This is a genomic window from Mycolicibacterium sp. HS_4_1, from assembly GCF_054515875.1.
In genome coordinates this window covers 4,218,028-4,275,698 of the sequence record NZ_CM137261.1, presented here as the reverse complement: position 1 = coordinate 4,275,698, position 57,671 = coordinate 4,218,028, and the positions used below count along the sequence as shown (strand labels likewise).

50 protein-coding genes and 4 pseudogenes (2 of these 54 only partly in view) are annotated in these 57,671 nt (G+C 61.5%); 36 read left to right on the top strand and 18 right to left on the bottom strand.

What is annotated here, in order from left to right:
• From ACX12F_RS20610 to ACX12F_RS20600, 3 genes are all read right to left on the bottom strand, one after another.
• Positions 1-889 carry the 5' portion of a site-specific integrase gene (locus ACX12F_RS20610; RefSeq protein WP_083420344.1) on the bottom strand. It extends 425 nt beyond the left edge of the window, so the window shows 889 of its 1,314 coding nt (coding positions 1-889); its start codon is at positions 887-889; its stop codon lies off the left edge, out of view.
• The gene (locus tag ACX12F_RS20605; protein WP_226522216.1) at positions 886-1,026 is read right to left on the bottom strand and encodes a helix-turn-helix domain-containing protein; all 141 of its coding nucleotides are present in this window, start codon (positions 1,024-1,026) and stop codon (positions 886-888) included. Before ACX12F_RS20605 ends, ACX12F_RS20610 begins: the two co-directional genes overlap by 4 nt.
• Before the next feature lie 177 nt (positions 1,027-1,203).
• The gene (locus tag ACX12F_RS20600; RefSeq protein WP_083420346.1) at positions 1,204-1,878 is read right to left on the bottom strand and encodes a helix-turn-helix domain-containing protein; all 675 of its coding nucleotides are present in this window, start codon (positions 1,876-1,878) and stop codon (positions 1,204-1,206) included.
• Positions 1,879-4,091: 2,213 nt separating this feature from the next.
• Here ACX12F_RS20600 and ACX12F_RS20595 point away from each other — a divergent pair.
• Together ACX12F_RS20595 and ACX12F_RS20590 are read left to right on the top strand one after the other, a co-directional pair.
• The gene (locus tag ACX12F_RS20595) at positions 4,092-4,265 is read left to right on the top strand and encodes a hypothetical protein (protein WP_459366208.1); all 174 of its coding nucleotides are present in this window, start codon (positions 4,092-4,094) and stop codon (positions 4,263-4,265) included.
• An 11-nt stretch (positions 4,266-4,276) separates the two neighbouring features.
• Positions 4,277-4,579, top strand: coding sequence for a hypothetical protein (locus tag ACX12F_RS20590; RefSeq protein ID WP_162563561.1), 303 nt, complete (start codon positions 4,277-4,279; stop codon positions 4,577-4,579).
• A gap of 7 nt (positions 4,580-4,586) precedes the next feature.
• Here ACX12F_RS20590 and ACX12F_RS20585 read toward each other — a convergent pair whose 3' ends face one another.
• Positions 4,587-4,850 (bottom strand): hypothetical protein, encoded by a 264-nt coding sequence (locus tag ACX12F_RS20585; RefSeq protein ID WP_061005084.1) that lies wholly within the window; start codon positions 4,848-4,850, stop codon positions 4,587-4,589.
• Positions 4,851-4,944: 94 nt separating this feature from the next.
• Here ACX12F_RS20585 and ACX12F_RS20580 point away from each other — a divergent pair, with 94 nt between their 5' ends.
• The 3 genes from ACX12F_RS20580 to ACX12F_RS20570 are packed head-to-tail and all read left to right on the top strand — an operon-like array spanning position 4,945 to position 8,372.
• Positions 4,945-5,181, top strand: a complete 237-nt coding sequence (locus ACX12F_RS20580) for an Rv2240c family protein (RefSeq protein WP_162563562.1) — start codon at positions 4,945-4,947, stop codon at positions 5,179-5,181.
• A gap of 3 nt (positions 5,182-5,184) precedes the next feature.
• Positions 5,185-7,557, top strand: coding sequence for an EspK C-terminal domain-containing protein (locus ACX12F_RS20575; protein ID WP_162563563.1), 2,373 nt, complete (start codon positions 5,185-5,187; stop codon positions 7,555-7,557).
• Positions 7,558-7,586: 29 nt separating this feature from the next.
• On the top strand, positions 7,587-8,372 hold the full coding sequence (locus ACX12F_RS20570) for a hypothetical protein (protein WP_162625334.1): 786 nt from the start codon (positions 7,587-7,589) through the stop codon (positions 8,370-8,372).
• Between the two features lie 506 nt (positions 8,373-8,878).
• Here ACX12F_RS20570 and ACX12F_RS20565 read toward each other — a convergent pair.
• The 4 genes from ACX12F_RS20565 to ACX12F_RS20550 all read right to left on the bottom strand — a co-directional run bounded on the left by ACX12F_RS20565 (position 8,879) and on the right by ACX12F_RS20550 (position 13,301).
• Positions 8,879-9,133: a hypothetical protein gene (locus tag ACX12F_RS20565; RefSeq protein ID WP_071286865.1), complete on the bottom strand. Its 255-nt coding sequence runs from the start codon at positions 9,131-9,133 to the stop codon at positions 8,879-8,881.
• Positions 9,130-12,204 (bottom strand): MMPL/RND family transporter, encoded by a 3,075-nt coding sequence (locus ACX12F_RS20560; RefSeq protein ID WP_204354752.1) that lies wholly within the window; start codon positions 12,202-12,204, stop codon positions 9,130-9,132. The genes ACX12F_RS20565 and ACX12F_RS20560 overlap by 4 nt, the downstream gene beginning before the upstream one ends.
• The gene (locus tag ACX12F_RS20555; protein WP_061000993.1) at positions 12,201-12,638 is read right to left on the bottom strand and encodes a DUF6188 family protein; all 438 of its coding nucleotides are present in this window, start codon (positions 12,636-12,638) and stop codon (positions 12,201-12,203) included. The genes ACX12F_RS20560 and ACX12F_RS20555 overlap by 4 nt, the downstream gene beginning before the upstream one ends.
• Before the next feature lie 90 nt (positions 12,639-12,728).
• Positions 12,729-13,301: a TetR/AcrR family transcriptional regulator gene (locus ACX12F_RS20550; RefSeq protein WP_061000995.1), complete on the bottom strand. Its 573-nt coding sequence runs from the start codon at positions 13,299-13,301 to the stop codon at positions 12,729-12,731.
• A gap of 218 nt (positions 13,302-13,519) precedes the next feature.
• On the opposite strand from ACX12F_RS20550, the gene ACX12F_RS20545 reads away from it, so the two are divergent.
• The gene (locus ACX12F_RS20545; protein WP_071286876.1) at positions 13,520-14,197 is read left to right on the top strand and encodes a TetR/AcrR family transcriptional regulator; all 678 of its coding nucleotides are present in this window, start codon (positions 13,520-13,522) and stop codon (positions 14,195-14,197) included.
• A gap of 234 nt (positions 14,198-14,431) precedes the next feature.
• Here the strand turns inward: ACX12F_RS20545 and ACX12F_RS20540 are convergent.
• Positions 14,432-15,669: pseudogene (locus tag ACX12F_RS20540) on the bottom strand (IS4 family transposase).
• Between the two features lie 1,041 nt (positions 15,670-16,710).
• Positions 16,711-18,543, bottom strand: coding sequence for a fatty acyl-AMP ligase (locus ACX12F_RS20535; protein ID WP_260939885.1), 1,833 nt, complete (start codon positions 18,541-18,543; stop codon positions 16,711-16,713).
• A gap of 461 nt (positions 18,544-19,004) precedes the next feature.
• On the opposite strand from ACX12F_RS20535, the gene ACX12F_RS20530 reads away from it, so the two are divergent.
• Positions 19,005-19,595, top strand: coding sequence for a TetR/AcrR family transcriptional regulator (locus ACX12F_RS20530; protein ID WP_061004411.1), 591 nt, complete (start codon positions 19,005-19,007; stop codon positions 19,593-19,595).
• A gap of 442 nt (positions 19,596-20,037) precedes the next feature.
• Here the strand turns inward: ACX12F_RS20530 and ACX12F_RS20525 are convergent, their stop codons facing one another.
• Positions 20,038-21,069 (bottom strand): TIGR03617 family F420-dependent LLM class oxidoreductase, encoded by a 1,032-nt coding sequence (locus ACX12F_RS20525; RefSeq protein ID WP_260939884.1) that lies wholly within the window; start codon positions 21,067-21,069, stop codon positions 20,038-20,040.
• Positions 21,070-21,433: 364 nt separating this feature from the next.
• Between ACX12F_RS20525 and ACX12F_RS20520 the strand changes: the two are divergent.
• Positions 21,434-22,273: pseudogene (locus ACX12F_RS20520) on the top strand (IS256 family transposase); the annotation flags it as partial.
• Positions 22,274-22,755: 482 nt separating this feature from the next.
• Positions 22,756-23,223, top strand: coding sequence for a PaaI family thioesterase (locus ACX12F_RS20515; RefSeq protein WP_060999849.1), 468 nt, complete (start codon positions 22,756-22,758; stop codon positions 23,221-23,223).
• A gap of 608 nt (positions 23,224-23,831) precedes the next feature.
• On the opposite strand, the gene ACX12F_RS20510 is transcribed toward ACX12F_RS20515, so the two are convergent.
• Entirely contained in the window at positions 23,832-24,461 is a 630-nt protein-coding gene (locus ACX12F_RS20510) for a TetR/AcrR family transcriptional regulator (protein ID WP_110783688.1), read from the bottom strand.
• Between the two features lie 132 nt (positions 24,462-24,593).
• On the opposite strand from ACX12F_RS20510, the gene ACX12F_RS20505 reads away from it, so the two are divergent.
• The 13 genes from ACX12F_RS20505 (at position 24,594) to ACX12F_RS20445 (ending at position 40,200) form a co-directional block, all read left to right on the top strand.
• Positions 24,594-25,445 (top strand): SDR family NAD(P)-dependent oxidoreductase, encoded by an 852-nt coding sequence (locus ACX12F_RS20505; protein ID WP_071289556.1) that lies wholly within the window; start codon positions 24,594-24,596, stop codon positions 25,443-25,445.
• 17 nt (positions 25,446-25,462) lie between these two features.
• A complete protein-coding gene (locus tag ACX12F_RS20500) occupies positions 25,463-26,386 on the top strand; it encodes a reductase (RefSeq protein ID WP_071289557.1) in 924 nt (307 codons plus the stop codon).
• Complete coding sequence (locus ACX12F_RS20495; protein WP_083420676.1) at positions 26,383-27,849, top strand: flavin-containing monooxygenase; 1,467 nt, start codon at positions 26,383-26,385, stop codon at positions 27,847-27,849. The genes ACX12F_RS20500 and ACX12F_RS20495 overlap by 4 nt, the downstream gene beginning before the upstream one ends.
• 78 nt (positions 27,850-27,927) lie before the next feature.
• On the top strand, positions 27,928-29,433 hold the full coding sequence (locus ACX12F_RS20490) for a flavin-containing monooxygenase (protein ID WP_083420677.1): 1,506 nt from the start codon (positions 27,928-27,930) through the stop codon (positions 29,431-29,433).
• 5 nt (positions 29,434-29,438) lie between these two features.
• Positions 29,439-30,395, top strand: coding sequence for an alpha/beta hydrolase (locus ACX12F_RS20485; RefSeq protein WP_083420679.1), 957 nt, complete (start codon positions 29,439-29,441; stop codon positions 30,393-30,395).
• Positions 30,396-31,307: 912 nt separating this feature from the next.
• Positions 31,308-32,762, top strand: coding sequence for a cytochrome P450 (locus ACX12F_RS20480; protein ID WP_061001200.1), 1,455 nt, complete (start codon positions 31,308-31,310; stop codon positions 32,760-32,762).
• Complete coding sequence (locus tag ACX12F_RS20475; protein WP_071289743.1) at positions 32,759-33,412, top strand: transglutaminase-like domain-containing protein; 654 nt, start codon at positions 32,759-32,761, stop codon at positions 33,410-33,412. Before ACX12F_RS20480 ends, ACX12F_RS20475 begins: the two co-directional genes overlap by 4 nt.
• 26 nt (positions 33,413-33,438) lie before the next feature.
• Entirely contained in the window at positions 33,439-35,052 is a 1,614-nt protein-coding gene (locus ACX12F_RS20470) for a fatty acid--CoA ligase (protein ID WP_110797519.1), read from the top strand.
• Positions 35,053-35,118: 66 nt separating this feature from the next.
• Complete coding sequence (locus ACX12F_RS20465; RefSeq protein WP_204354881.1) at positions 35,119-36,240, top strand: acyl-CoA dehydrogenase family protein; 1,122 nt, start codon at positions 35,119-35,121, stop codon at positions 36,238-36,240.
• A 42-nt stretch (positions 36,241-36,282) separates the two neighbouring features.
• Positions 36,283-37,362: a BtrH N-terminal domain-containing protein gene (locus ACX12F_RS20460; protein WP_071289740.1), complete on the top strand. Its 1,080-nt coding sequence runs from the start codon at positions 36,283-36,285 to the stop codon at positions 37,360-37,362.
• A gap of 76 nt (positions 37,363-37,438) precedes the next feature.
• Complete coding sequence (locus ACX12F_RS20455; RefSeq protein WP_071289739.1) at positions 37,439-37,849, top strand: sterol carrier protein; 411 nt, start codon at positions 37,439-37,441, stop codon at positions 37,847-37,849.
• A 155-nt stretch (positions 37,850-38,004) separates the two neighbouring features.
• Positions 38,005-39,111: an NDMA-dependent alcohol dehydrogenase gene (locus ACX12F_RS20450; RefSeq protein WP_071289738.1), complete on the top strand. Its 1,107-nt coding sequence runs from the start codon at positions 38,005-38,007 to the stop codon at positions 39,109-39,111.
• Between the two features lie 30 nt (positions 39,112-39,141).
• Positions 39,142-40,200 (top strand): acyl-CoA dehydrogenase family protein, encoded by a 1,059-nt coding sequence (locus tag ACX12F_RS20445; RefSeq protein ID WP_260939861.1) that lies wholly within the window; start codon positions 39,142-39,144, stop codon positions 40,198-40,200.
• A 102-nt stretch (positions 40,201-40,302) separates the two neighbouring features.
• Here ACX12F_RS20445 and ACX12F_RS20440 read toward each other — a convergent pair whose 3' ends face one another.
• Entirely contained in the window at positions 40,303-41,583 is a 1,281-nt protein-coding gene (locus tag ACX12F_RS20440; RefSeq protein ID WP_260939860.1) for a PucR family transcriptional regulator, read from the bottom strand.
• A 609-nt stretch (positions 41,584-42,192) separates the two neighbouring features.
• Between ACX12F_RS20440 and ACX12F_RS20435 the strand changes: the two genes are divergently transcribed.
• Entirely contained in the window at positions 42,193-42,318 is a 126-nt protein-coding gene (locus ACX12F_RS20435; protein WP_267316129.1) for a hypothetical protein, read from the top strand.
• A gap of 320 nt (positions 42,319-42,638) precedes the next feature.
• On the opposite strand, the gene ACX12F_RS20430 is transcribed toward ACX12F_RS20435, so the two are convergent.
• The gene (locus ACX12F_RS20430; protein WP_061002722.1) at positions 42,639-42,848 is read right to left on the bottom strand and encodes a TetR-type transcription factor C-terminal domain-containing protein; all 210 of its coding nucleotides are present in this window, start codon (positions 42,846-42,848) and stop codon (positions 42,639-42,641) included.
• Positions 42,796-42,945: a TetR family transcriptional regulator gene (locus ACX12F_RS20425; protein WP_260940101.1), complete on the bottom strand. Its 150-nt coding sequence runs from the start codon at positions 42,943-42,945 to the stop codon at positions 42,796-42,798. Before ACX12F_RS20425 ends, ACX12F_RS20430 begins: the two co-directional genes overlap by 53 nt.
• 313 nt (positions 42,946-43,258) lie before the next feature.
• Between ACX12F_RS20425 and ACX12F_RS20420 the strand changes: the two are divergent.
• Positions 43,259-43,575: pseudogene (locus ACX12F_RS20420) on the top strand (IS481 family transposase); the annotation flags it as partial.
• A 74-nt stretch (positions 43,576-43,649) separates the two neighbouring features.
• Here the strand turns inward: ACX12F_RS20420 and ACX12F_RS20415 are convergent.
• The 3 genes from ACX12F_RS20415 to ACX12F_RS20405 are packed head-to-tail and all read right to left on the bottom strand — an operon-like array spanning position 43,650 to position 46,576.
• Positions 43,650-44,849 carry an NAD(P)/FAD-dependent oxidoreductase gene (locus ACX12F_RS20415; RefSeq protein ID WP_260939859.1) on the bottom strand — a complete coding sequence of 400 codons (1,200 nt, stop codon included), beginning with the start codon at positions 44,847-44,849 and terminating at the stop codon, positions 43,650-43,652.
• Positions 44,846-46,234 carry a cytochrome P450 gene (locus ACX12F_RS20410; protein WP_061004584.1) on the bottom strand — a complete coding sequence of 463 codons (1,389 nt, stop codon included), beginning with the start codon at positions 46,232-46,234 and terminating at the stop codon, positions 44,846-44,848. Before ACX12F_RS20410 ends, ACX12F_RS20415 begins: the two co-directional genes overlap by 4 nt.
• 21 nt (positions 46,235-46,255) lie before the next feature.
• Positions 46,256-46,576 carry a 2Fe-2S iron-sulfur cluster-binding protein gene (locus ACX12F_RS20405; RefSeq protein WP_061004586.1) on the bottom strand — a complete coding sequence of 107 codons (321 nt, stop codon included), beginning with the start codon at positions 46,574-46,576 and terminating at the stop codon, positions 46,256-46,258.
• Positions 46,577-46,706: 130 nt separating this feature from the next.
• Between ACX12F_RS20405 and ACX12F_RS20400 the strand changes: the two genes are divergently transcribed.
• From ACX12F_RS20400 to ACX12F_RS20345, 12 genes and pseudogenes are all read left to right on the top strand, one after another.
• Positions 46,707-47,684 carry a helix-turn-helix domain-containing protein gene (locus ACX12F_RS20400; RefSeq protein ID WP_276555457.1) on the top strand — a complete coding sequence of 326 codons (978 nt, stop codon included), beginning with the start codon at positions 46,707-46,709 and terminating at the stop codon, positions 47,682-47,684.
• A gap of 1,418 nt (positions 47,685-49,102) precedes the next feature.
• The gene (locus ACX12F_RS20395; RefSeq protein WP_260939856.1) at positions 49,103-50,269 is read left to right on the top strand and encodes a thiolase family protein; all 1,167 of its coding nucleotides are present in this window, start codon (positions 49,103-49,105) and stop codon (positions 50,267-50,269) included.
• Positions 50,266-50,703: a Zn-ribbon domain-containing OB-fold protein gene (locus tag ACX12F_RS20390; protein WP_061003883.1), complete on the top strand. Its 438-nt coding sequence runs from the start codon at positions 50,266-50,268 to the stop codon at positions 50,701-50,703. The genes ACX12F_RS20395 and ACX12F_RS20390 overlap by 4 nt, the downstream gene beginning before the upstream one ends.
• Complete coding sequence (locus tag ACX12F_RS20385) at positions 50,700-51,743, top strand: LLM class flavin-dependent oxidoreductase (protein WP_061003881.1); 1,044 nt, start codon at positions 50,700-50,702, stop codon at positions 51,741-51,743. Before ACX12F_RS20390 ends, ACX12F_RS20385 begins: the two co-directional genes overlap by 4 nt.
• Complete coding sequence (locus tag ACX12F_RS20380) at positions 51,736-52,191, top strand: MaoC family dehydratase N-terminal domain-containing protein (protein WP_061003879.1); 456 nt, start codon at positions 51,736-51,738, stop codon at positions 52,189-52,191. The genes ACX12F_RS20385 and ACX12F_RS20380 overlap by 8 nt, the downstream gene beginning before the upstream one ends.
• On the top strand, positions 52,188-52,619 hold the full coding sequence (locus ACX12F_RS20375) for a MaoC/PaaZ C-terminal domain-containing protein (RefSeq protein WP_061003876.1): 432 nt from the start codon (positions 52,188-52,190) through the stop codon (positions 52,617-52,619). Before ACX12F_RS20380 ends, ACX12F_RS20375 begins: the two co-directional genes overlap by 4 nt.
• 32 nt (positions 52,620-52,651) lie before the next feature.
• Entirely contained in the window at positions 52,652-53,143 is a 492-nt protein-coding gene (locus tag ACX12F_RS20370; protein WP_204158393.1) for an FAS1-like dehydratase domain-containing protein, read from the top strand.
• Positions 53,140-53,610 carry a hotdog family protein gene (locus ACX12F_RS20365; protein WP_061003872.1) on the top strand — a complete coding sequence of 157 codons (471 nt, stop codon included), beginning with the start codon at positions 53,140-53,142 and terminating at the stop codon, positions 53,608-53,610. The genes ACX12F_RS20370 and ACX12F_RS20365 overlap by 4 nt, the downstream gene beginning before the upstream one ends.
• A 45-nt stretch (positions 53,611-53,655) precedes the next feature.
• Complete coding sequence (locus ACX12F_RS20360; RefSeq protein WP_061003870.1) at positions 53,656-54,423, top strand: enoyl-CoA hydratase/isomerase family protein; 768 nt, start codon at positions 53,656-53,658, stop codon at positions 54,421-54,423.
• Between the two features lies 1 nt (position 54,424).
• A complete protein-coding gene (locus ACX12F_RS20355; RefSeq protein WP_061003868.1) occupies positions 54,425-55,237 on the top strand; it encodes a TIGR03084 family metal-binding protein in 813 nt (270 codons plus the stop codon).
• Positions 55,234-56,865: an acyclic terpene utilization AtuA family protein gene (locus tag ACX12F_RS20350; RefSeq protein WP_061003866.1), complete on the top strand. Its 1,632-nt coding sequence runs from the start codon at positions 55,234-55,236 to the stop codon at positions 56,863-56,865. Before ACX12F_RS20355 ends, ACX12F_RS20350 begins: the two co-directional genes overlap by 4 nt.
• Before the next feature lie 50 nt (positions 56,866-56,915).
• Positions 56,916-57,671, top strand: a pseudogene (locus tag ACX12F_RS20345) (SDR family NAD(P)-dependent oxidoreductase) (it continues 70 nt past the right edge of the window).

Genomic DNA, 57,671 nt, shown 5'->3' with positions numbered 1-57,671 from the left:
CTTTGTCTTTTGCATGGCCGTCGATGACGACGCGGTTGTTATGGACGGTGATTTCCCCCGCGACCAGGTCGACCTCGGACCATCGGAGACCGCAGATTTGGCCGCGGCGGACACCGGTGGTCAGCTCGAGGAGAAACAGCGCGGAGAATCTGTCATGACGGATGGAACGGAGGAACATCCGGATCTGATCGGGATTCCATACGGTTCGTAGGGCTCGCGGTTTCTTAGGGGGCTTGATGTTGCTCGCAGGGTTGTACGCCATATATTTCCAGGCGACAGCATCGCTGAGTGCACGGTGAATCATCGCGTGAATATTGCGAACTGTCTTCGGCGCCAATCCTGTTGGCTGCGGTATCGGCGTGATCCCAGACTGGTACCGCCGTACTGCCTTGCGGGCGGCATGGATTGTGGTTCCACATGCTTCCGAAATTTGGCGGGGTGTGGCGGCGCAACCTCGCGCAACACTCGCCGTCCAGTACGCGAACATCTCGCTGTTGTGATCCAGCTTGATTCGCCCGTCGGTGCGAAGTGCGGCGTACAACTTCAGCAGCTGCGGTTCATCGAGGCGTTGTAGCTTCTCCTCGCCGATGCGTGGGATGACATACACGCGGGCATAGTCTTTCCAGTTTTGCCATGTGGTGCCGTCGAACGTTGCCTCGACAGCGCTAAACCACTCGTCGAGGAATTGCGACACCGTCCGTGCGGATGGCTTGACGACTCGCCCTGTGTCCGCTTGCCGCATGGCTTCGCGGCAAGCCTTCCATGCCTCCTTCTCGGTATCGAACCCGCCTTTCGAAATGGTGGGGTATTCCCCTGTGGCGGGGTCCTTTTGGGGACCGCGAAACCGGTAGGTCCAGGTTTTCCCGCGCTGATAGACGGACCCTTTCATGACGCCATCAGGTCGCGAATGCCTGCCGTGACGACGTAGATTCGGCCGCCGAGACGGCGGACTGGCAGCTCGCCCAAGTTCACGAGCCTGTATGCGGCGCCTCGGCCGATCCCAAGCAGTGCCGCTGCATCGGGCACTGTGAGGAGTAGCGGGAGGTCTTTAAATACGTTGTTTTCCAATTTGATTCACCTCGATTCGTTGAACAGTAGGTGGGACTGGCGTTGAGCCTGTGGGCTGCATTGTGGGCAGAAGGCGGCGGCCTCTGTTCCGTCTGGGTGGGTGATGGTGACGGTGCGGGCGGTTGGGTCTTCGCACTACCCGCACCACGGCTTGGATCTGAGGTGCGGAAATGGTGGGCTTGGTAGTTGAGCCAGGCGATGTAGCAGGACTTTTTCAGGGTGTCGTACTCCACGCGGGTTGCAGGCGAGGTGCGCCGTCAGGCTTTCTTGAGTCCAGCCCCGCGCGAGAGCCGCTTGCAAGCCGGATGTCAGTTCTGGTCCTGCCGGGCGGTGAAGTCTCCACGTTGGCGACAGCAAGTCCAAAATTCCTGTGACGGTGGGTGGTTCGGTTGAGGGTTCTGATGAGGGGTTCGAGGAGTCTCGATTTGACACCCCCGGAGGGTGTCCCTTTAGGACCCGGGGGGTGTCACTGTGAGACGAGGGGAGTGCCAAATCGGGACGGGGGAGTGTCGGATTGCGACCGGGGTCGAGATGAGGTGCGGGCGGGTGATTCAGGTAGTAGCGAGTCGATCTTTGTGCACCGGAATCGTGGAATCGTGGTTGGCGCGTAACGTATCCCCAGGCTTCGAGCTCGTCGATTGCCCGGAATACCGTGCTTCGTCCAGCTCCGGATTCCTCCATGAGCGTCTGGATGGAGGGATAGCAGGAGAAGTTTTCATCTGCCTTGTTCGCGAGCAGGATAAGGATGAACTTAGTGGTCGATTTGGAGATCTTCAGGTCAGTTGCCCAGTCCACTGCTTTCCAACTCATGCGTATGCACCGGCTGATCGTGTTGCGACGTTGGGGACGTCAATCGGCCGCTCCATAGTTCGGCTCCCTGAGTTCTGTGGGGTCTCTGGCATCGCCTGTAGCACCACCGCGTACCGCCGGGTCGCGAGCTGTCTGACGCGTTGCGTGGTGTCTCTCATGGCGCTGAACGTAGGTCGGTGTTCTGCGTCCAGTCCATCAACTCGACCACATTCACGCGAAATTGGAAGTCGATGAGGTCCAACATGTTTCATCACCGGGTGAAGAAACATGTTGAATTAAGCGGGTGAGCGGCCGACTGGGCTCGGTGGCTTCTTGAGCGGTAGCTCCTGCGTCCAACAGCTCCCTACACCCCGAACTGGATCGATCTGATCTGGGGCTACGCGTTCGACGCCTCTATTGGCGATGGTGTCGTCATGTTCTGATGCCTGCTGCAGGTGCCATGGAGAACGGCTCTTGCTGGGGGCTGGAACAGTCCAAGAATTCGGAAAGCTGCTGGTAGGCAACAGCATTCTGCCGAATATGGAACTCGTTCAGTAATAAAGGCCCGGGCGACAAAACCTCCGAGGAGGCCAGTGGTCCACGCGGGGCTTGACATGACACAGGCAATATGCGGAATCCGCGGACTGTCGCCTCATACAACGTCAAGACAGTCTTGACATTGCATGGGGGGCGACCATACTGTCAAGGCAGTCTTGACGCTATGGAGGGTTGTCGTGTGAACGTCTATGAATCTGCAGATGCGGAATGTGGACTCAGGGTTTGGGTCGGACCTGAAGGCACGCCGATGCGGGTGAGGTTGAGTTCAGCCGCGGCGGAAGTTTCGGCCGTCGAGTTGGTCGCTCAGATAATGCGACTGCACACGTTGGCGTATCTGCGACGCCAGCAGTCGACTGCCGAGGCATTCGATGGTCAGTGCAATTCACGATTTACGCCGACCTTTGGTCAGGTTGAGGCATACGCGCAAACGATCGACTTCTAGCGGGAGTACAGCGATGAAGACTCACGAACTACCGATTGCAGCGGTGCTTGACCAGGTGAACCGGGTTCGGGAGACGACCATTGCTCTTGAGCGGTGCGCACGGGGCAGATGGTTCTGTGCATCCAGTGAATTGGATGAGGTCACCGTGTGGGTAGATGATCGGGGACGGCTGCGATCTATTGAGCTGGCTGAAGAATGGTCCTCCCATTGTGAGTGGGCAGTGTTGGAACGCCTCATCAATGACACTGTGCGCCGCGCGGTGAAAGTCGCTGCGTCCGGAGGGGAACGAGCGACCTCATAGCCCCCATCGTGTTTCGCGACAGTCTGGAATGATTCGAGGCTTGTCATTGGAATTGGGGCAGGATTAGACCGGTGAACGATGAACACGGCGAGCTGCTGGAGCTTTTGGCAGCTCACGCGGAGCTGAACCGCCTGACTAATGAACTCGCCGATGCGCGGGAGCGGAGGCGAGTTGCAGCACAGCGGTTGGTCGACCGAGGCCGCAGCCTTGGGTGGATTGGTCGACAGCTGGGAGTCTCCAGGCAGGCCGTGGACTCGTTTCTGAAGTATCAAGACCGTCGGTCAGATCGCACATGAATTATCACCGTGTCGGCAGTCTGGATGGCCATGGCCGATGCGTACCGGACCGCCGAGCGGTACCTTCAATGGTGGAACACGCCAAGGGCTGTCAAGAATTTCGTTCACAGCATGGCACGCACTCCGATTAGTAAGCGCTCCGACTGGGCCGCGCACTGTTGGCCGAGCTAGCGCGGGGGACTATCGGTGGCGGTTGGCAGAATCGCGTGGGTGAGTTTTATTACGCCGCGGGAGTCCGATGGTGCTTCACGGGGAGATCGACGAGTTGCACCGCCAGGTCGACTACGTCGTCGCCAAATACTGAGTCGTCAGGTTTATAAGCGCCAAAGTCACTCATAATCACTCATCAAGTCACTCATATTCACGCAATCTCACCTATCCGCAGCTCCGAATATCAACGAGCGCTGCGGAATCCGGTTGAATCTGGGCCTACTGCTGGCGTGATGTCGGTGCCCCCGGCTACCGTAAAAATATGTCTATCGGGGGAGAAGAAATCCGAGCGGGAATCGAAGCCGCCGAACAGTGGCCGGAAGTTGTCCGGACATCCACAGCTCTTGAATTCGAATCGGTCCGGCAGCTACTTGCAAAAACGGAGCTTATAGCGGATGCCGACCAGTCGGCCCCTCAGCCGGAATCGATGTGGACTGACGTTGTCACAGCCACGACAGCGACCTCGGCCCGGTCTGTGATGGTCGACCGCGCCCTGACCGTAGCCGTCGTGGATGAGGTGATCCGCACCGCCGAGCACCTCGGGGTATCGGTTCCGGACGATATTGCCCGTGCTCAGACCGAGCATCACGAGAACCGGTGAAGGAGCCAATGATGGCCGATACCCGCTTACTACGGATCGACTCAACGGCACCGAGCGTGACGGCGGCCGCTGGCGCTGAGGCATGCCGGGCACCTTTGTCAGCCGGTGCGCCCGCCTTGCCAGCGCCAAAGACTGTATTCGACATTGCTGCCCTCGGGTTTGATGCCTGGTCACGGTTGGTGCATGAGGCGATTGGCGGTGAAGCACTCGGGGGCGATACGACAGTCAGTGCTGTCAGCGCAACGGGATTCACCGTGCTCGACGGCATCAACGAGAAGAATGCAGGGGACCTGAGTGCGGTGAGGACCGAATGACGAAGCCTTACTCGCCGCCCAGTTTTCGGGCGCCAGGGCCGCTCACGGGCCAGCTGGGGAACGTCCCGGCGCCGCGTTCGCGTGGCAGCTGGGCGTTGGCCGCGACGGGTCTTGTCGTTGCGGTGGCCAGCGCGGTGACGGGCGGGTTTGCGCTCGGCCGGCACACCCCGACGACTTCTCCGGCATCGGTCACGTCGTCGACCGCTACCTCGTCGGCGGCGCAGGCCCCGGACCCGGCCGCTGTAGCGGCGGCGAAATCGGAAGCATGCACCGCGTGGGCGGCGGCTTCGAGCGCAATGGTTGCCGCCCGGCAACCATTTCTCGATAGGACGCAGGGCGCCTGGGAGTGGAGCGATCCAGCGATCGTGGATGCTTTCAACGCTGCGCAGGCGGGCATTCTGACGCAGGTCCAATACCTGCGACAACACTTGGTGCCCGTCACTCCACCTGCGGTCGCAGATGAGGTCCGTGACTTTATCGCCGCGAATGTCGACATGATTGCAGCAGATGGCCAACGCCAGCGTGCCGCAGTGTCAAACGATGCCGCTGGCCGGGTCAATGCAGCGGCGGACAAAATACGAACGGCTTGCGGGGTGTCGTGACATATGTCTGATGTCGGTGGGGGTAGTGGCGCCTATCCAGAACTTCGGGCTACCGGACTCGATGCCATCGAGGCTCAAGGTAACGAATTCGCCTACGCTGCAACGTATTACGAGGAGCGAGCAAGGACTTACCGCAGGGCAGCCGCCGAACTCGAATCGACGAACTCCGGTGCGACCATCGATGAAATGGTGATCGCGCACCACATACGCGCCCGGAAGCACGATATGCGCGTCGAGGTGCAACACGAGTTAGCCAAGGGCCAGAAAAAGGTTGTCGGGCTGGGGCGTGCGCTCAACTCGAAGCTGGACCAGATACACCACGAGACACAACAGGAGATCGAGGCGGCGGGTCCGGTGCTGCCTGCTGTCCGGGCAGCGATCATCGCGGCTGGCTATACCCGGGCTGTAGCTGCGCACAGCATGTTCGCGGCCGCGGTCGAAAGCACCCACAGCCGGGCCGTAGCGCAGCTCAGTCAGCCGCTGACGGCCATTCTCGGTAGAGACATCCCTAAAGACGAAAACAACAGCGCTCAGGCACTCGATAATTCTGGCAGCCACAAAGATCCGAAACCAGAAGGGTCACAACAAGAAGATACGAGCACAGAAACCGCCGGTTCGCACTCGGACCCAACGACGAAGGGTACGAAGCAAGAAGCCATCCAGCCGCACACGGGAATGCACGGCGACACCAGCGGGAATTCGGCAGTCGCAGGAAGCGGACCAACAGCAGCAGGCACTCACTCCGACGCTGAGATGCCGGCTGTTATCCAAGCTGTGTCGCCGCGGCCATCGGTCAGTGCACCCCCTTTTGCCGGGGGTGGAGCGCCGAGTGGCGTGCCCGGTGGTGGACTATTGGGCGGCGGTAATCCCTTGTCGTCGTTGACATCTGGTTTGGGCCAGCCGGGGGCTGGGTTGGGCGGTTTGGCCAACGGTGCATCGATGCCGAATGCGGCCGCACAGGCGGCTCAGGCAGCGCAAATGGGGCAGTCGCCGGGGGCTGCGATCGCGAAGTCGTTGGCTGCGAGTGTCGGTGGCGGCGCGGCACCGCTGGCGCCATTGTCGCCAGCGACAACAACTGGGGTGAGCTCGCTCGGTTCGGCGGGTGGTGCTGCAAAGGTGCCCGCGGCTGGAGCGTCCAGTATCGCGCCGTCGTCGGGGCTTGGCGCTGCAGGCGCACATGTTGCACCGGTCGCATCCGCGCCCGCGCCAGTCAGTGTGCCAACAGGTGCCGCGGCACCTGGTCCGGCGATGATGGTTCCGCCGCCAGGGATGGGGGCTCCCGCGGCTGCGGGTTCTATTGGGGCGCCGGTGGTTCCTGCGTCCGGTGGTAGCAGTTCGTCAGGTAGTGCCGGTGGTGCGGGTTCGGCTGGGGGTGGGGTACCTAATACGCCGACGATGGTTCCGGCCGGTGTGTTGACGCCGGTGGCGGCTGCGGGCGCTGCACGCACTGAGTCTGCGGAGCTGCGGACGGCACGGGCGTTAGCGGCGAAGCTTCGGCGAGACAGCGACTTTGTCCATTACCCGGTCGTCGAATGGGCCGTGGGAGTGTTCCGGGCTGACAGTTCGGCGACACCCGAGACGGTGGTGATGTCCAGCGAGGGGTTCGGATACATCCCGTGGGGGGTGTTTCTGCCGCGCGGTGTCCGGCTCCTGGCGAGCGATCCCATCGTGAAAACGGGGTTTGAGAAGCGGTGGACAGGCTGGTCGGACCCGTCCCGGGTTTTGGTCGAATACGCCGCTCTGCGAGCCCAGCTTGGGGGCGGTCGGCTTGTCGCAGCGGCAGCCACGAACCGCATCGAACCGTTTAAGCCAGCTGGTATCGAGCATGCACTATGCAAACGCGAAGACTATGCGCAGTCACCGCCGACAGGCCCGGTGCTCGACGCGGTGCATGTAGACCGCTTCGAAGCGACCTATCCCGACTTGTCGGCTCGGGTGCAGCGCCTCCGTGCGGCTGATCATCAGGGAGTCCTCGATGAGGTGGTACAGGTTTTGGCTGGCCAGATGATGCAGGGAGTATTCGGTGGCCAGCAGATGTGCCCGGTCTCGTTGCGGGACATGTGGGAGCGTCTGCTATCGAATGAAGCTGTAAGCCAAGAGATTTGGCAAGAATTTAACACGACGGCGAACAATCAGTACTGGACCGCAGCGGTATATCGACCGGGTGCTAAAGATGTAGACCCCGGCGATGACGCAACACCTCGGGACGTATACGAGCAGCAGTGGCTGATCGCTCGCACGATGGAGGTGCTGCGGGGATTTCAGTTTCAGCCTGAGCCGTTGGGGAACATGATTTATGCGGCGGGAGTGGCTTATCCGGGCGATTTTGTCGAGTTCATCAGCCCAATGCTGCGGGTTTTGGAGATGCGGCTGTGAGTGACGCTAAGCAGCGGTGTTTCGAGCTGGTGCAGGCGGCCGGGGAGCAGCAGCGGTCGATCGCGGCCGTGTTGTGCGCCGCGGAGTTGTGGGCGGCGCAGGTGGACATGATGCCGCCCATACGAGCAAGGTACGCCGACTTGTTGGTGGAGATTTTCGCTGAGTTTCGCGCAGCATCGGACCGGTGGCGGGACACCATGCGCTGGATCATCGGTGAACGCTGGGCCGGCACGTTCGATCTGCGCGCAGCGACCGAACTCGATGACGTCTTTTCCGACATCTGCATGGCAAGTCGTGACCGGATTCTTGAGGGGTCACTTTCTGAAGGCGTTGTGTTACAACTGGATTTGATCCACGCATCACATGCGTCGTGCCTGCATGACGTTGCGCGATGCGTGGCACAGCACGACGCGGGTGTGGAGCCGAATGTCAATCTCAGCGTCGCGCTGGTGACGGTTGCTGTGATGAAGGCCTGGCGTGCTGTTCACGATGCGTACCGTGATCTGGCGCGGTGTGAGCACGAATCATGCCTGCTGGTGGGCCTTTCCGCTGAGGAGCCGACCATTGATGCGGCTGCCCTGGCGGGCTCCTACACCATCGCTCGGTGGATGGACGCTCTGGAGCAGGCCAGGTTCTCCCTCTGTGAGCGTGATGCGGTGTTGGGTGAACGTGAGCGTGCGTACGCGGCGCCCGGGTATGCGCATGGTGCCGAGGCGGGCCGCATTCGATCGGCGAGTATTGCGGCGTTTCGGGCGCGAACGGGTACATATTCGCCAGTCCGGGACGAGACCAATCCTTTTCGGCCAGTGTGGTGATCCCAACGAAACATTGTTCGTCTGGCTGGACGCATCGACGCCACCATCGTCATCAGAAACCCCGGCGACCTCAAGCTCCCCATCGACGAAGCCTGAAGCGCATCCCCGTCGGCAAGGGATTCCGTCCGTACGCTCCTGCCGGTTGTATAGTGATCAAATACCACCCGTTCCCCGGCAGGGGGCGGGTTTTTCATTTCCGAAGCGCGCTGTGTGCGCCCCCGAAAACCGCCGTTGAGCTAGCGACGTCTCTCTGCCCTACCCGCGTTCTTCGACCACGAGTGCGTCCAGAACTGCGCTGATCGCGTCCCACAACGCGCTGGTTATCTGGGGTTGAATTCGGCCGTGTATTGCTGTTCCCGCTGAGGTGATGGTGGTGGGTTTGAGGTAGGCGGGAACAGTCGTGGTTGGGGGTGTTCCCGCTTTCGTCTGCGGCGGTTGTGGTCGCTGGCGCGTGCGGGTTGTGTTGGCGTTGTGTGGTGGCGGTTGGCGCTTCGGGGTTGTGATGTTTAGAGCCGGTACATTTCGCGTTCCATGGCTGCTTCTCGGAATAGTTTTTCGTGCTCGCCGTGGAAGTAGGGGTACTTGCCGTGTAGGAGGCGGGGCCAGTGGATCGGGCAGCGGCGGCGGCCCTTGGTGTTGTCCGGTGCGGTGGTGTTGGTGCTCGTTGGTGCGCGGGTGGGTTGGTCGGCGGGGGCGCTGTCGATGGTGGGCTGGGTTCGGGTCGTGGCGGCTTGATGCCGGTGTGGGAGTAGCGTTTTCATGGCCGGGGCCGTGTGGGTTGTTTTTGGGGCCACCAGCTGGCTTCGCGCAGGAGGGTGGCGATGGCCGGAACGGTGAGGGTGCGCACGAGGAAGGTGTCCAGCAGTAGTCCGCAGCCGACGATGAGGCCGACTTGGATCATGATGGCGATGGAGCCGGCCATCAGTCCGAACATGCTGGCAGCGAAGATGAGGCCGGCTGAGGTGATGACCGAGCCGGTTTTGGCGACGGTGCGTAGGACTCCGACGCGGATGTTGTGTTCGGATTCTTCGCGTAGTCGTGATACCAGCAGCATGTTGTAGTCGGCGCCGACCGCGACGAGGATGATGAACGCCAATAGTGGTACGGGCCAGGCGATTTGGTAGCCGAGTATCCATTGGAACACCACGACGCCGAGGCCGATGGAGGCCAGGTAGTTCAGCACGACGGTGCCCAGGAGGTAGAGCGGGGCCAGCGCGGCGCGCAGCAGCAGGACCAGGATGAGTCCGACGACGACGAGGGTGGCGACGGCGAGTTGGATGAAGTCGGCTTGGAGTAGGTGCTGGATGTCGGCGTTGACGGCGGGGAATCCGGCTACGGAGATGGTGGCGTTGGTCAGGGAGGTGTTGGGTCGGGCGGCTTCGGCGACGGTGACCATGTGGTGGGCCAGTTCCATGGCGGCGCTGCTGTAGGGGTCGAAGGTTGATTCGATGATGAAGCGGGCGGTTTTGCCGTCGGGGGCGATGAATTGTTTGGCGACGTCGGCGAATTGGCGGTTGTCGAAGGCGGTTGGGGGTAGGTAGAAGCCGCTGGCGGTGTCGGAGTTGGCGCTGGCGCGGGCGGAGTTTTGTAGTTGTGCGGCGATCTGACTCATCCCGGTGAGCATTTGAATGTTGCTGTCGGCCAGGGCGTGCACGCCGGTTGCCAGTGCTTGTGCGCCGGAGGCGAGTTGGCTGATGCCGTGTTGCAGGCGGGCGATGTTGGTGGCCATGTCGGCGGGGTCACCCAGGGTGCCCAGGGCGTGTTGCAGGGTGGTGATGGAGGTTTGGACGTCGGTGAGGGTGGCGGTGACGGTGGCGTTGGTGGTGGGGTTGTAGTGGTCGCCCAACTCGGCGATGTGGTCGAAGAATCCGTTGGTGCGCAGGGCGTCGAGGACCCGCATCTGGTCGCGCAGTTCGGTGCATTGCGGTGTGGTGGTGCACCAGGGTGCGGTGTCGAGGATGTCGCGCAGTGGTGAGACGGCGGCGATGGCGTTGCGGGCTTGTTCGGCCTCGGGGCGCAGTCCGGGTCCGGCTTGGATGGCGTGGTCGATGTCGGGGGCGGTGGCCGACAGTTGGTGCAGCAGCGGGGTGAATCGCTGCATTTGGCTGTTGGCGGTGTGCGCTTGGTTGAGCAGGGCGCTCAGGGGTGTCAGCGCGGTGCGTAGGGTGCGGTCGAGTTGGGCGAGGCCGTTGGCGAGTTGGTCGGCGCCGCCGGTGAGTTGGGCCAGGTCGGTTTTGCGGGCGTTGCCGTCGGCGGCTGCGGTGGCCATCTTGTCGCCGATCTGCCCGTTCTGCCAGGACAATTGGGCTTGTTCGAGTCGGGTGCCGGCGGGGCGGGTGACGCCGGATACTTTGCTCACGCCGGGTAGTTGGGCGATGCGGGAGGCGATTTCGTCGAGGTCGGCGAGGCCTTTGCCGGTGCGCATGTCGGTCGGGTTTTCCACGACGAGGAATTGGGTGAAGACCATGTCGGTGGGGAAATGCCGGTTGAGCAGCTGGTAGCCCAGGTTGCTTGCGGTGTCGGCGGGTTGGCCTTTGCGGTCGTCGTAGCTGATTTTGATGGTGGTGGCGGCCGCGGCCAGGGCCAGCAGGATGATCAGGCTGACGGTGAGCAGCGGGACGGGTTTACGCACGACGGCGACGGCGATGCGGTTCCAGTAGCGGCGGGTGCGGTCGGGTCGGGGGTCTCCGATGCCGCGGCGGGCGGCCAGCGCCAGTACCGGTGGCAGCAGGGTGACGGTGGCCAGGAATCCGACCATCACGGCCACGGCGCAGGCGGGGCCGAGCGCGGCGAACACGCTGAGTTTGGCGAAGGTCATGGCCAGGAAGGCCAGCGCGACGGTGGCGGCGGAGGCCAGGATGACCCGTCCGATGCTGGCGGTGGCGTAGATCGCGGCCTGCGGCGGGGCGATGTCGGCGCGGCGCTGTTCGTGATAGCGGCTGATCAGGAACACCGTGTAGTCGGTGCCGGCGCCCAGCAGGATCGCGGTCATGAACGCCACGGTGAATTCCGATACCGGTAGGCCGCATTCACCGAGGGCGGAGAGCACCCCCCGTCCGACCGCCAAACTCAGCGCGATGACCAGCAGGGGCAGGAGCGCGGTGAACGCTGACCGGTAGACCAGCAGCAGGATCAGGGCGATGAGGCCGGCGGTGGCCAGGGAGATGAACAGCAGATCGTGTTCGGCGCTGGCGATCTGATCGCTGAACGTGGCGGCGGGCCCGGTGACGCGCACGGTGGTGGTGCTGGCGGCGAAGACGCGGTCAGCGATGGCGCGCACGGCGCTGACCGATTCGGCGGCGGTCGGATCGCCCAGGGTGCCGGCGACGCCGACCGGCAGGTACCACGCGCGGCGGTCGGCGCTGATGGCGTGCGGTGCGGTGACCGGGTCGGCCAGCAGGTCCTGCACGAGCAGGACATGGCCGGGGTCGGCGCGCAGCGCCGAGACCAGCTGCGCGTATTTCTGGCGGGTGGGCGGGGTGAGGCCGGCGGGGTCCTCGAACGCGACGAACAGCACGGTCTTGGACCCCTGTTCGCCGAATGCTGCACTCATCCGGTCGACGGTCAGAAACGACGGCGCGTCGTGGGGCACCAAGTCCACCGACTGTTGGCGCACCACGGTTTCCAGTTGCGGAAAAAGCACCGCCAGCACCACCGCGGTCCCGATCCACAGTCCGATCACCAGCGCCTTGTGGCGCAGGGTGAACGCCCCCAGGCGGGCCAGCGCGGGACTGTATTCACTCGACGGCGCGGTCTGGGCGCGTGCGCGCCGGCGGCGCGGTGGCCCGGGTGCGGCGGTGAGGGTCGGTCCCCCGTGCAGCGGATCGCTCACGGGCTGGCCGGGGCCGTGTCGTAGTCGGCGTTGTCCGCGGCGGGCAGATCATGACGGACCATCCGCACCTGGCCTCCGGGCATGCAGGCCATGTATCCGTGGCGCTTTCCGTACAGTTCCCACGCCGCCACATGCGCGTCGGGCTCCACGTCGATGGAGTGACCGTCCGAGAACTGCAGGTGCAGGGCCCCATCGTCGTCGCTGTGCGCTCGCACGCACATCGACCCGGCCAGGTCCAAAAGGGCGCGGTGCGCCGGCGCGATGTTCAGCGGGTCCAGCACCACCACCTCGGCCGGGTACGGACCCACCGGCGGCAACCCCAGGCGCAGCGGCCGGGAGATGACCACCTCGTTGTAGTCCTCGAAGCTGAGCACCAGGCCTTCATGCAGCGATACCCGCTGCAGGGTGCACCGTTCAATCCACTGATCGAGCATGATCGCGTCCCCTGTCTCCGCCCCAGCAAATCGATACTAAGCAGTATCGCAACGCTACACCGTGTAGCGTTTCGGGGCAATGGTGTCGGGCTAGACGCGCAGGATGAGGGCCATGGCCCGGTCGATGCTGTCCCGGGCTGCGGCGGCGGGCACCCGGCCGCTGATGAAGGCGGCCAGGTTGGCCAGCCACACGTCGCCGAGTAGGCAGGCCAGTTGCTGGTCGCGCAGCGATGGGGACGGGCCGCCCAGTGCGGCCGCGAGCAGCCGGTTGAGCACCGTCATGGTTCGCTCGACCTCGGCGGCCGCGGCGCTGTCGGCAACGACGAGCGCCCGGGTCAGCGCCTCGGTCAGCGGCAGATCACGCTGCCACTGCTCATGCAGGCAGTCACTGAGCGCGACAAGTCGCTGCTGGGGGCCACCGGGCACCGCCGACCAATCGCGCAGGGCCTCGACCTGCTCGACCTCGCGGGTGAGTGCGCAGACCAGCAAATACGCCTTGGAGGGAAAGCGGCGGTAGATGGAGCCGACGGCGATACCCGCGCGCTCGGCGACCGCGCGCATGCGTACTGCCTCGTAGCCGCCGACCGAGGCGACCGACACGGCGGCATCGAGGATCGCGATGTCCCGGCCATCACGAGCAGCCAGGCCCGGCGCACCTGTCATCGCTGCGCCCCGAGCCGGCGCCGATGCGATGACCGCCATCCCCACCGGATCGGGGTGTGCTGCGCCAAAAACACTGACAGCCAGGTGCGATCAGACAAATCCCACATCTCCTGGTATAGGCGGTTTCGCTGCGCTACACGCGGTAGCATAACTGCCCTGGGGTGTGGAGAATCGACGATTGGCCACACCGGAGGCGGCGGACAATAAAGTGAGTGACTGTGAGTGAGTGGCCCGACGTCAACGCCGACGGCACTGATGATGACGACGACGTCGATCCGCGACGTATCCGCTCGCGCAACCGGCTGCTGGAGGCGGCCGCGGCCCTGCTGAACGCCGGCGGCGTGGAAGCGGTCACCGTCGACTCGGTCACCAAAGCCTCCAAGGTGGCCCGCACCACGCTGTATCGCCACTTCAAGACCTCCTCGCACCTGCTGGCCGCGACCTTCGAGCGGCTGCTGCCCCAGGTGACCCCACCGGCACCACGCAGTGGACCCCTGCGTGAGCAGCTCATCGAATTGCTCTCCCGGCAGGCAACGCTGTTCAACGACGCCCCGCTGCACATCACCACACTGGCCTGGCTTGCCCTGGGCCCCACCACCACCAAACCCGACACCGAGGACCAGTACCCGGCCGGCGCCGTCCGGACCCTGGTCATCGACCAGTACCGCCAACCGTTCGACGCCCTGCTGCACAGCGACCAAGCCCGCGCCGAACTGGGCGACTTCGACCTCGAACGGGTGCTCTGCCAACTGATCGGCCCCTTGGCATTCGCCCGCATGACCGGGTTTCGCGTCATGAGCCACGACGACTGCGCCGCCATCGTCGATGACTTCCTCACCGCCCACCGCCGCACCTCGCCGGCACCCACCGAAAGTCCCGACGCCACACGTGCCTGACCTGCGTCGGCGCGGTCACGCTCAGGGAGTCCCGTAGTGGCGGTCCTTTGTGTGCGGGTGAGTCTGATTTTGGGTGGGCCTCGGTGGTTGATGTTCTTGTGGCCGAATGTTTTTCGTGGGAATTTGGTGGCGGCGGCTCGTTTGGTGACGCGGGGGTAGGTGCAGTGGCGCCGGGCCGGGTTGGGTCGCTCGAGCATTTCGGCGATGGCGTGACGCAGGCATGTCGCCAGCCGGTCAGGGGGAAATTCCTGCCTGCCCGGTGACGTGGCGGCGGACGGTGCGCAGGGTTCGGATGAACGACATCCGCAGTGGATCGAGCCCGTCGGGGTCAGTGGCCTCGACCATCAACGCCCGGATCGCGTAGTGGGTGAGCAGCAGTGCCCAGATCTCTTGGCGCACCCTGTCGGGACTGTGCGAACGCAACACTCGGTAGCTGCCGCGTTGGCGGGTTTCTATCTCGGCCAGGCTGGATTCGAACTCCCAGCGCTGGTGATAGACCGCAGCAAGTTCGGCGGCCGACGCCCGCTCAGGGTCGCAGATGGTGGTGATCAACCGGATCGGCGACCGGTCGTCGGTGTCGCGGTTGGCGATGTCGTACTCGATAACCCGCACCATCGGGCCTTGCGGCACCGTGGCCAGCCCGCGGGCCTGGTGGCGGCGGATGCGTTGGCGTTCGATGGTGGTCAGCAGCACGCTCACATACGAGCCGTCGGCCAGTTCCGTCACCGGGTGCAGGAGCAGTGTCGACTGCACCCGCCCCAACAGTTCGGCACCGGTCGCTGCGGCCTCTTGCCGGAACTGGCGGCTGTAGAACCGGGGTCAGCCAGCACGAGCATTCCGGGTTCGATGCTGGCTAGCAGTGGGCGGGCCAGGTCGCGTTCATCGACATGGACACCACCGAGGTGTGCGTCGATCACGGCGTGGGTGCCGCATTCACCCAAGCCGAGGACTTTCACCTTCGGGTAGGGACCGTCGAGTCCCTTGCTGGCGCTGCGACCGAACTCGTCATCGTTGTCGGCGGTGTCGGGGACATCGAGTTGAACGCCGTCGATGGCCATCACGCGCAAATCGGCCAGCCAGGCACCCGGGGTGCCGGCACCGGCCAGCGGCCGGGCCACCCGTTCATAGAGCTCGCGCAGCGGCTCGGCGCCGAGTCGGGCCCGGGCCTGACACAGCGCCGATGACGTGGGCACCTGCCAATCGTCATTCCGCGCGCGCAGGAATCGCAGACCATCGACGAGTTTGCGCATCACTTCTTCGTAGGCGTCATCGAAGAACGGGGTCACCGCCAGCACGAAGTACACGACCACCCGAGCCGGCAGCAGGCGACGACGGCGCTCGACCTTGCCTGTGTCAGCGAGCACCTCGTCGACCAGGTCGCGGTGCACCAGCCGCGTCAGCACACCCAGACCGATCCGGTCGGTCAACTGGTCTGACCGACCACATTCGCCACCTGAATTCGCGTCGGCCACAGGTAATAAGAAATACGTGTAATCCATTGCTGCACAATACTTCTCAAAGCCAATCTGAGGAACGAAAACTGGCGCGGCCACCACATCACCTTCGCTGAATCAGCCCATCAACGCTCATCAAAGTAGAGCAGGCGCAACAGCTTTCGCCACAACATCGCCTTGACCTGCAACAACGCCAAAGTTAACGACATTGGCATCAAACCCGGGGCGATTCACCCTTCGGCTCAGTCGTGTGTCCGACGGGGGACTTGTCCGCCTGCGACACGGGTCGAGGTCTTTGATTTGATCGGCTTACCAGGTAGTGTGAAGAGTCGGGCGCGCAATCGGCACTAGTGGTGTTCTATGTCAGCTGGCAGCTCCCCATAAGTTCCTATTTGCGGCAGCAGTAGATGGTCTGGCCGGTTCCTCGATGGATGTCGTGAGCAAAAGTCAAGCAAACTGACTGCGCGAAACCCCGGGGCCCATCAGTCTCTAGAATTATAGGGAGCGTGCGTTTCGACGACATGGTCCTCATTCGTATCAGTCCAAGCTCGAGCATTGGTGCGTGGTGATCCCAGGATGTCGAAAGCGCTCGCGCGCAAGGCTTCGTCGGTCAAGAATCGTTGTGCGCGGTAGCGGTCGATCCTGAAATGGTCGGCGACCAGGTAAAGGTACTCGACGACGATTCCACGTGCGATCGCTCGAGGTAGGTGTATTCGGTAGTGCTCGTTCAGGTACTTCACGACGAACGTCGTGCGATTGCCCATCCAGGGTGAGCGCCAGGTCACGGTTTGATGGGCTAGTTCTACGCGCTCTAGGTGCGTCGCTGGCTGGGGGCACTCCCGGGGCGGGGTTTCGTGTCTCAGATGCGGACCACCATATTTGCGGTGGGAGGGGTAGCGGTCGGTCCGTGATCGAGGCTGAATTCTGCAACAGCGATTCCAGCCATGGAAATCTTCGGTCTGAGCGAAGTCATCCGTAGTCATCCGTCACCATCTATCTGTTTCATCGGTTCGGGCGGTGCTGAACTCTGACTAGGAGCTGTCATTCTTCAGCAGGACGTCAGTCGAATTGACCGTTCAGAAACTCTGCCCGCGAGGCGGTGCGGGCCAGCTTTCCCGACGTCGTGCGCGGGATCCGTCCGGCCGCAACGAGTCGCACTTCGGCGACGCGAACCTGGTGATGCCGCGCCACCGCGGCCCGTACGGCCTCGGCGACAGGCTCCAATTCCGCGCGGCCCGCTCCGACCGCGCGCTCGGCGATGACGACCAGTTGTTCACCCGAATCACCAGGTACAGCAAAGGCTGTCGCATAGCCCGAGCGCACCGCGGACGAGGCACGGCTGACCGTCGCCTCGATGTCCTGCGGGTAGTGGTTGCGCCCGTCGACGATCACCAGGTCCTTGATCCGGCCGGTGACGAACAGCTCGTCGCCCACGTAAACGCCCAGATCGCCTGTGGCCAACCACAATGCGTTGTCCTCGGCGCCGTCGGCGTGGCTGACGGTCTGCCGGGTCTGCAGCTTGTTGCCGAACACCCGCTCGGACTCCTCGGGCCGGCCGAAGTAGCCCTGCCCGATGTTGTTGCCGTGCAACCAGATTTCGCCGACCGTGCCGTCGGCGGCTTCGTCGCCGTCGGGGGTCACGATGGCCACCCACTGGTCGGGGATGGCCCGCCCGCACGACACGTGGGGGACTGCGCCGTCGGCATGGCGGCCCACGACGACGGCTCGGCCTGCCGCGAGTTCCTCACGGTCCAGATAAGTGGCGCTTGGCTTTTCGTCGGCGCCGATGCTGGCCACTGACAGTGTGGCCTCGGCCATGCCGTACGACGGCTTGACCACCGTCTCGGGCAGTCCGTACGGCTTGAAGGCCTCCATGAACAGCTCGATGGACGGCAGCGTCACCGGCTCGGACCCGTTGAGCAGGGTCACCACGTTGCTGAGGTCGAGCGGCTCGCCGGCCGGCGGCAGCCCGCGCTGTGCGCACAACTCGAAGGCGAAATTCGGTGCGGCGGCGAAAGTCCGGCCGTGTGCGGCTTCGTCGGCCAGCCGCCGGATCCAGCGGTAGGGCCTGCGGACGAACGCCATCGGGTCCATCAGGCTGATCTGGCCGCCGCACAGCGCGGGGAACATGATCATGATCAGACCCATGTCGTGGTACAGCGGCAGCCAGCTCACGCTGCGGATGTCGGTGTCCAGGCCACCGGCCAGGATCATCTGAATGACGTTGGTGCACACGTTGCGATGCGTGATCTCGACACCGGCGGGGGTGCGGGTGGAGCCCGAGGTGTACTGCAGGTAGGCGACGTCGTCGGTGCGAGAATCGGGGTCGACGTGCATCTCGGCGAGCGTGCCGGGGACGGCGTCGACGGCGATGACCCGCGGACGCTCGGCGGCGGGCAGTGTCTTGATGAACGCGCGGACCGCTTCGGCGGCCGCGGTCGTGGTGAGCACCGCGGACGGTTTGGTGTCCGACAGCACAGCGGCCAGTCGTTCGGTGTGCCCGGCGAGGGCCGGCGCGAACAGCGGCACGGCGACGTTTCCGGCGTGGACGGCGGCGAAGAACGCCGCGACGTAGTCGACGCCCTGGGGCGCGAGGATGGCCACGCGGTCGCGTGGCTGGGTCACCTGTTGGAGCCGGGCGGCGACGGCGTTGACCTGAGCCCAGAGCCCGTTCCAGCTGAGTTCGATGATCTCGCCGTCGGGGTTCTGCGCGTAGTCGATGAACCGGTACGACGGCTCTTCGCCCATCGCTGCGCGGTTGCGTTCAAGGAACGACGTCAGCGTGATGCCGTCCGGTATGACAATGCTGCCATCGGAGTGAAGGGAATTTTCGGCTGACGCTGTATGTCCAATAGCATTGTCGCTCAACGCTTTGCGTGTCCTCGAAGTCATGTTGACCCTTGGCCTTTCTCGCCGTTGGCCCCAAAGGAAACAGCGTCACAGTGTCTGCGCTCCTACTGTCTAGACGTGCCGTGCTGCAGACTGATCAGCTGCGGGTGCGCGTCCGGTCGACTGCTGGCGTTTGGGCGGTAAGCAAACACCGTATGGCCACCAGAAGTACGCCCCGATGACTGCCGCGATCGGCCGCTTTGGGGCGACCAACATGTCGAGCAGGCGATTCAGGCGTAACGAAATGGTCTGAATGATTCGCACATCGGCTCCAACGGGACTGAGTGCTGCTTTCTAGCCGCGATAACAAATTTAACTTGCCAACTAGCAGGTTAATTTAGCTTCCATGGCTAACTATGTGCAACCCGGTCGGAGGTGAGTGACATCACATCCGCCGATGTAGCATCATTCATCCAGTGCGCACGCAGCCCGCATAAACTCCCCGAAAGGTTGGCAGAGGAAACTTGACGTCATCACGTGGCTTCCTACGTCACCGTATCGTTCAGGCGGCTTTGGAATTGTTTGCTGAGTACGGCGTCAAGGGCACTACCCTGCAGATGATCGCCGATCGGCTTGAGGTGACCAAAGCCGCTGTGTACTACCACTTTCACACCAAAGACGAGATCGTGAGGGCTGTCGCGCAGCCGTTACTCGAGGACATCGCTCGCGTAATACGTATCGCCGACGCGCTTCCCGACCCCAATTCGCGGCGCGAAGTCGCCGTCAGTGGCTTTGTCGAACTGGCGGTGCGTCATAGGGGCCTCAGCGCAATTGTGCAGAACGACCCGGCGATGAGCACGCTGGCGAAGACGCATGTCGAGTTGGAGAACGCCGTCGTGAAGCTGATCACGTTGCTAGATGGCCCCGACGCGGACGTCGCCCACCATATCGGGACGTCGATGATCATCGGCGGAGTTTCCGGCGTTGTAACCGATGCGCGGTTGCTGGACGTGCCCGACGAGCTGCTCCATCGTGTGCTTCTCGACTACGCGCAGCATCTGCTAAATACTCCCAACTTGCTGTCGGCAGTTGTGAAGCCGTCGGGAAGTGTGTAGCCGCCGAGGAGTGAGGTGCAGAAACGAGAATTCGTGACGCGGTGGTGCACTTGCGGCGCCGGGCAGATTCGGGAGCTCCTACGGATATCGAAGATGGTGTGGGGTTTACGAAACCCGTAGTGGCATTACGGCCGACTAGCGGCGGCAGTGGAGGCCGCGCCTTCGGCGCTAGCGCGGACTGATCTGGGAACTTGGCGAGCAGCGGCCGTACATGGCTCTCGCTGTCAGACAATTGATAGCGCTGAGCGCTAGGCGGCATGGCAATGGCACTGTCCCGGTGCGCCGTCAACCCGATGTTGAAAATCAACAGGATCTCCTGACTCGAGCGCGGCAGTGGGTGTAGTCGTAATGACCTATGAGGCCGATCTCGAGAATGCATAGAGGCACCTCATCTCATTGCGGAAATGAAGTCTCCGGGTACGATCGTGAGATTGTTTTGATGTCAGTCAAACCGGGGCAAGGCCGCCGACAGTCGCCGCGCGATCTCGCCGTACCGTTCGAAACGGTCTGACCCGCCGAGGGCGTTGTAGAGCACGATGCGAGTGGCGACGCCGCCATATTTGGCAATGAGCTTGTCCGCCAGCTCATCCCAGGTGGATTCAGTGGCGAACGCGGCGATGTGGTCGTCGGTGATCTGCGCCATCATGCCGGCCATGTCGCCGGCCTTCTGCTTCTCCCGCAGGCGTGCGGTGGTGCCCTCGAATCCGGCCTCGTCCCAGATGAATGCGTAGTTCGGGGTGCTGCCGTAGAAGCTCATGCTGGCCCGGACGAATTCACGCTCGTTGTGCCGTTCCTCGTCGCTGTCGCCGACGATCGTCATGGCCGGGATGATCGTGTCGATGTCGGCAGGGGAGCGGCCCGCCTTCTCGGCACCGGCGGCGACGTTCGGCAGCACGTGGCGGGCGATGTAGCCCGGCTCACCGAGCGGGTGAATGTGCACGCCGTCGGCCACCTCGCCGGCCATGCGCAGCATCCACGGATTCACCGCCGCGATATCGACTTTGGGATCGGGGGCGTCGATGGGACCGGGGCTCCATTGCGGCGTGATGAAATCCAGGTCGTAGAAGTCGCCGTGATGGTCGAGCTTGCCGGTCCGGAACGCCGTGAAGCACGCTTTCACGGCGCGAACATAGTCGCGCAGCCGTGGTCCAGGCTGTTCGAAGGGCATGCCGTAGCGCCGCACCACGTGCGTGCGTACCTGGGTGCCGATCCCGAGCCGGAATTTGCCCCCGGTGGCTTCCTGCAGTTCCCACGCTGATGCCGCGGTGATGAATGGACTTCGCGGGAAAGCTACTGCGACACCGGTCGACAGCTCGAGCCCGGGCGCGGCCTGGGATGCGACCGCTGCGCTCAGATAGGCGGTTCGGCCGGTCTCGGTCAGCAGGAGGCCGGAGAAACCGGCCGCCTGGGTGCGCTGGGCAAGCGTGCCCATCTGGGCCAAAGGCTGCGGAACGGTCATCACGTCGACATGCACACCGGGAGCCTACGCGTTGGATGTTAGCGACGATGGGAAGTGCCGAGCGCCAATCTCCTTGTCGCGCAGTTCTGCCCGCACCCCCGGCATTTCGACCCGCAAGTGATGGCACCTCACCATGGGACCGATCACATCTCATTTATGACAGTTCCGGTGGTCTTGATGGTGACACTTCAGTCCCGAGGGTCGCCTCGAACGGGTCTCGTTCACGGCGTCGTTGGCGCGCATCGTCCACGAGTCTGGCGTGTGGCGCGTACTGAGTCGAAGACCCGCTCGGCGTGGCGGGCGGTCCGTGGGCGCATTAGATGGACTGTGTAAATCCTCTTAACGGAAGGATCGCAGGACGTGACGACATGAAAGGGCAATGGATGCGGCGCTGGTTGCCGCCAGCCCTACGGTCGAGATGGCCGACGCGCTTCGTGCTTCGGGGGTCAGTGTATGAACTGCTGGCGCCGATCGATAACTGCGAGGTGGCGCTGACCGGTGATGGCGGGCTGCTGCCGGGGTTGATCAAGCTCGTCCTTCAACGTGGGCTGGCGCCGAACTCACCGCTCACCTTGGTGACGAGAACGGCGATCTGATCAGGCGGGTGAAACGGCGGCCCACTCAAGACGGTGCTCACCAGGCCGGCCCGTTACCCTTGGAGGTGCCGCGAGACCGCAGCGGTTCGTTGACCCCGACGCTGGTACCCATCGGCCAGCGTGGTGAAGGCAGGCTCGATGACATGGCCATCTCCCGATATGCGGTGCGGAATCAATTTGCGGGACATCCGATTTCGGATTTAGTTCGGCGATCGGGACGCAGGCATCGCGAGAGACGATCCCCAATACCGTCGACGAGATCTCCGACGGGGTCCTGGCATGGCAGCGCCGACCGCTGGAACCGTCGTATCCGGTGATCTACCTCGACGCGATGATTGTGAAGGTCAAAGACGGCGGCCACACCCCCAACAAGGCCGCGCCACATCGCTGTGGGCGTCGATATGACCGGGATCAAGCGCGTTCGGGGGATCTGGGATCAGCCGAACGAAGGCGCTTCGTTCTAGGTGTTGGTATCCGCCGATTTGGCCAATCGCGGGGTCAAGGATGTGTTGACCGTGTGCTGCGGCGGGCTCACTGGGTTCCCGGACGCGATCGCGACCATGCGGTCACACACCGCGGTGCAGACGTGCGCGGCGAAGCTGAGCCGCAACTCGATGCGGTTTTGTGTCGGTGCCCCGGTTGAATAAGCGATTGCATTCCCTATGCTACTCAATGTAGCGTAGGGAAACTAACTGTACGGATTGTGCTGCTCGGAATGTGAACATTGACTGTCAGGTAGCCAGCGTTCCGGCACTCTCGTGAGTACTGGTGGATTACGCTGCTGGCTACGCTGAATACAGCATGTTGCTTCCGGCTTAGTGAGGATTCGCAGGTCGCGAGGCGGGCGTTCGCGTTCGACAGACGCGTCGATGAGTCTCCGCTGGAAGTAACGAGGAGTTTTCGTGCCCGGTTGTGCGACAAGGGAATCCCATTCGGCGTCATCGGTGCGGTGCCCTTGCCCGTCTTCGGGATAGCGAGCAGAGCAGCCGGCCCGCATTCGAGCGCCAGCGATCGTGGTACTTACCACCAGTGACGAGAAGAGGTCTTTGTGAGCATTTCGAATCCACCGGACGTGCAGCGGTTACCGTCGCACACTCCGACGTGTATGGGCTGTGGGCCAGACAATCCGCATGGACTGCACCTTTCGGTCTTCCGTCGAGGGGAGGAGGTGTACGCGGACGTCACATTCGATGAACGGCACGTCGGCGCGCCAGGTCTCGCCCACGGCGGGGCCATCGCCGCCGCGTGCGATGACTTGTTTGGCTTCACGTTGTGGATCGCCGGAACGCCGGCTGTCACACGCAGGCTGACCGTCGAGTACTTGCAGCCGGTTCCGCTGCATGATGCCCATAGGATCGCCGCGCGTATTACTGAACGCAATGGCCGTGCCATCCACGTCACCGGCGCCGGAATTGGTGCTGACGGCGTTATGCGCTTCACTGCTGAAGCGGTCTTCATAGCAGTGGAAGTAGGGCACTTCGCTGCGCATGGGGACATCAAGGGATTCGGCGAACTATTCGCGGAACTCGTTCGCCGTGCAGACAACGGGGCTCATCAACAGGAAGTGCAGTGAACCTGTTTGCGGCAGGCCGCGTTCGTGCCTTCCGCACCCGATCACAGACAGCCGTAATCGGTATGAGTTGAAACCATCGATGCGATCGCCTCGTCGTTCTTCTGGCAGCTGCGGCGCTCTAGAGTCCCGAGGGACAACCGCTGATTGGACTGGGACGATGAACAGGTCCGCGCACTTCGGCTCGAACGGCCGATTCGCCGACTATGGGTGGAGACTGAATAACCCGACGCTCATCAAGGCGAAGACAAGGGCTTTCGTCCCGGTCGACCAATTGGTGAGCGGGGTCGGTTCCCGACTGCGGTGGCGCAGGGCATCGGCGCCAGCCTAGTCAGATTCTCGTCCACCGGGCACCTTCGGTGCTTCGCCCATCGATTGGTGAGGTCTTAATTGTCAACCTCGGCGACCCGTAGCAATACGCACAGTGCTGTCGGTGGATTGCCGCTGGAGTTCGGTGGCAGCGGTCCATCGTACTCGACATCATTCGTGTGATCGCAAAAGCAGACGGTTCCCCAGGCCATGTGTCTGGTGACCCCGTCGCGCACATCGCCTTCGTCGAACTACCTAGTTCGACGGAGCAGAACGAGTCGACCAGCTACATCACCGTGCCATCAATCAGCCAGGTAACGCTGCGCGAGAATCTCGGCTAGTCGGCTCGTATGCACAATCACCTCGTCCTTCGACACATCGAGCAGCCCAGAATGCCACGCGGTGATGACTTCGACGAAACCGCCTACGGCAACCAAGGTATCCATTCGGAGCGCTGCCTCGTCTACGTCATCAAGCAAATGGGGTCGGCTTGCCTCCACGACGAGTTGCGTTGCGTCTTGCAATGCGAGTGCGCGGCGATCCTGAAGTGGAGAACTGCCGACGTGGTGGGCGAGAAGGATGCGGGCTTGGCCTGGATCGGAAGCGATCCGGTCAACCACGATGGAGATCGCCGCGGCAATCGTCTCCATCGCCGGCCGATCGATCCGCTCGTTGAACAGAGTCGAGAGCTCGCCTAGCACCTCACTCCGGACACCGTCCCACGCTGCCACGAGCAAATCGTCGCGCGTCTTGAACTCTTCGTAGAAGTATCGATCATTGAGCCCGGTGGCTGCGCACACGCCGCGCATGGTTACCGCAGCCCAGCCGTTCTCGGTCCATATTTCAGTCGCCGCCTCGATGAACCTCTGGCGCCGCTCTGCCCGCCGTTCCGCGCCTGTGCGCCCACCCCACCGCTTGTTTTGAGACCGCACACCACCATCTTGACAAACGGGACAAGCGACGGACAAACTGGTGTCATCTGCCACCAATGGTGGCAGCCGCCACCAGAAGTGAGTTGCGTCGCAATCGCTCTGCGGCCGCCAAATCAAATAGGGAAAGGTCACATGAAATTGTCGGTTCTTGGCCGAACGCCAGGTCGGAGTTACGGAGCCGACGCTGTCGTGACGGGGGCGGGCAGTGGCATCGGGCGCGCCTTTGCTGTGGAGCTCGCGCGTCGCGGTGGCCGGGTGATATGTGCGGACAGAAATCTGAGCACAGCGCGGGAGTCGGCCGAACTGGTGCGCCAGGCGGGCGGCGAAGGCCTCGACATCGAATGCGATGTGACCGAACTCGACCAGGTACGGCTGTTGGCAAAGACGGGTGAGAGTTGGTTCGGAAAGCCCGCCAGCTTGGTGATCAATAACGCCGGAATCGGCGCGGGTGGCAACGTTATCGGTGCAACATCGATAAACGACTGGACTGCCGCGATCTCAGTGAACCTTTGGGGTGTTATCTACGGTTGCGAGACTTTTGTCCCTCGGATGCGCGAGAATCGCCGATGCGGTGTAATCAACGTTGCGTCCGCGGCAAGTTTTGGCGCCGCGCCGCGTATGGGCGCCTACAACGTGAGCAAAGCGGGCGTTCTGGCTCTATCAGAGACATTAGCAGCCGAACTTTCTGGTACCGATGTCAATGTCACCGTGCTTTGTCCGACATTTGTGAAAACCAACATCGTAGATAATCCTCAAATCCAAGAGTCTGCTGCCAGACTCGCGGGCACGCTGATGAAGTGGACCGGCGTATCGCCGGAGTCTGTCGCACGGAAAACACTCGACGCACATGACCGGGGGCAAATCTACGTCGTGCCTCAGATCGATGCAAAAGTGCTGTGGCAGATTAAAAGAACACTACCGAGCACTTTCACACGTGCATTGGGATTGATGGATCAAGTGGCTTCCTGGAAACAGATCGTCTAGAGAAAGCGCGTAAGGAAATGTCTTTCGCATATAGCGATATGCTCGAAACTATAAAAAGTAAGCAATGGGCGCTGGCGGATATCGATTGGGATGCTCCGGGTGCTGAGCTCATCACGGATGAGCAGCGTCCCAAGCTCAAGCAGTTCATGGCTGACGTAGTATGGATTGAACATGTCGGAGCGCGGGCATTCGCGGCGATGGCACCAAAAGCTCCGTTCGAAGCTCTGGGTGACATTTACCGGTACTTTCACGCTGAAGAGCAGCGCCACGCCAACGTTGAGCTAGCACTCATGCGGCGGTGGGGGATGCTGGAAAGGGACGAAAAGCCCGTTCCGAACAAAAATATCCGGCTGGTGATAGAATGGCTAGATCGATATGCTGAAGCTCTACCATTAACGGTGATTGGTGCCGCGATTCCCGCTCTGGAAACCGCCCTCGACGGAGCTTTGCTCAAATTTCTATTGGACGAGGTCGCGGACCCGCTTTGTGCCGAGGTTTTCAATAAAGTGAACAGCGACGAGTCGAGGCATCTAGCCGTAGGTTTTCAGGTCCTCAATGATCTGGGTGCCAGCCCGATGCGAGTCCACGCAATCCAAACAGCTGGCGCGCTGATTGATCCAAGAATCCTGGCTGGCGGGTTACTCTATGTACCTCTCCTAACGCGAATGCTGATGAATCTCAATGCCATGGGCTTGTCGGAAGAAAAACTATACAACGCCGTAACACGTTACGCGAATGTCGGTGATCGCAGTGAACACACTCGGAGGGTTCCCGGATATCACATTCTGAAGGCTCACATGTCGTCTTCGATTAAACGATCCCAACCCCTGCATTTCATATCACAGCGCCTGGGCGACGCAATCGATGTTTTCCCCGTTCGAGTTCTAGGTCGACCACCTTCATGGACTGACGAGCTGACTTATGAGCCGGTAGCGAAATGACAGGAGTAAAGACCACTCTAATAATTGGCGCCGGATTCGCTGGTATCGGCACGGCTGTTCGGCTGATTCAGGAGGGCATGGACGAATTCGTTATACTGGAGCGTTCCGATAGCATCGGAGGAACCTGGCGGGATAACAGCTACCCCGGAGCGGCTTGCGACATTCCTTCATTGCTCTATTCTTACTCCTTTGAACAGAACCCTTCCTGGTCGCAAGCGTACTCGGGTAGCGCCGAGATACTGCAATATATTGAAAGAATCGTTGCAAAGTATGATCTTACTCGATTCATCAATTTTAGTTCTGAAGTGAGTTCGATTGAATTCGATGAAGAAAGCGCTACCTGGTTTGCTGACACAAGGGATGGCCGGCGATACGCGGGTCGGTCGATCGTCATTGCGAGTGGGCCACTTGCGAATGTGAGTCTCCCGGACATCAGGGGTATTGATTCATACGAAGGCAAAAAGATGCACAGCGCTCGCTGGGATCACGCCTATGACTTGTCAGGCAAACGTGTTGCCGTGGTCGGAACAGGTGCGAGTGCAGTCCAGATTGTGCCAGAATTGGTGAAATGCGCTAAATCAGTCAAGGTCTTTCAGCGAACGCCCGGTTGGGTTCTACCAAGGGCGAATTTCACGCACCCGGGCTGGTTGCGATCCATGTTCCGTCGTTCGTCTTCATTCGAACAAGCTGGGCGACAAATATGGTTTTGGGCGCACGAGGTCATGGCTGTCGGCATGGTGTGGGATACGGCTGCAACGACAGTCATCGAAATAGCGGCGAAATCTAATCTGCGTCGGCAGGTGAAGGACGGCTGGCTTCGACGCCAGTTGACCCCTAGCTTCAGGCCGGGGTGCAAACGGATGCTGATGACCAGCGAGTACTACCCAGCCCTGCAAGCTAGTAATTGCAAGCTCATTAGTTGGCCAATTGCTACTCTGGCTCCTAACGGTATTCGGACAGCCGATGGTGTCGAGCATGAGGTCGACTGTATAGTTTTTGCAACCGGATTCGATGTCTGTAAGCAGGGCACACCCTTCCCGGTGCGAGGTCTAAACGGGCGAAAGCTAGACGATGAATGGTCTCGGGGAACGTATGCCTATAAAAGTGTGAACGTCGCCGGCTATCCGAACCTATTCTTCACTTTTGGACCGAATTCCGGTCCGGGCCATAATTCAGCTCTTATCTATATGGAAGCGGCCATCGACTACATCGTCCAGGCGATCAAAGTGCTCCAAGCTCAAGGTGTGCGCACGCTGGATGTTCGAAATGACCGGCAAAGTGCCTACCACGCGGACATCCAACGTCGCCTTAAGCGGACGACTTGGAATTCAGGATGCACAAGTTGGTACCTAACCGAGGACGGATACAACGGTACGATGTATCCGGGTTTTGCCACCCAATTCAGAAGAGAACTCTCTCAATTCGACATGCATGACTATATCGTCACTGGTAATGATGGATAGAAGCCGATCATTCGGCGCTTCTCAAAAAGCGTCGGATGACAATGCCCATAGATCAGTCTTAGGAAGCGATGAATTTATATGCAGGTCTTTGATAGTGAGATAATAATCGTGGGAGCGGGCTTCTCGGGTATCGGCACCGCGATCAGCCTGCAAAAGTCGGGATTTTCCGACTTCTTAATCGTAGATGATGCTGGCGGTGTAGGTGGCACTTGGCATTGGAACACTTATCCCGGTATCGCGGTGGATATTCCGTCGTATAGCTATCAATTTTCCTACGAAAAACGGGCTGATTGGTCGCGCACATATGCACACGGAAATGAGCTTAAGGACTATGCGGTCGAGTGTGTAGAGAAGTATGGGCTTGCCGAAAGAATTCGCTTCAATACGACCATTATTGAAGCTTGTTATGATGAGTCTGTAAATCTATGGCAATTGCGGACTGCGGCTGGAGAGAAGCTAGCCGCACGTTTCGTCATCAACTGTTCAGGTGTTTTGAGTCGCCCGAAATGGCCGCAGATACCGGGCATCGCAAGCTTTGCTGGTGTCACCCTGCACACCGCTCGATGGGATCATTCTAAGGACGTCGCGGGCAAGAGAGTGGCAGTCATCGGTACGGGAGCTTCAGCGGTACAGCTGATTCCTGAAGTCGCCAAAACTGCGGCAAGTTTGACGGTGTTTCAACGTACGCCCATCTATTGTTTGCCCAAGCCGGATTTTCGGGTACCTAGGTGGGCTCGCGCTGCATTACGCCATTTTCCGGGCGTGCAGTTTGCGACGCGCATAGGTAGTCAAGCATTTGTCGAGCTGACGTTTCCGATCGCGGCTCACTTTCACACGATTCTTCCCATGTCGACTGCGATGGAGGACCTCGCGAAGCGCTATATGCGCAATCAAGTAGATGACGCACGCACGAGGGAAAGTCTTATTCCAAAATATGCTCTCGGATGTAAGAGGCCTAGCTTCCACAATTCATATCTAGCGACTTACAATAGACGCAATGTTTCGCTCGAAACGGATGGAATCTCATGCATAGATGGCCAATCAATTCACACGATCAACGGTGAAACCTATCCGATTGATGTTCTAGTACTCGCGACGGGTTTCAAGGTGATGGAGCCGGGCAACATGCCGACATATATGCTTAAAGGCCTCGGTGGACTCGAACAGGCGGCTTGGTGGGACGAGCACCGCCTCCAGGCTTTTGAGGGCGTGAGCGTCCCGGGATTTCCGAATCATTTCAACATCTTTGGTCCATATGGTTACAACGGTTCTTCTTATTTCGCCCTAATCGAAGCGCAGAGTCGGCACATTGTCCGATGCCTTCGGCATGCTCGCGCGTCGGGATCGAATTATATAGAGGTCACTGATGAGGCCAATGATCGGTATTTTGCTGATGTGCTCCGGCGACGCCACCGACAAGTTTTCTGGCAACCCACCTGTTCGGCGGCAAATAGTTACTATTTCGACCAACATGGAGATGTGCCGCTCCGCCCGTCGACGACACTCGAGACATCTCTGCGAAGCCGAACCTTTCCATTGTCTAGTTACCGATTTGACAGGCGAGGGTCGGTGGCCTCGTCGTGACGGATATGAAGGCGCCGGACTGGCGGCCCAGTATTGCGAGCTACTTGCTCGCTCTCTCGTCGCAGATTACGATTCGCCCGCTGGCCAGAGTTCTCCCTCCGAATGCCTATGGAATTGCTGTCTTGGATCGAGTGCTGCGTATCGCACTTGCCACCTCGTGGCCACGCCGTGGGGTGACAGTCGAACAGGTGGATGCCCAGTTTGCTGGAAGTCGGATTTGCGGGGAATGGGTCACATCGTCCGCTGTTGATCCTCACGCACCGCCTGTGCTCTATATTCACGGCGGCGCCTATTCGATGTGTTCTCCAGGTACGCATCGCGGACTTCTCGGTGAGCTGGCCTCAGCTAGCGGTCGGCCGATCTTCGCCGTCAAGTACCGACTAGCGCCGCGCTACCCGTACCCGGCCGCAGCTGACGACGCATTGAATGCGTACCGCTGGCTTGCGCATCGGTCGAGTTCATCTGGAGGGCGAGATTCTGTGGCTTTGGCTGGAGATTCCGCAGGAGGGCAGCTCTCGATGGCGACTGCGCTAAGCGCGCGAGACGAGATGCTGCCAGTCCCGGATTCGTTGCTCCTGATGTCCCCGGTGCTGGACCTCAGCTGCAAACTAGCGCGAGCACGCGAAGTCCGGCGCTCAGACCCTTTCGCGTCTGCACGGTCGGCGGCACGGGCGCTCCAGTTGTACGTAGCTGGGGCAGATCCCAGCGATCCTCGAGTTAGCGTGCTTACTGCCGACCTTTGCGGCATGCCACCGACCTTGATTCAAGTCGGTGGTCGAGAAATGCTGATCGATGATTCGCGGACGCTCGGAAAGTATCTTCGAGCCGACGGCTCATCGGTCGAAATCCAGGTGTATCGAGGACAAATTCACGTTTTCCAGGCTATGTTCAGAGTTTTGCCCGAGGCGCGCGAAGCAATTGAATGTGCAGGTAGATTCCTCAAAGAAGCTGCATCGAAATGAAAAGCGCCGAACTAGTGATTTGATGTCAATTTCAGTGACCTTTTGGTCTCTGTCGAAATATGGTGAAAATTTTCTTTCTAAACGGCATGGATACGATCCGGTGCAGATTGTGGTGGGTGTCGGCGTTGCCGGTGTAGCTATACCTCGTCCTTCGGAAAGTGTCGGTTGCGAAATTTTGCCACCGTGGATAATGCTGGGCGTATCTGTAGTGTTTGTCGGAATAACGTCTAATCTCGTGGCGGTCAGCGATATGGCATCAGTGCATTGTTCGTCGTCGTATCTGTCGAAATCTCCGATGGGCGAGGGACTACCGCGACTAATCAGGGATGAAGGCATATAGCAACGCGTCTTTGATGTGCGGTGGGCTTGATCGCCGTCGTCGTTTGGAGACTGAGATTGCGGCGCTGTCGATTGCCGGCAGGCTGGTCGGTGGTATTTCGCCACCAGATCAGGAGGCAGGCTTAGCTGCGAAATTGCGCATCAGTGCTACTACGCGATGCCAGATACATCGGTAGGTAGCCATCCCATTGTTGCGGCAAACTGACGCCCGACGATGAGTCTGGCTATGCAAAGGTTTGAGGGAACTATTGCCGTGGTCAGCTTGGGCACTCTGTGCCCAGTCGGCGCCGCGCACCGAGCGGTGAAATTCCGGCGCGCGCAGGCCGGGATCGACGTTCGTGTAACGGATCCTGACTCGGAAACCAGGCGAGCGTTGGCACTCTTGCTGGAGCGTGAGCTCGTTGGTCTGAAGTCCAGCCTGGCGGTGTCAGTCGAACGGCATGTGACGAGGCCGAGATTCAGCCGCTGCTGATGACAAAATATCACATCTGTCTAGATATTGACATTTACATCCAATATGTAAAAACTGGTGGCGAGTGCGGTCAAGGTACGCCGTGACTGGGAGGAGCTGTTGTGAACCCGCTTGTTGAGCCTGTGATTGAAGCCAGAAAGAGTCTGTCGTCCGTCCTGCTTGCGCCCGCGCCGCGTGTCGTTGACGAGAGTTGGCGTCGATGGTGCCGAGGCTGGCCGGTCTGTGAACTCGCTGTTGTGCCGTCCGGAAGTGGCTTGAAACCGGTGCTCGGCGATTCAGGCCTGCCTCTTGTCGGTCATACGCTCGACTACATCCGATTCGGGTCGGATTTCAGCCGAGAGCGCTACGACCGTCTGGGTTCTGTGTCGTGGATGGGCGCGTTCGGCACCAAGTTGGTGGTCATCGCCGGTCCGGAGGCCACCCGGCAGGCTTTCACGAGCGAAGCGAAGGCATTTTCTCAGGATGGCTGGTCCTTTTTGATCGACGCCTTCTTTCATCGCGGATTGATGCTCATGAGCTTTGATGAGCACTTGATGCACCGACGCATCATGCAGGAGGCGTTTACGCGTCCGCGCCTGACCGGATATGTCGAGCAAGTAACCCCATGCGTTCGCTCAGCAGTGCCCGCGTGGCCGACGGGCTCGTCGACTCGAATCTATCCACTGCTGAAGGAACTCACCCTCGATGTAGCCACCGACGTTTTCATGGGTGGCCGCGGCAAGGAGGAGAGTGATGCTGTCAACAAGGCGTTCGTCGCTGCGGTGCGTGCAGCGAGCTCCCTTGTGCGTGTTCCGCTTCCGGGAACTAGATTCCGCGCTGGTGTGCGAGGCCGGCGCGTCTTGGAGGACTACTTTTTCCGGCATCTGTCGGCCGCGCGAGCCGGTGAAACGGACGATCTGTTCGCTGCTCTTTGTCAAGCCACCACCGAAGACGGGGAGCGGTTCTCCGACGAGGATGTGGTGAGTCACATGATCTTCTTGATGATGGCGGCTCACGACACATCGACGATCACCACTACTGCGGTCGCCTATTTCCTCGCCAAGAATCCGGTGTGGCAGGAGGCGGCGGCGGCGGAAGCCGAGGCCGTCGGTGACGGGTTGCCAGACATCGAGGCCCTAGAGAAGATGGCGGTTATCGACCTTGTGATCAAGGAAGCGCTCAGATTGGTTGCACCTGTTCCGCTGGTGATGCGCAAGACGGTTCGAGATGTCGCCATCGACGGATATCACATCCCAGTGGGCACCGTTTGTGCCATAACAGCTGCGGTGAATCACTTCGATCGAACGATCTGGAGTGATCCTGAGCGGTTCGATCCTTCACGTTTTGACGAGCCTCGGCGCGAGGATCAACACCACCGATTCGCCTGGGTACCTTTCGGGGGAGGAGCGCATAAGTGTATCGGCATGCAATTCGGAACTCTTGAGGTCAAAGCGATCCTGCACCGGATGCTGCGGTCGTTCATCTGGACGGTTCCGGAGAACTATCAGGTCCGGTGGGACAACACCTCGCTTCCTATTCCGGTGGACGGACTTCCGTTGGAGATGAGACGCCGATGACTGACGATTACAGGCGTTATCTCGAAACCACGGAATTTCTAGATTGGCAACATGATGCGGTACGTGGCTTCGTGTCGTCGGCGATCCGGGGCGCCGCTGACGACATTACGAAAGCGATAGGCATCTTTACCGCGGTCCGTGACTCCATTTGGTATGACCCCTACACAGTCACCGATAACCCGGACGCGTATCGCGCCAGTACCGTCGCGACATCCGGACGCGCCTACTGCGTCCCGAAGGCCGTGCTGTTGACGGCAGCGTGCCGAGCGGCTGGAATTCCGGCGCGGCTGGGGTTCGCCGACGTTCGAAACCACCTCCAAACCAAGACATTGCGCGAGCGGATGGGTGGTACAGACGTCTTTGTCTATCACGGTTACAGTCTCATGTTTCTCAACGGTGCCTGGGTGAAGGCCACTCCGGCGTTCAATCGTGAGTTGTGCGCGCGTTTCGGTGTCTCGCCGATAGATTTCGATGGTCGTAGTGACGCACTGCTACATGGGTTTACGGGTGACGGCACCCAGCACATGGAGTATCTGTGCGATCGGGGAGCCTACGACGATCTACCCCTAGCAGACATCCTGCAAGCACTGAAATCGCATTATGGCAGTTTCATCGACCAGCCGAACAGCAGTCCCGACCTCTTCGCCTGAAAGGGCACTACACGATGCAAAGCACTATGCAAGATGTTCCCCTCACGGTCTCGGCAATCGTTCAGCATGCGGCAGCCATACACGGTGATAGCGAGGTCATAACTCAAACCGGAGCTGGCTATCGCAGGACTTCCTATCGCGGAATGCTGCCGCGAGTAGCTCAACTCGCCAACGCTCTGCGCAGCCTTGGCGTCACTGCAGATCAACGCGTGGCCACCTTCCAATGGAGCAACCAGGAACATTTGGAGGCCTACTGTGCGGTTCCCTCCATGGGTGCGGTCCTGCATACCTTGAACATTCGTTTGGCCCCAGAGCAACTCGCGTACATCGCCAATCATGCGAACGACCAGATTGTGATAGTAGACGCGTCGGTCGCGCCGTTGCTGGCTGCCGCGCTCCCTGCAATGACGTCGGTGCACACCGTCATCGTTACAGGACAGGGCGACCTTGCCCCGTTGCAGGGAAGCGGAAAAACAGTTCTGTGTTACGAGGAAGTGCTTGCCGGCCAGGAAGAGTCATTTGAGTGGCCGGTTCTCGACGAGTTGTCTGCCGCGGCCATGTGTTACACCAGCGGCACCACGGGAGATCCCAAAGGCGTCGTCTACAGTCATCGTTCCACCTACTTGCACTCCCTGACCGCGTGCACCGCTAATGCGTTGTCGATCAGCGAGGCCGACCGTCTGTTGGCCATCGTCCCAATGTTTCACGCCAATGCGTGGGGGCTTGTCTATGCAGCGTTGATGTCCGGTGCGGATCTGGTGCTGCCTGACCGGTATCTCCAAGCCGAACCATTGGTATCGCTCATCGAAAACACCGGGCCGACCGTCGCTGGTGCGGTGCCGACGATCTGGAATGATGTCGACCGATATCTGGATTCGCATCCTGGGCGGGATATATCTTCGCTACGTTTGGTCGCTTGCGGAGGATCGGCTGTTCCGATTTCCCTGATTCGTGGGTTTGAAGAAAAGTACAACGTGCCCATCGTGCAGGCATGGGGCATGACCGAAACGTCTCCGCTGGCTACCGTTGCACGTCCGAATCGCGACGCTGACGAGACGAGACGATGGGAGATGCGGGCCAGTCAAGGTCGGCCGATCTGCGGTGTCGAAATCCGTCTGCGGGACGACGACGGTAAAAACGTGCCGTGGGACGGACAATCAGTTGGGGAGATTCAGGCGCGTGGGCCGTGGATAACCGGCTCATATTTCGGTGACTTCGACTCGGACAAATTTGACGAAGGATGGTTGCGTACCGGTGACGTCGGCCGCATCGATCCGGACGGATGTCTCACCCTGACGGACCGTTCAAAGGACGTGATCAAATCTGGCGGCGAATGGATCTCGTCGGTAGAACTGGAAAACGCGCTTATCGGTCATCCCTCAATCTACGAAGCAGCGGTCATCGGAGTTCCTGACGACAAATGGCAGGAGAGGCCCTTGGCTCTTGTGGTAGTTCACCCGGGCTCTGAGGTGAACATTGACCAACTCCAGGTCTTTATCTCGCAGAAGGTTGCAAAGTGGTGGATTCCGGAGCGATGGTGTTTCGTTGCTGACATACCACGTACAAGTGTTGGAAAGTATGACAAAAAAGCGATCCGTGCGAAACATGCGTCTGGACATTACAAAGTTCAGTACGTTTGATTCCTCTGAATAGTTGCAAACTCGAGTTGTTGAAAGGAAATTGTGTCCATCTCAATGTCCCCATGGATGAATGCCGAATTGGTAGAGCTTCGTGACCTCGCAGCGAAGTTCTTCTCGGCCGAATTGGCGCCGCATGCGCAGCGCTTTGCCGACCAGCACCACGTCGACCGAGAACTGTGGAACCGGGCGGGTGAGCTGGGCTTGCTCTGCATGTCTATACCTGAGGAATACGGCGGGGGCGGTGGCACGTTCGCGCACGAAGCGGTCGTGCTCGAAGAGCAGGCCCGCATCGGTGACAGTTCATGGGGCGCTGGGCTGCACAGCGGAATCGTCGCGCACTACATCCTGCAGTACGCGACTGAAGAGCTGCGACGAGAATGGTTGCCCAAGATGGCATCCGGCGAACTCGTTGGAGCCATAGCCATGACTGAACCAGGTACCGGCTCGGATTTGCAGGGTGTCAAAACCAAAGCTGTACTGGACGGAGACGAGTACGTCATCTCGGGCTCGAAGACCTTTATCACCAACGGCCAGCAAGCCGATCTGATAATTGTCGTTGCCAAAACCGACTCCAGTAAGGGCGCGGCCGGAATATCTCTCTTCGTAGTCGAAGCTGACCGGGCGGGGTTCCGGCGTGGCAAGGTTCTCGACAAGATCGGCCAACGCGGTCAGGACACCTCTGAGTTGTTCTTCGACGAAGTGAGGGTTCCGCGCTCGCATCTACTGGGCCAGACCGAGGGTCAGGGCTTCATTCAGCTCATGAACCAGTTGCCCCAAGAACGACTTATCGTGGCGGTGGGTGCAGTCGCGGCGATGGAGCTTGCCCTGGAGCAGACGCTTAAGTACACGCGTGAGCGCGAGGCGTTTGGTCGGCCGGTCTTTGGCTTTCAGAACACCAAGTTCGTCCTGGCTGAAGCTGCGACCGAAACGCGCATCGCAAGAGTGTTCCTCGACTACTGCATCGACCTGCACCTTGCGGGTCAACTCGACGTGCAGACCGTCGCTATGGCGAAGTGGTGGACCACGGAACGGGCTATGAAGGTCCTTGATGACTGTATGCAGCTGCACGGCGGCTATGGCTACATGACTGAGTACCCCATCTCGAGATTGTGGGTGGATCAGCGCGTGCAAAAAATCTATGCCGGCACGAACGAGGTTATGAAGGAAATCATCTCTCGATCGCTGTGATCGACCGATAATTGACTTTTCTAAACAAATCTAGGAGCTCGAATGGCAACGGTGATTCTGCCCTATCGACATGAAGTTGCGGGCCATTGTGGTTCGGGTGCGCTACGTGACTTGACTGAGTGGGCGGGTATTCGTTTCGCCGGACACGTACCGGATGAAGGATTGGTTTTTGTGCTTGGCGGCGCATTGGACTTCTCCTACATCCGATCAGCGAAACTTCAACCGCCGGTCTATCTCGTTGGGCGTAGCGCCGATCTTGAAGACGAATACTTGAACCGATTGGGTGCGCAGTTGGAGACTCGCGCGACCGACGACGCTGACCTTGGATGGAAATGGGTGACCGAGCAGCTCGACGCGGGCACGCCAGTCATGGTGTGGACGGACATCGCCGAATTGCCTTATCTGCGCGCGCGGCTGAACATGAGTCGGCATGACGTCGTGGTCGTCGGGTATGATGATGCCCGGGAAGTCGCTTATGTCGTAGATAATGATCGCGATACTGTCCAGGCGGTTCCGTATGCAAATCTACGGCGCGCCCGTGCTTCGACTGGATTTCCAGTCCCGACCCGCAATACGACTTACATCGTCGAGTGGCCGGAGTCTGCACCCGACCTCAGGGTAGCTGCGTGCTCGGCGTTTCTTCGCAGCGCTGAAGCCATGGAAGGCGCCTACATTGGCGCGCCCATTGCGTCGCTTTCCAGTTCCGAAATGCAGGTGAACGGACTGGCTGGAATTTCTTCTTTCGTTGAGGATTTGAACCGGTGGTCGGACCTTTTCGATGATGATTGCCTCGAAGCGGCATTGTTTGCGCTAAGCGCCCTTATTCAAAAGGCTGGAACGGGAGGCGGCCTGTTCCGGAGCCTCCAGGCGCAGGGTTGCCAAAAGGTGGCGGAACTACTCGATTTCGAACCTGCACAAGAAGCTGCCGACGCCGCTGCGGCCGCATCCCGACTTTGGACGGGCTTGGCGGCGATCGCTTATGACCCGGAGACCGACCCCCGCCGTAGGGCCGCAGATGCTGCTTCTTTGGCGGCGCAGCTGCCGAGTGCCGAATGGGAGTTGGCGACCGCGCTGAGGGCTGCGGGAAATTCGCTTCGTCGAAGACGAATCACGAGCGGATAAGGCTGCGGCAAATATGGTCGCGTGAGGATTCGCGGAACAACCATTTAGTCAATATGTCAATAGATGGAGGAAAGCAATGTCCGTTTTCGCTGATGAGGATGAGGTCTACCGCTACTTGGGTGGAATTTTCCGGCGAGGTTTAGAAAACGCAGAGCTTGCGACAAAGCTTGCTCGGTCCGGGGTGGTATTGCGCATTCACTACACCGATCCTGATGCGATAGTAACCGTGGATATGCCAAACAAATTGATCGAGACTGGAGCCACCAGCGCCGCTACGCCGAACGTCGAACTATTCATGACTGCCGACACTGGCAATAGGTTTTGGCTGGGCAAGGTGAATCTGACGGTGGCCATGGCTAAAGGGAATGTCAGGGCTAAAGGCCCTGTAGCCAAGTTGGTGAGACTAATACCGCAGGCCAAGAATCTCTTTCCGGAGTACCGTGCAATGCTGGAGGCGGAGAGACGTCGAGATCTTTTAAGTGCTTGATATGGCAAGTCAATCGGCGCTGTCGTAGCTTCAACCGTATTCCTCGGTGAGATTCGCCGTGATCGCCGTCGCATAGTAACCCCGCTTTAGGGTAGTGCTCAACGTTAAATTCTGTATTTACTAAGCATTTTTACCACCGAAAGGACATATTCAACGTGAAGACACGTGCTGCGGTTTTGTGGGGTCTGGGTCAGAAATGGGAGGTCGAAGAGATTGAGCTCGACCCTCCGGGTGCTGGCGAGGTACTTGTGCGCCTTGCGGCCACGGGACTGTGCCATTCTGATGAGCATCTCGTAACCGGTGATCTGCCAATCCCGCTGCCGGTTGTCGGTGGCCACGAAGGTGCCGGCACAGTTATTGAGTGTGGCGTGGGCGTTGATGAGTTCGCCGAAGGCGATTCCGTCATCTTGACCTTCCTGCCCTCGTGCGGTCGGTGTTCCTACTGTGCCCGCGGTATGGGGAATCTCTGCGAACTCGGAGCAGCGCTGATGATGGGGCCGCAACTTGATGGCACCTACCGGTTCCATGCTCGAGGCGAAGATGTCGGACAAATGTGCTTGCTGGGGACGTTTTCCGAGTACACCGTGGTGCCGAAATCGTCACTGGTAAAAATAGACAGTGGAATTCCCCTTGACAAGGCAGCATTGATCGGTTGCGGCGTTACGACCGGCTATGGCTCGGCTGTACGGACCGGAGAGGTGCGCGCCGGCGATACGGTTGTGGTCGTTGGTGCAGGCGGTATCGGAATGAATGCGATTCAGGGTGCGCGCATCGCTGGAGCGCTCACGATCGTGGCGGTCGATCCCGTGGAATTTAAGCGGCAGCAGGCCCGGGATTTCGGCGCGACACACACCGCAGCTTCAATGGACGAAGCGTGGTCAGTCGTTAGTGACATCACGTTCGGCAAATTGGCCGATGTATGTATTCTCACCACGGACATCGCCGAAGTATCCTACACGGGCGAGGCGCTCGCTTTGGTTGGAAAGCGCGGGCGCGTTGTGGTTACGGCCATCGGGCACCCTGACGACACGTCGATAAGTGGATCCCTGCTTGAGATCACGCTCTACGAGAAGCAAATTCGTGGTGCGCTCTATGGTTCATCAAACGCGCCCCACGATATTCCGCAGTTGGTTGAACTTTATGCCGCCGGGCAGCTGAAGCTTGATGAGCTGATTACCCGGGAATACTCATTGGATCAAATTAACGATGGGTACGATGACATGCGATCAGGAACAAATATTCGCGGACTGATCCGATTTTGACATCTGACCGTACGGGATTGGGTCACGTCGTTGCCGCTGCGGATTTTCACGCAAGGGCTTGGTCTCGGGCTCGGTGAAGATCGCCACGACTGGCCTGGTGAAGCCGCAGCGGGTAAACACTCACGCAACCCACCGTTCGCGGGAGGCATGTCTGCGCACCATTTCGGAGCGCAAGGTGAAATTCCGCGCAACCTGCACGTAAAGGCGCAGAAGCTGGGCTATCTGGAGCCGGGTTTTCGAAGTCACGTCCTGGACTGGAAGGTCCACGCCACCCCGACCGAAGTCGGTGGCTATCGCTTCGATGGCATAAAACACTTCAGCAGCGGGGCCAAGGGGTCCGACCTGCTCCTCGTGTTCGGCGTCGTTCAGGACGACTCCGACCAAAAGGGGGCGATCATCACCGCGGTTATCCCCACCGACCGGGCCGGTGTCGTCATCAACGATGACTGGCAAGCATTGGGCATGCGCCGAACCGACAGCGGCACCACCGAATTCCATGACGTCGAAGTACGCCCAGACGAGGTGCTCGGCGGTCCGAACGCCGTGCTGAGCGCCTTATTCCAGTTTCAGCGAGGCAGTCTGTTTGGACCGCTCGTCCAGCTCGTCTTCGTCAACGTCTATCTCTGCATCGCGAGAGGGGCTCTCGACGCAGCCGCTGAGTACACGCGCACACAGGCCAGGCCGTGGACGCCGGCGGGCGTGACCCAAGCCGTTGAGGATCCATACGTTATCCGCACCTACGGCGAGTTCGGCATCGCATTGCAAGGCGCCGATGCCGCCGCGCGCGAGGCCGCGCGAGTTTTTGAGACGGTGTGGAACAAGGGCGATCAACTGTCGGCGGAGGATCGAGGAGAACTGATGGTTCTGGCGGTGGGCGCCAAAGCGCTGGCATCGCAAGCCGCACTTGACATCACCAGCCGGATCTTCGAGGTCATCGGAGCCAGGGGGACGCATCCGCGTTACGGCTTCGATCGCTTCTGGCGCAACATCAGGACCCACACCCTGCACGATCCGGTGGCGTACAAGATCGCCGAGGTGGGGAATCATGTGTTGAACGGCGCCCATCCGTTACCGGGATTTACATCATAGGTGCGGCCACCGCGTCGCGATGTTTGCCGGGCAGACAAACGTGATTCCACGCGGTTGTAGCTTGGAGACAGATGACCTCAAGGGAATCGCGTGACTCCCAAGCTAATGGGTATGACCATCCGAGTTGAGCACCGCTGCTCCGAACAACTCGCACATTTCTAAGGCGATCTCGACATCGAGCCGGTCGTCGGTTAGGGGTCGGCCCCGTCGCTGGGCTGCACGCCCTACTCGGTACTTGACCGTATTGCTGTGCAGGTGCAGTTCTTCTCCCGCTGACTTAAGGCTAGCTCCCGAACGGAGAAAGACTTTGGCTGTTTCACGGAGTTTTAGGTCGGCTACAGAGTTGCAAGCGAGGGGCCCGAGGGTATCGCGGACGAACATGCTCATCGCATCAATGTCATTGACGAGCAGAGAGCCAAGCGCAACCCCCGGATCGGCCGCGCTAATGAAGCGGTGCTCCGCACCTTCGGCCGCAATAGCGACTAGACGAGCCCGTTCCGCCTGGCGATGTGATCGCCGAAATCCGTCGATACCGGCGAGCGGTGTTCCTACGGCGACGTTGGGCACGTCCTGCTCTGACTCTATGAACCTGCGGAGGTGGGCCACCGCAGTCTCGTCGTTCACCGCAATCCAGGCCCACCCCACCAAACGGTCCACGGACAGATGCAGGGCGGACACGGCCCCCACCGCACGTGATGCACGTTTCAGGAGTCTCTTGGTCGTCTCCGGTTGTGCATCGTGGTCCTCTCGCGGGCGATCCCACCACAGGACGATCGCGGTATGCAGGGCGTCCAGTGGATACTGGATCATCTCGGACGTCGTGGCGATGTTGACGTCCATGCCTGCGAGAACGTCGCGTACTACCTGTGTGCGAGCTCCGCGACGATGCTCTTCCCACACCGTGTGCTCTTCTTGATACGTGCTCAGTAGCTGTTCGGAAACGCAGTCAATGTAGCCGAACGACACTCGCGTGATGTGTTCGTAGAGATCGAGCTTCAGTTCTGGTGACAGATTCGACCGTCTGATCTCGTCGATCACGAATCGCAGTCCTTGCTGATGACCCAGTCGATAAGCCCGCAGCAGGGAATTGGCCGGTACTCCACGCTGTGCCATCCTGCGGGCATGTTCAAGCGCCGCTGCGGGTGGTTCCACAATTGCGATCGGGATGTCGTAACGGAGGGTCGAAAACCAGGTTTCGACGTTCGCCGCGACAGTCTCGATGAGAAGATCTTCGAGCTGACCGTCCCCACTTAGCTCTGCGACCTCGGCCGCCAGAAGCCTCTGGATCAGATCCGGTAGATCGCGCAATTGCTGCCCCAGGCCACCGAGTACCTCGGCGACGTGAACGGGCATCGCCCTGTCAGAAGCGGGGTGAACCACCATGGGTCCATGGTAGGCGCTACCTTTGTCTACTGGCGACAAACATTTCCTCGGCATTCATCGATAACCTACGTAGCTCTAGTTGAGCCACCGCGTTAATGTGGAAATCGCTGTTCCCGGCGGTGACCGGCGGATTTCAGTAATCGATATCGTGCGGCTCGCCTCATCGTAGGAGGACCTTTATGTCATTCATCGCAGCTTTCACTGTGTTGGCATGCGTTGCCGGCATAAGTCGGCCTGTTGTTGCCTATGTTGGCTCGCGTCCGGATGTCGGGCGAGCACTCGCTTCGATCGATGACGACTGGTTGGCAGTCGACCATGCTCGGGACAACCCACCGTTGTAGACGGAGACTGCCCACTGATCAACGGCCGGCAATCGGCTTGTAGTAGTCAGCTCTTGCGCAGCGTCAAGCGAGTGCGCCTTCGCCACCATCTGAGCCGTGCGCCGGGCTACTTGCAGTGCCAGGTGGTCTCTGACATGCGTTGAATCTGAAATCGAATTAGTGCCAGTGATGACCCGACGTGCGGTCACGGCCGAGTATGCGGCAGCTGGTGCACGGCGTTCCCGCGCCGACTCGCATCGCTATAATTTACGGCCGCACGGTTCAGCCAATGATTTCACGCAAAGCAACGCTCTGGCTCGCCCACCTGGTGCAGCTGGCACTGACCGGTCTGGCCATGCTCATCAACTATGTCGCGCGACATCGCTTTTCGCACCCGCAGCCTACCAGCGGGTGATCGATCAACTGACATAAACTCATTTGGTGAAGTAGACCCTCGTTGCTTCGCCGACGATCGCCGCTGTTGCAAGAACTTCCGGCGGGTCGGGAAAATTGAGCATCACGGTTCGGGCACGCAGTAATGGCTTTCATCATCTAAACTTGAGCGACACCAAGAACGGCATGCCCCAAATCGGCGAGTAGAACCGAAATGCGTTCGGCGGCCATACCGGTTTCGCGGTATGGCAACGTCGACTGAATCGCTCCAATTGCGCCGTGGACTACAGCGCGTAATCCTGTCTCGTCAAGTTCGGGGCGGAGCTCACTGAGGACGTGCACCTACTCCTCGAGATATAGACGCTGTTTGCGACGTAACTGACTGCGCTGCTGCGCGGCCAGATTGTGAAATTCGCGGTAGTAGACGATGGCGAGCTCGCGTTGGTCCAAAACGAGCGCTACATGGTCCGCGACGAGGGCGGTCAGTGCCTCGGCGTCGTCACGGCTCTGTTCGACGATCGAGGAAGCACGCTGCAGCAGCGTGTCGATCACTTTGCTCGAATAGCGCCGCCAGCAAGCCTGCCTTGCTTTCGAAGTGTCGGTAAATCGCTGGACCGACGACGCTGGCGGAATCGCGGATATCGGCCAGCGATGGGGAATGATATCCGCGGTCCGCGATAATCTGCGCGGCCGCCGTCAGAATCCGCGCTCGACGTTCACCGCCTCTTCTGCGACCGTCGGACTCATAGCCGACCTTCCTTTCGCGGAAAAGGGTGGTTGTCTGGACCGTGCACGACGCCTGCGGAGTCGAAGCACAGCCCGTGATGTTAGCGTTGACTCACTTACTCAAGCTGAATCTCCCGACATCAGCACCGAACGTGAATTGTGCTCCGAAAGACTGGCCTGCGAGTCTTTCTCGTCTGTCAGAAGCGCGCTACTTGCAATTCGCGGACGGGCCAGCGCGAATCATCAAGGTGCGTTTCAGATGTCGCTGGGACCGCATCACATCGCCGTAACATCTAGGCATGTAGCGCTCGACGGTCGAAGCGGTCCTTGGCCGCTACCGGATGGCTCCGGACCAGAACACCAGGTTTGGTGGTGCGCCGAACCACACCACATCGCTATGAGCACTCCGAGCCCGGGACCTGGTGCATCTCGATGATCAAAAAGCCGGCCGCCAGGTCAGCGCAACCACAGCGGCGTGGAATACGCCAACATCAATCACGCGGTCGATGACCACTCGCGGGTGACGTATAAGGAGACCGGGACCGCCCCCCGGATTGGTTGACTCCCCATCTGTGAGGAGTCGTCCTTGCTGAGCTGATCAACCCCCGTTCCGAGACGTTTGGCGGTTCAGGCTGAACCGGCGAGCAGTTCGGCGCGGTCGGTGGGAAGACATTTGGTGATGGCCCGTTTAGCAAGCATGAAATCGCGTGGTCGATTGACGCAGTCGGCGGCGATGAGTTCGCCATCACGGAAGTAAAAGCAACTGAATTCTCTATGGCGCGACGGATCGCCGCTGAGCACGACTTCGTCGTATCCGGTGTTCAGACCGGCGATCTGGAGTTTGAGATCGTACTGGTCGGACCAGAACCACGGTAGCGCAGCGATGGCGCTGCGCTTCCCGCAGATGGTCGCCGCGGCGATCTTGGCCTGCTCGCCGGCGCTCGGCACCGATTCCAGCCGAATGCGTGAACCGTATCGGGCCATCACGTGGCTGGTGCAGTCGCCGGCGGCCACGATGTCCGGATCGCTGGTGCGGGCCTGGTCATCGATCACGATGCCATTATCGACGGATAATCCTGCGGCTGAAGCGAGTTCGGTGTTGGGTACCACGCCGACACCGACGATCACCACATCGGCAGGAAGTAATGCGCCGTCCGCCAGCACTACCTCTCGCACGTTGCCGTTGCCGGTGAAGGCTTCGACGAGGGCCTGAGTCCTAATGTCCACGCCCGCGTCGCGGTGGATCCGCGTGAAGAACGCCGACACCTCCGGCGCGGTAACCCGTTCAAGTACACGATCCGTCGCCTCCAGCACGGTGACCTGCATGCCCAGCGAATACAACGAGGCCGCTGTCTCCAACCCGATGTAGCCGCCCCCCACGATTACGACCCGACGGCCGGGTACAGCAGCTGCTCGGATCGATTCGACGTCAGCCGCGGTGCGCAAGTAGTGAATCCCGCGAAGGTCCGCCCCCGGAATCGGCAGTTGCCTAGCCCTCGCGCCGACACACAACGCGAGCTTGGTATAGCTCACCGTGTCGCCGGTATCCAATAACACGCGCCCCGCAGCCCGGTCGATCGAATCCACGGTCGAGTGCACAAGCTTAATGTCCTGCTTGGGGTAAAAATCGGCACTGCGGATCAGGAGTTCGTCGAGGTTGCTCTTGCCGGCCAGGTAGGCCTTCGACAACGGCGGACGGTGATACGGCAGTTTCCCCTCATCCCCGATCAGGACGATCTCGCCGGCCCAGCCGTCACGCCGGAGATTGCCCGCCAGCTGCGCGCCGGCGTGGCTGGCCCCGACGATCACCGCCCGTTCGGTCGTCATGCACTCTCTTTGGGGGTGAGGCGGACCATCAACTTGCTGATGCCCCGAATGAAATTCGATTGCACGTACTCAGGCTCGCCGATGACCTCGATGTTCTCGAAGCGTGGGAGCAGTTCCTCCCACAGGATCCGCAGCTGAAGCTCGGCGAGCCGGTTGCCCATGCACCGGTGCACGCCGAACCCGAAGGCGATGTGATTGCGGGCGTTGCTTCGATCGATGATCAACTCGTCGGGCCGCTCGAAGACACGCTCATCCCGATTGCCTGAGGCGTACCACATCACCAGCTTGTCGCCCTTGCGGATGAACTGCCCGTTCAGCATGGTGTCCTTCTTCGCGACTCGCCGCATGTACGCCAAGGGGGTCTGCCACCGGATGATCTCGGGAACCATTCCGGGGATCAGGTCGGGGTTCGCCTTCAGTTTCTCGAACTGGTCGGGGAACTCGTTGAGGGCCAGCACCCCTCCACTCATCGAGTTACGCGTGGTGTCATTGCCCCCGATGATCAGCAGCAGCAGGTTGCCCAGAAACTCCATCGGGCGGTCGATGAGATCTTTCGTTTCGTCGTTGCTCTGCAGCATCGTGATCAGATCGAATCCGGGCTCTTCCCCGCTGGCCGTTCGAGCTGCCTTGTCGCGCCAGAGCGCACCGAGCCCCTGCGCCATATCAACCATGCCGCGGAAAATCTCGTCGTTGTCGGACGGACCACCGTTGGCCTGCTCCATGGAGCCGGCCAGATCCGACCACTCCACCAGCTTGCGGCGCCGCTCGTACGGGAAGTCCAACAGCGTCGCCAGCATGCGTGCGGTCAGCTCGACAGAGACGTTCTGTACCCACTCGAACGGCTCGTTCACCGGCAGGTCGTCCAACACCTCCCGAACGCGTGAGCGGATCAACCCCTCCATCTCACGCAGGTTCTTCGGCGCCACAACTCCCTGGACGGTGGCGCGCTGGCGGTCGTGGCGCGGCGGGTCCATCGCGATGAACATCGCGACGTCCATGAAGCGGGGCGGAGTGCCAATGATGATGAACGGTTCCGCCGAGAACACCTCGTGGTTCTTGTCCACGGCGATGATGTCCTCATGCCGGGTCACCGACCAAAACGGACCGAACGGACTCTTCGCCTGGTAATGCACCGGAGCCTCGTTGCGCACCCGCTCGAAGTAGGACTGCCAGCGACCCTGACGGTAGAGGAACGGGTTGCTGAGATCGATATCAGCCAAGTCGACGTCCTCGACCGGCGGGATGGGGGTCTCGGTGAACATCTTCTGGCCGTTCGTCCCGGTGATCAACCGGCGCATCTTGTCGTAGCCGTGAGCGCCCCTCAGTTGCATCTTCACGGGCAGCGTGGACTGTACTTTCGCGGTGACTGCTGAGGAAATACTCATCTTTTATTCCGCTCTCGTGGTTTACAGTTGGAATTCGGGCAGTTCGACGGTCAAGCCGTCCCAAACCTCAGACGCGGCCATCTGGCACGACAGTCTCGAAGTTGGTTGACGCTCGGGATGCATGCTGAGCATGTCTTCTTCGATCGCTCCCGAGCTACCCACCTTGTCTGACCACTCGTGGTCCACGATCACGTGGCACGTGCCGCAGGCGGCTTCCCCGCCGCAATCGCCGTCGATTCCGGGTACCGCGTTGTTCAGCGCGATCTGCATTAACGATTGACCCTCGACAAGGGTCGCTTCGTACGACTCACCATCGTGAGAGACAAAGGTTACGACTGCCATGATCAGCTCTCCTCCATATCGGACCTCTCCGAGTGTTGTCGGCAAAAACCGGGGTCGCTAGGATCGGACGAGTCAAAGAGTTGTGTTTTTGGCTCATGTAAGGGGACACGTGGAGTTCGGTGACGCAGGTATGCCGGCACTGGCCTTCCTGCAGATGCTCGACGGTGAGGCGCTGGGGCGCGACGCGGTCGATGCTCTCCGTGACATCATGGTTCGAGAGCACGTCAACGAGTCGATGTTGGTCGGACCCGACGCGCAGGTCCCCTTAAGATGGTTTAAAGAGATTTATCCCGATTTCAACGTTGATCACGGCACCCGTCTGGGTTTCGCATTCGCTGAACACGCCAAACTGACGTCATTCGGGGCACTCAGCGTTCCACTGGTCAGTGCGGGCTCCGTAGCCGAGGTCGTCGAGTTGCTGGCCTATCTGCCGGTGATCACAACAGCCCTGAGCCCGTCGTTCCACTCGAATCAACGCGGACTCACAATCGGGCTCACGGGCCGCACAGGTGACGTTGGCCTGAATTGTCTGGCCGTCACCTACGGCGGACTCGCATTGCTGCGCATGCTCGACATGCTAGCCGGTGTTGTACCGAGTGTTGAACTGCATCTAAGTCATTCAGCCCCGGCTGGGCGGGTGTTGGACGCGGAAACGCTGACTGGGCGCCTCTTCTTCGGCGCCCCTACCTCGTTTATTCACGTACCCGTGGATACGCTTGACGAGGTCTGTCGCTTCTCGGATCCTGTTGCGTATCGGATTGCCGTCGCCGATCTGCGGCGAGTTCTAGAGCGGCGACGTGACGCGTCGTTCACCGAGCAAATAAGGCAGCTTCTGGAGAAGGATCCCGCACAGGCGAGCAGCAGCCGTGCCGCAGGCGAGTTCTCGATGTCCACGAGCACCTTGAAACGGCGCCTCTCGGAGGAGGGGACCACCTTCCGCGAGTTGCGTCAGACCTTCATGCAGGAGCGGGCGATCGTGCGACTCCTCGACCGATCGGTCTCTATCAGCGAGGTCGCTGCAGAGCTCGGCTATAACGACCTCACAAACTTCACACACGCCTTCAAACGCTGGACCGGTCGGTCTCCGAGCTATTTCAGACGCCCTTGAATTGTTTGGCTTCCACATGCTCGCCGATCCCGACGGGAACGCGGCTCTCAGCGACTTCCCTTTCATCGCAACGGTTTCGAGGCAATGGTCCGTTTTGCGGGACAGCTGCCTCACCCAGGCAAACGACTCGGACGAGCCAGTGGACATCTGGTGCACTCCTGATGCCCAGTTCGTTGTGTCCGGCCCGTTCGTCGACCACGGCCGCATCGGCGAGTCACGGCCCCCTTTTCCGCCGCGGCAGGAAACGCCGCGTAACCAACGACGGAATGGCCGAGTCCGGAGGCGTTCCGAAGTACTAGAACCACGGTGGGCGCAAACAGGCGGGAGACTTCACCGAACTGACCAATGGCTTATGCCTGTCAATGGGATTCAGCGATGTTGACGGCTATCTGGCCCCCTTCGGCGGCGGTTCGCGCTGCGCCTTGTGAGTCGCGGCGTGAACTCGTTTCACCCGAAAATGGCCATTGAGTGCTCGTCACCCAAGTAGCGGGCGCACCTCGGAAACAACGGCGCCGCAAGGTCGAAAGTGGTGACGAGTCCCGGCCTATCCACGCCGGCCGGGACACCCGTGCCCTGTGCGTGAGCATCCGCTCCCGTTTCGATTTTCAGCGTCAAACCGCCCTAGTTTAGATCGGCGTCCCGGCAGATGTCTTCGATGACTGACGCGAGGAGGAGTGCACCTGGTCGGCTTCTGCGCCGCCGCCGCCGTACGAGTGCGTGAGGATTTCGAGCTTGTGGCCGTACAGTCGTCGAAGTAGCCGCCCTTCAGTTGTCGCAGCGATCGGTCAAATTCGGATCGTCGTGCATCGGCTCGGACCGGTAGGGTTGGTCGCGAGCCTGGACGAGAGATAAGGATCTCGTAGAACTGCTCTTTGGTCACGAGGAACCCATCGTGTTGCCCGTTGAAATCGATACTCGCGTCGACCAAGTCGAGCGTGGTGTCGCCACCTACTTTGACGACCGCGAAATGTCCCAATTTCATCTGGCTCGGAACTGAGTACGCGGCAGTAGTAGCGCTCTCGACTCGCTGTCAGTCGCGAAGCGATGTGCTGGTTCAGCATCGGCATGGGTATTGCGTTTCCCCGCACCTGGGCGCAGCTAAACGCAGCTCACATTCTGGGGAATCTCTCGCTAGCTAGCCGGCACTTCCGGCAGTTTCGGGCCCCGCACTTGTCCGCGTCGATCTGAAAGATGGCTGACCACGGACCCGGGCCGCGCACGTTTTCAGACACACTGAACCCGCGCGTGAGCCGAGTCCTCATCGAGCCCCTTAGTTAAGGGGCGCAACAATTTTCGCAAAAATCCGCTGCTGGGCATGCGAGAGGCGAGAAGGGTTTACCTGGACGACTTGAGAACGCTATGCTAACCATTGTTAACATTGGGACCGTCGCTGAGTGCGGGGGTTGAGAGGAGTGCGGGTGTCTTACGATCAGCCGGCCATCATCGGCGCCGCCGAGCTCACTCCGGGCAGGAAAGTCCCTTACACATCCACCGAAATGCACGTGCGCGCCGCGGTGGCGGCGCTTGCCGATGCGGGTGTTTCGGCGGATGAGGTCGACGGACTCGTGTGCGCTGGGCCGATGACGAACGAAGGCTCGATCTTCCTGTCCGAGGACCTTATGGACTACCTTGGTCTGCACAATCTGAAGCTCCAGATGACTTGTCAACTCGGCGGCGGGACCCATCTCGCCATGACCCGTGTGGCGAGTAACGTCATCGCCCGAGGCGAGGCTGAAACGGTACTCGTCGTATCGGCGGGCAAGTTCCCGCCGATACGCGACGGCGGACGCGAACTCATGTCGCTGGTGTGCGACCACGCGTTCGAAATGCCCTACGGGCCATCAGTTCCCGCGCTCTACGGCCTGATCGCGCAGGCGTGGATGCACGAAACCGGCCAGGGCAAGGCCGACATCGCCGAGGTAACCGTGTCGCAAGACCGTTGGGCTGCGTTGAACCCCGCGGCGATCGCTCATGACGCTGAGCGCCTCAGCGTCGACGACGTGATGTCGTCCCGGCCGATCGCAGGACCGTTTCACTTCTACCACTGTTCGATTCCCTGCGAGGGTGGTGGCGCGCTGGTGCTGGGCTCTGCCCGTCGAGCCCGCGAGGGCAAGCACCGGCCCGTCCATGTTTTGGGCTTTGGAGAGGGCCACACTCACGGCTTCCTGACGTCGTTGGCCCGGCCGGGTCGCACCGGGGCCGCTAGGTCGGGTCCGATGGCGTTCGAGCGCTCCGGACGGGCGCCGGCCGACGTCGACATCGCTCTGCTCTACGACGCCTTCGCCTCCAACCCGGCGATGATCCTGGAGGAGGCGGGCTTCGTGAAGCCCGGCGGGGCGGGCGGTTTCTACCGTGACGGGCGCGCCGATCCGGGCGGCGACCTGCCGGTGAACACCGACGGGGGTCTGATCCGGTTCGGGCACACCGGGACCTCCTCTGGCATTTCGCAGATCCTTGAGGGTTACTGGCAGTTGTCCGGTCGCGCCGAGGGCCGTCAGGTGCTCGGCGCGGATACTGCGTTCGTACACAGCTACGGCTCGATGCTGTGCAGTCACGTCAGCATGGTGATGGAGGGGGCGTCATGACCACGGTTTCGAGTTTCCTCGACGGTCTGCACGATCCGGAGGCATTGCCGCCGCTGACCGACGTCAACCGACGCTATTTCGCCGCGGCGGCCTGCGGGGTACTTGTCTTCCAGCGGTGCGCGAACGGTCACCCGTTCCTGTACCCGCGGCTGGTGTGTCCGGTCTGCTATGAAGCCGAGTTGGCCTGGGAGACTGCGGCGGGCACCGGCGAGATCATCAGTTTCGCGCCGGTGTACCGCCGTCCGTGGGATTCGTTTCCGCGGAGCGAGCCGTACGTGGTCGTGCTCGTCCGACTCGACGAGGGGCCGCAGTTGTTGGCAAGTCTCGAGGGCGTGGCACCCGACGACGTCGTCATCGGCGCGCGAGTGCGCGCAGTGTTCGAGCGCGTGAGCGAGGACCTAGGGCTGGTGCGATTCCGGCCGGCGGCGTCTTGAGTACGTACGGCGTCTCCGTGCTCGGCGCGGAGTTGGCGACCCTCGTCGATACAGCCGTGGCCGCCGACCGCGCCGGATTCGACGCCGCCTGGGCATCCGAGTTCTACTCGCGCTCCGGCTCTATCTCGATGGCCGCGATGGCCGCGCGAACACGGCACTGCCGCCTGGGGTCGTCGATCCTGTACGGCGTTGGGCGTAGTCCAATGGTGCTGGCCACCGAAGCGCGCGACCTCGACGAGCTTTCAGACGGGCGTGTTGTCCTCGGCCTCGGTAACGGCACACGCCGCATGATGAGCGACTGGCATGGTGTCGCGGACACCTCGTCACCCGCCGTGCGCATGGAGGAGCTGGTCCCGCTGATCCGACGGATCTGGAACCTGCACGAAGGCCCAGTGAACCACGAGGGGCGCTTCTACCGGCTCAACCTTGTTCCCACGGGAGACCTCACGCCGCCGAAGCGAGCGATCCCGATCATCACTGCGGGCGTGCGTCCGCGGATGTGCGAGGTGGCCGGACGCGTCGCCGACGGCTTGGCCGGTCATCCGCTATTCACCACGGCCTACGTCGAGGAGGTCGCCCGCCCCGCTGTCATCCGCGGTGCCGAACGCGCCGGACGCGATCCCGCCGACGTGGAGATCGTCTCCATGGTCATCTGCTCGGTGCACGACGACGCTCAGATCGCACGTCGTGAGGCCGCGCAGCAGATCGCGTTCTACTCGTCCGTGAAAAGCTACCAGCACGTGCTTGACGTGAGCGGCTTCGCTAGGCAGGGGGCGGCGATCCGCGAGGCGTTCGCACAGCGCGACCTGCCCGCCATGTTCGCCGCCGTCACAGACGACATGATCGACGCGATGGCCGTCGCCGGCACCGCAGCCGAGGTGCGCGACGGGTTGCGCCGGTACGAAGGCGTGTTGGACCACATCATTCTCTACTCACCCTCGATCGGGCTCGCACCCGAACGGATCGCCGAGAACCTCGGCAGCCTGATCCGCGATTGCGCGCCGGCCATCGCCGGCGGGAAAGGCGAACACAATGGCTGACCCCTCGCTCATAGGGACGCACCTGGGCACCACCAAGTTCCCGGTCGACCGTTCCAAAGTGCGCGAGTTCGCGCTGTCCCTCGACGACCACGACCCGGTGTATCAGGATGCCGCGGCCGCGCGCACCGCCGGCTTCGGCGCGATCCCCGCGCCCGCGACCTTCGTCGTCTCCTCTGCCCACTGGCGCACAGACGATGACATGATCGCCGCCCTCGGCCTCGATCTCCGACGCGTGCTGCACGGCGAGTGTCGTTGGGAGTACTTCGAGCCGGTACTCGTCGGCGACGAGCTCACCGAGACACGCAGAGTCTCGGATGTGACCCGTCGCGAAGGCAAGCGCGGCGGCACCATGACGATGATCACGATCGAGACCGACTTCACCAATCAGCGCGACGAACTCGTCGTACGCCAGACCGACGTGCTGATCGAGACGGGAGCCTCCCAGTGACGACGTCCATGCCCTCCATGCCGGTGGCGTTGGCCGACGGCGACGAGCTTCCGACCTCACGATTCGGTCCGCTGACGCGCTCACACATCGTCCGCTACGCCGGTGCCGGCGGCGACTTCAACCCGATCCACCACGACGAGGAGTTCGCCCGTGCCGCCGGCATGCCCGGAGTGTTCGGCATGGGACTGCTGCACGGCGGCATGCTGGCCCAACGGCTGACTGACTGGGTGGGACTGGCTAACATCCGATCGTTCCGGATCCGTTTCACCGGGCAGGTGTGGCCCGGCGACGTGCTCACCTTCGCCGGCAAGGTGACCGGCGTGCGAGAAGCCCAAGGCCAGCAGTTAGCGGACGTCGAACTCGACGTCACGCGCCAGACCGGCGACACCGCGATACGGGCGAACGCCGTTGTGGTGGTGGGCTTGTGAGCGCGCCGACGACCGACGTCACCGGCCTGGGCATGACGTTCGGGACCGTCGAAGAGGGCCGGGCATGGGTCGGTCATCGCACGGAACCGCGACGTGCATGGTTCCCGATCGACCGCTCGATGGTGCTGTACTACTGCTCGCTCGTCGAAGATGCCAACCCCAGCTACTGGGAGGGGGAAGACTGCCCGCCAGGGCTGCTGATGACCCTCGGCTTCGCGCCGCAGTGGGTGCCGGAGCATCTCACGCGCACGGACATGCTGCTGGCGCTCAGCGTGCCGTTGCCCGGCCACCACATCATCAACGCCTCGACGACGACGGAATTCGAACGACGGCCCCGCGTCGGCGATCACGTCTCGATCGTGGAGGAGGTGGCCTCGATCTCCGAACCGAAGACAACGCGGGTAGGAATCGGCGTTTTCATCACGACGGTGAGCACCTTCTCCGATCAGCACGGCGAGATCATCGGGCGCAACACCAACGTGCTGTTCCGATACGACACCGACGCAGTGGGGGAGCCGTCGTGACCTCGAGCGATGCGGGAGCGGCCGCGCGTCCCGCCTTGCGGTTCGACGACGTCTCCGTCGGCGACTCGCTGCCCGCGGTGTCCATCGAGGTGACCTACAAGCGGATCTGCATGAACGCGGCCTCGACGTGGGACTGGTTCCCCGGCCACCACAACCCCGAATACGCCCGAAGTCAGGGCCAGCGCACGATTTACCTGTCGACCCTCTTCTTTCACGGTTTCGTCGACCGCGGCCTCAACGAGTGGGCCGGTCCCGACGCTCTGATCCGGCGTCGCACGATCTCGATGATCCGGTCGATCTATCCCGGCCAAACCGCAATCCTGAGCGGGAAGGTCGTCGGCAAACGGGAGGACGGGGGGCGGTGCCTTGTCGACCTCGAGTTGGTGGTCTCCAGCGAGGACGGCCCCTGCGTGCCCAGCGAAGCCACCGTCGAACTGAGCGCCGAATCCGATGCGGCGCCGACGTGAACCACCGAACGCGTCCGCAGCAACGTTAAGAGAAGCGGAGGACCAGTGGGCGAGCAACCGATTCGCTACGAGGTCGTCGACGGGGTGGCTTGGGTGACGATTGACCGTCCCGAGGCGCGCAACGCGCTCAACAATGCCGTACGCACAGGTCTGTTCGACGCGGTGCGCCGCTTCAACGACGACGACGCGGCGAAGGTGCTCGTCCTCACGGGCGCGGGTGAGAAGGCGTTCTGCGCGGGCGGCGACCTGAAGGAGATGGCGCACAACGCGCTCAGAGTGCCGCCGAAGGACTTCGCTCCGCAGTTCGGCCGCAACATCGACGTCGAGAAGCCGACGATCGCGGCGGTCAACGGTATCGCGTTCGCCGGCGGCTTCCTGCTCGCACAACAGTGCGACCTGGTGGTGGCCGCCGAACACGCCACGTTCGCGGTCAGCGAGGTCAAAGTGGGCCGCGGGTCGCCCTGGGCGGCGCCCCTGTCGTGGCTGGTGCCGCCCCGCATCGCCATGCAGATACTGCTGACCGGCGACCCGATCACCGCCGAACGCGCCCACCAGGTCGGCCTGGTCAATGAGGTGGTACCGGCCGAGCAGTTGTGTGAGCGTGCTCAGCAGTTGGCACTTGGGATCGCCGCGAACGCTCCGCTGTCGGTGCTCGCATCCAAGCGGACCGTGTACCTCTCGGCACAGCATCACCTCGCTGCGGCCTACGACCTGGCAGACGAGATCTGGGAGCCGGTCTACCTGAGCGACGATGCGCAGGAGGGCCCGACCGCGTTCCGAGAGAAGCGCGCACCACAATGGAAGGGACGCTGACATGGCGGTGACCATGCAGTCGGTTATCACCGACATCGAAGCGGAGACGGCCGCCATACGCGAGTTGGTCGCGCCGCTGCCCGAAGGTCTGCAGGGCTGGGACGCGCCGACTCCGGCCGTTGGGTGGACCATCCGCGACCAGATCAGTCATCTGGCCTTCTTCGACGACGTGGCGGTGCGCTCGGCGATCGACCCCGAGGGTTTCAGCACTGAGTACCTCCCGATGATGGCCGACGACAGCATCTCTCCCGACGTCATCGCGGCGCGCTACCAATTCATGCCGGCAGCGGACGTCCTCGCCTGGTTCGACGCGTCGCGTGCCGCACTGGTCAGCACTTTCGCAGGCATCGAACCGGCGACGCGCCTGCCGTGGTTCGGCCCGCCGATGAGCGCGGTCTCGTCGCTCACCGCGCGGCTGATGGAAACCTGGGCGCACGGCCAGGACGTCGCCGACGCGCTCGGCGCGACTAGGGAGGTCACGGCACGGCTGCGGCACGTGGCCCACATCGGGGTGGGTGCGCGCGCGTTCAGCTACCTGGCCAACGGTCTGGATCCCCTCACCGACCCGATACGCGTCGAGCTGGCAGCCCCTGACGGCACCGTCTGGACGTGGGGGCCGGCTGACGCCCACGATCGGGTGCGCGGACCCGCACTGGACTTCTGCCTGTTGGTGACTCAGCGCCGCCACCGCGATGACATGTCCCTGATCGCCGACGGTTCCATCGCCGATCAATGGCTCTCCATCGCGCAGGCCTTCGCCGGGCCCCCTGGCGGAGGGCGCTCCGCAGGCCAGTTCGCAGGGGTGTCGCGGTGAGCGGCCCGATCCGCATCGGCAACTGTTCCGGCTTCTACGGCGACCGCATGGCCGCGGCCCGAGAGATGGTCGAGGGCGGCCCGATCGACGTTCTGTGCGGAGATTACCTGGCCGAACTGACCATGCTCATCTTGGCCAAGGCCCAGGCCAAGGACCCGAACGGCGGATACGCTCGCACGTTCCTCACCCAGATGGAACAGGTGCTGGGCACCTGCCTGGACCGTCGCATCAAGGTCGTCGCGAACGCGGGCGGGCTGAATCCCGCTGGCCTGGCCACCGCGTTGCGGGAGCTGGCCGCACGTCTCGGCCTCACCGCGCGCGTCGCACACGTCGAGGGCGACGACCTGCGCGGCAGCCTCGACGCGATCACGCCGCCCGTCGGCGAGACCAAACCGGTGTCGGCCAACGCCTACCTCGGCGCCTGGGGCATCACCGAGGCGCTGCGCTCGGGCGCCGACGTCGTCGTGACTGGCCGCGTCACTGACGCCTCACTGGTGGTCGGTCCTGCCGCCTGGTGGCACAGCTGGGCACCAGGTGACTGGGATCGGCTCGCGGGTGCCGTGGTCGCCGGGCACGTGATCGAGTGTGGCCCGCAGGCGACAGGTGGCAACTACGCGTTCCTGGGCGAGGTCACCGACCGCCGCTATCCGGGGTTTCCGATCGCCGAGATCGCCGAACCGGCCTATCTCGGCCCCGACGTCGTGACCCACTTCGACACCATCCGCCTGAGCCAACGGGGTGAGCACCGTGTCGCCATCAGCGGCACCAAAGGCAGCCACCCACCCGACACGCTCAAAGTCGCGCTGAACGAGCTGGGCGGATTCCGTAACTCGATGACCATGGTGCTCACCGGCCTCGACATCGAGGAGAAGGCGGCCTTCGCCGAACAGCAGCTTTTCGACGTTCTCGGCGGACGCGACGCCTTCGACGAAGTCGATGTGCGGCTGCTGCGTTTCGACGTCGCCGATGCACCGACGAACGAGCAGGCGTGCGCGCACCTGCGTGTCACGGTCAAGGACGCGGACCCGCGCAAGGTCGGCCGGGCGTTCTCCGGCGGAATCATGGAGATCGCACTGGCCGGTTTCGCTGGCTTTCACACGACCACGCCGCCGTCCTCGGAGACCGCGTTCGGCATCTACCGACCGGCACTCGTGCCGCGCACGGCCCTGACGCACGTCCTCGTCGATGCTGCTGGAAATCGGCACGCGATCGCCGACCCGCCCACCGGCGTAGCGCCTTCGGCTGTGCCCGCCGCGCCCGCCACTCCACCCGCACCCACCGGGCCGACGCGGCGTGCGCCACTCGGGAGTGTCCTCGGCGCGCGGTCCGGGGACAAGGGCGGCAACGCGAACCTAGGACTGTGGGCCCGCGACGACCGCGGCTACGCCTGGGCACGGGAGTATCTCAGCGTCGAGCGTCTGCGCACGCTGCTCGGGCCAGAAGCGGCGAACCTGCGAATCGAGCGCTTCGAGCTGCCGAACCTGCGCGCCCTCAACGTGGTGGTGTTCGGCCTGCTCGGCGATGGTGTCGCATCATCGACCCGGCCGGACGCGCAAGCCAAGGGATTCGGGGAGTACGTGCGGTCCCGCGTGGTGGACATTCCCGAATCGCTGCTCGACGCACGCTGAACGCCCGGCACGACGCCGGTGGTACCCACGAAGAAAACGTCGAACCCAGCATGGGAAAGCTGGACGGCAAGATCGCGCTCGTCTCCGGGTCGGGGCGCGGCATCGGACGTGCCATCGCCAAGAAGCTGGCAGGCGACGGCGCCAAGGTGGTCGTGAACGACCTCGACGCCGGGCCGGCGAAGGAGACGGTGGCTGCGATCGAAGCTGCCGGTGGCACTGCGGTCGTGTGCGCGGGCAGTGTCACCGAGGACGGTTTCGCCGAACGTTTCGTGCAGACGGCCGTCGATGAGTACGGCGGAGTGGACATCATCGTCAACAATGCCGGCTACAGCTGGGACTCGGTGGTGCAGAAGATGAGCGACGAACAGTGGGATGCGATCCTCGACGTGCACCTGAAAGCGCCGTTCCGGACCTTGCGCGCGGCCCAGCCGGTGATCAGCGCGGCGGTGAAGAACGAGCGAGGCCGGTGACGTCGCGTGCCGCAAGGTCGTCAACATCTCCTCGATCGCGGGTACAGGGGGCAACGCCGGTCAGGCGAACTACTCCTCGGGAAAGGCCGGCGTCCTCGGGCTCACGAAGGCCATGTCGAAGGAGTGGGGCCGCTATAACGTGACGCTCGACGCGGTCGCGTTCGGGCTCATCCGCACCCGCCTTACCGAGGCTCCCGCCGGTGGCGACGGGACGATCGACATCCAGGGTCGCGAACTAGCGGTCGGCGTCAACCCCGATCTTCTCGCGACCATGGAATGCGCCATCCCACTTGGTAGGGCCGGAACGCCAGCCGACGGCGCGGGTGCCGTCTACCT

What these genes read in the sequence shown, in the direction of transcription:
- ACX12F_RS20535 (WP_260939885.1), bottom strand. Translation starts at nt 18,543, where the DNA reads ATGACTTCGAGGACACGCAAAGCGTTGAGCGACAATGCTATTGGACAT.
- ACX12F_RS20475 (WP_071289743.1), top strand. Translation starts at nt 32,759, where the DNA reads ATGACTGACGATTACAGGCGTTATCTCGAAACCACGGAATTTCTAGAT.
- ACX12F_RS20505 (WP_071289556.1), top strand. Translation starts at nt 24,594, where the DNA reads ATGAAATTGTCGGTTCTTGGCCGAACGCCAGGTCGGAGTTACGGAGCC.
- ACX12F_RS20415 (WP_260939859.1), bottom strand. Translation starts at nt 44,849, where the DNA reads ATGACGACCGAACGGGCGGTGATCGTCGGGGCCAGCCACGCCGGCGCG.
- ACX12F_RS20565 (WP_071286865.1), bottom strand. Translation starts at nt 9,133, where the DNA reads ATGAAAACGCTACTCCCACACCGGCATCAAGCCGCCACGACCCGAACC.
- ACX12F_RS20400 (WP_276555457.1), top strand. Translation starts at nt 46,707, where the DNA reads ATGCCGGCACTGGCCTTCCTGCAGATGCTCGACGGTGAGGCGCTGGGG.
- ACX12F_RS20405 (WP_061004586.1), bottom strand. Translation starts at nt 46,576, where the DNA reads ATGGCAGTCGTAACCTTTGTCTCTCACGATGGTGAGTCGTACGAAGCG.
- ACX12F_RS20460 (WP_071289740.1), top strand. Translation starts at nt 36,283, where the DNA reads ATGGCAACGGTGATTCTGCCCTATCGACATGAAGTTGCGGGCCATTGT.
- ACX12F_RS20390 (WP_061003883.1), top strand. Translation starts at nt 50,266, where the DNA reads ATGACCACGGTTTCGAGTTTCCTCGACGGTCTGCACGATCCGGAGGCA.
- ACX12F_RS20440 (WP_260939860.1), bottom strand. Translation starts at nt 41,583, where the DNA reads ATGGTGGTTCACCCCGCTTCTGACAGGGCGATGCCCGTTCACGTCGCC.
- ACX12F_RS20410 (WP_061004584.1), bottom strand. Translation starts at nt 46,234, where the DNA reads ATGAGTATTTCCTCAGCAGTCACCGCGAAAGTACAGTCCACGCTGCCC.
- ACX12F_RS20435 (WP_267316129.1), top strand. Translation starts at nt 42,193, where the DNA reads ATGATTTCACGCAAAGCAACGCTCTGGCTCGCCCACCTGGTGCAGCTG.
- ACX12F_RS20590 (WP_162563561.1), top strand. Translation starts at nt 4,277, where the DNA reads ATGGCCGATACCCGCTTACTACGGATCGACTCAACGGCACCGAGCGTG.
- ACX12F_RS20370 (WP_204158393.1), top strand. Translation starts at nt 52,652, where the DNA reads ATGACGTTCGGGACCGTCGAAGAGGGCCGGGCATGGGTCGGTCATCGC.
- ACX12F_RS20600 (WP_083420346.1), bottom strand. Translation starts at nt 1,878, where the DNA reads ATGAGTTGGAAAGCAGTGGACTGGGCAACTGACCTGAAGATCTCCAAA.
- ACX12F_RS20465 (WP_204354881.1), top strand. Translation starts at nt 35,119, where the DNA reads ATGAATGCCGAATTGGTAGAGCTTCGTGACCTCGCAGCGAAGTTCTTC.
- ACX12F_RS20595 (WP_459366208.1), top strand. Translation starts at nt 4,092, where the DNA reads ATGTGGACTGACGTTGTCACAGCCACGACAGCGACCTCGGCCCGGTCT.
- ACX12F_RS20500 (WP_071289557.1), top strand. Translation starts at nt 25,463, where the DNA reads ATGTCTTTCGCATATAGCGATATGCTCGAAACTATAAAAAGTAAGCAA.
- ACX12F_RS20485 (WP_083420679.1), top strand. Translation starts at nt 29,439, where the DNA reads ATGAAGGCGCCGGACTGGCGGCCCAGTATTGCGAGCTACTTGCTCGCT.
- ACX12F_RS20555 (WP_061000993.1), bottom strand. Translation starts at nt 12,638, where the DNA reads ATGCTCGATCAGTGGATTGAACGGTGCACCCTGCAGCGGGTATCGCTG.
- ACX12F_RS20470 (WP_110797519.1), top strand. Translation starts at nt 33,439, where the DNA reads ATGCAAGATGTTCCCCTCACGGTCTCGGCAATCGTTCAGCATGCGGCA.
- ACX12F_RS20575 (WP_162563563.1), top strand. Translation starts at nt 5,185, where the DNA reads ATGTCTGATGTCGGTGGGGGTAGTGGCGCCTATCCAGAACTTCGGGCT.
- ACX12F_RS20490 (WP_083420677.1), top strand. Translation starts at nt 27,928, where the DNA reads ATGCAGGTCTTTGATAGTGAGATAATAATCGTGGGAGCGGGCTTCTCG.
- ACX12F_RS20455 (WP_071289739.1), top strand. Translation starts at nt 37,439, where the DNA reads ATGTCCGTTTTCGCTGATGAGGATGAGGTCTACCGCTACTTGGGTGGA.
- ACX12F_RS20380 (WP_061003879.1), top strand. Translation starts at nt 51,736, where the DNA reads ATGGCTGACCCCTCGCTCATAGGGACGCACCTGGGCACCACCAAGTTC.
- ACX12F_RS20495 (WP_083420676.1), top strand. Translation starts at nt 26,383, where the DNA reads ATGACAGGAGTAAAGACCACTCTAATAATTGGCGCCGGATTCGCTGGT.
- ACX12F_RS20355 (WP_061003868.1), top strand. Translation starts at nt 54,425, where the DNA reads ATGGCGGTGACCATGCAGTCGGTTATCACCGACATCGAAGCGGAGACG.
- ACX12F_RS20550 (WP_061000995.1), bottom strand. Translation starts at nt 13,301, where the DNA reads ATGACAGGTGCGCCGGGCCTGGCTGCTCGTGATGGCCGGGACATCGCG.
- ACX12F_RS20515 (WP_060999849.1), top strand. Translation starts at nt 22,756, where the DNA reads ATGGGCTGTGGGCCAGACAATCCGCATGGACTGCACCTTTCGGTCTTC.